The organism is Agrococcus versicolor (genome assembly GCF_039531815.1).
Classification (GTDB): domain Bacteria; phylum Actinomycetota; class Actinomycetes; order Actinomycetales; family Microbacteriaceae; genus Agrococcus; species Agrococcus versicolor.
This window is the reverse complement of sequence record NZ_BAAAQT010000006.1, coordinates 145,275-202,316: the sequence shown is the minus strand read 5'-3', so window position 1 is coordinate 202,316 and position 57,042 is coordinate 145,275. Positions and strand designations below refer to the sequence as shown.

Here is a 57,042-nt window from a genome sequence, read left to right as displayed (position 1 = left end):
GCGCGTGGCCTTCGCGCTCGGCGGCTTCGAGGTGCCGACGACGCGGGCTCCCCACGTCATCCGCGCGATGAACGTGCTGCGCCAGTACGACGAGCACGAGGTGCCCGCCATCTGGCAGCGGATGCTCGCGCGGCTCGCGCCGGACGGCGTGCTCGTCGAGGGCACGTCGAACGAGGTGGGACGCGTCGCGACCTGGGTGACCCTCGACGCCGCCGGACCGCGCACCCTCACCCTCGCGCTCCGCCTCGCGTCGCTCGGCGACGACGCCATGCCCGCGCCGAGCGTGCTCGCGGAGCGGCTGCCGAAGGCGCTCATCCACCGCAACGTGCCCGGCGAGCGCATCCACGACCTCCTCGTCGCGCTCGATCGCGCCTGGGAGCGCGCCGCGCACGTCGGCACGTTCGGCCCCGAGCAGCGCTGGGGCGCGGCGGTCGCCGCCCTCGCCGACGAGGGCTGGCCGATCGATCGCGCCGCGATGCGGAGGGCGCGCCTGGGGGAGCTCACGGTGCCGTGGGCATCCGTGGCCCCGCGCTGACCCGCGTCAGGCGGTCGGGCGACGCACGGCGCCGACGCGCGGCAGGCGCGGCGGGCGATGCGCGTGACCGGCGGTGGGCGGCACGAGCACCTGCTGCGCGGCCGCGACCGCGACGTCGTCCTCGCCCGCCAGCACGACGAGCGCGCCCTCGACGGGCGCGGAGCGCTTGAGCACGGCGAGCGCGACGGGCCCGAGGTCGTGGTGGTGGGCGGCGGCCGTCACGCGGCCGACCTCCTGGTCGTCGGCCATGACGGCGTCGCCCGCGACGGGCAGCGTCGACTCGCTGCCGTCGAGGTGCAGCAGGGCGAGCCTGCGCGGCGGCGCACCGAGGTTGTGGACCTTCGCGACCGTCTCCTGGCCGCGGTAGCAGCCCTTCGCGAGGTGCACGGCCGTCGCGAGCCAGTCGAGCTCGTGCGGGATGGTGCGGTCGTCGACGTCGACGATCGTCGGGCGGCCGGCGGCGATGCGCCGCGCATCGAGCGCGAGCGTGCCCGCGATGGCCGGCGGCTCGGCGAGGTCGCCCGTCGCGACCGTCTCGTGCCAGCCCCACGGGCCGAGGTCCTCCGCCGAGCCGTAGCGCACGCCGCCCTCGGCGACCGTCGGCCACGGGTCGTCCCACGTCACGCCGGCGGGAGCGACGTCGCCCGTCCAGCCGACGACCGGGGCGTCGACGCGCGCGATCTCGACCTTCGCCCAGAACCGCATGCGCGTGAGCCACGCCTCGAGCGCATCCGCGCGCCCCGCGTCGACGACGACCCAGAGGGACGCGCCGTCGTCGACGAGCCGCATCGCGTGCTCGACGCGCCCCTCGGGCGACAGCACGAGCGTCTCGGTCGAGACGCCCGGGGCCAGCTGCGCGATCGACTGCGTCGTGATGGAGTCGAGCCACGTCAGGCGGTCGGCGCCCGTGAGCCGCAGCACGTCGCGCGGCAGGAGCACCCAGGCGCCGGCGTCGAGCGCGCGGCCCTCGGCGATCGGGTTGCCGAGGTGCAGCGGCACGCCGTCGTCGCCGAGCACGGCGCCCGGCGCATCCACGAAGGCGCTCGTCACGCGTCGTCCTCGGGGGCCTCGAGCCTGCGCACGCGCGAGAGCCGCGCCGAGGCGTGCGACGCCAGGGGGCGGCCGAGCGCCGCGAGATCCCACGCCCACAGCAGGTCGCCCTCGACGAGGCCGAGCATGCGGGTCGACGCCGTGTGCTCCTTCGCGCTCGCCGAGCGCATGACGGCGTCGGTGGCGAGGTCGATGCGCGGCCCGGCGATCGTGCCGAGGTACAGCTCGGACACGCCCGTCGGGTGGGCGATGAGGGCCTCGATCTCGAAGCCGCCGTCCGCGGTCCGCAGCGCCTCGACGTCGTCGACCGAGCGCGGGGGTGCCGTGGGCGGCAGCATGCCGGGGCCGTTGTCGCGATCGTCGGCGGCGCGCGCGAGCGACCAGTAGCCGGACTCGGCCGCGAGCGGGGCGAGCTCGTCGTCGAGCAGCCACGCGTACGACGTGTAGGCGAGGAACGGCAGGCCGTGGTGCGCGAACGTCACGCGCTGGCCGAAGGGGTGCTCGCGCACGTCGTCGTCGCCGACGGCGAACTGCACGTGGCCCGTGCCCTCCCAGTCGCCCACGAGCCACTGCAGCGGCCCGAGCTCCGCCGGGAGCGTCGGATCGATGTCGAGCACTGGCTAGCGCTGGCCGCGGAAGAGGTTCCGCAGCACGACGAACGAGAGGCCGGCGATCGCGAGGGATGCGAGACCCAGCAGGCCGAGGAAGAAGATCTCGAGCGCGACGACGGGGATGTCCATGGGCTCAGTCTACGCGCCGCGCGCGCGACGCGGGCTGCGGCGCGTCAGCCGACGAGCGCGAGCGCCGTGAAGACGACGGTCGCCGCCGCGAGGACGACGATCGCCCCGCCGACGGAGGCGAAGAGCCGATCGACGAGGCCCTTCTCGGTCGGGAGGCCCAGCTGGGCGCCGAACGCGGCGATCGTGCAGGCGCCGAGGACGATCGGCAGCCAGACGATGCGGTCGGTCGGCACGGCGATCGCGACGACGACGGCACCGACGACGGCGAGCGCCCAGATGGGCCAGATGCTGTGCCAGCGCATCGATCCCCCGTCCGTGGCCGCTCTCACGCAACCCTAGACTGTGCGCGGGAGGTCGTCTCGTGGCTCATGTGCTGATGCTCACCCGCCGGAGCGGCGACGTGCTCCCCAGCCTCGACCTGCTCGACCACCGGGTGGTGCGGCTCCCCGCCGAGACGGGGTCGTTGCCGCAGGCCGGCGAGGCTGAGCTCGTCGTCATCGACGGCGTCGTCGAGCTCGCGACGGCGAAGACGCTGTGCCGCATCGTCGAGCAGACGCTCAAGACGCCCGTGCTGCTCGTGCTCGGCGAGGGCGGCCTCGCCGCGGTGCAGCTCGACTGGGGCATCGCCGACGTCGTGCTCGACGCGGCCGGTCCCGCCGAGGTCGACGCCCGCATCCGCCTCTCGCTCGCACGCTCGGCGCCGCGCGACCAGCCGATCGTCGCCGCGGGCCTGCGCATCGACGAGGCGAACTACCAGGCCTCGATCAACGGCAAGCCGCTCGACCTCACCTACAAGGAGTTCGAGCTGCTGCGCTTCCTCGCCTCGCACCCCGTGCGCGTCTTCACGCGCGAGCAGCTGCTCAGCGAGGTGTGGGGCTACGACTACTTCGGCGGCACGCGCACGGTCGACGTGCACGTGCGACGGCTGCGCGCGAAGCTCGGCGACCTCGAGTCGGCCATCGGCACCGTGCGCAACGTCGGCTACCGGTTCGAGGTGGCGCATGACTGACGCCGCCCTGCTCGCAGCCCTCGTCGACCTCGTCGAGCGGTGCGCCGCCGCCGACGGCGCGAGCCCCGTCAACGACCAGGCCCTGCTCGAGGCGCGGCGCGGCGAGCGCACCATCGTCGACCTCGACGGCTCCGGCGACGCGATGGCCGTCGTCGCGACGGGCGAGGCCGCGGGCGGCGCCGCCGCGGAGGTCGAGCTCGCCGTCGCCCCCGAGCGGCGCGGCGCGGGCCTCGGCACGCGGCTGGGCGAGCGCATCGCCGCCGAGCATCCCGCGTTCGAGGCGTGGGCGCACGGCGACCTGCCCGCCTCGCGCGCGCTCGCCGAGCGGCTCGGCATGCAGCGCATCCGCACGCTCCTGCAGCTGCGGGCGCCCGTGCCCGCCGACGCCGTCGTCGACGCTCGCCTGCGGCCCTTCGTCGCCGCCGACGCCGACGCGTGGGTCGCCGTCAACGCAGCGGCCTTCGCGACGCATCCCGAGCAGGGCAGGCTCACGGCCCGCGACCTCGCCGACCGTCGCGCGGAGGCCTGGCACGACGACGCGAACCTGCTCGTCGCCCCCGGCGCCGACGGCCTCGACGGGTACGCCTGGATCAAGCCCGAGGGCGACGTCGCCGAGCTGTACGCCCTCGGGGTCGCCCCGCACGCGCAGGGCACCGGCCTCGGCGGCATCCTCATGCAGGCGACCTTCGCGCGGATGCACGCGCTCGGCCACGACACGGCCCACCTCTACGTCGAGGGCGACAACGAGCCCGCGCTCGGCCTGTACCGGTCGCGCGGATTCGTCGACCACGCACGCGACGTGCGCTGGCGACGCGGCTGACGCGCGGCGCGAGGAGCACCGACCGTTCACCTCCCGGTGCCAGGATGTGTGCATGGACGAGCAGGCCGAGCCCACCCCCACGTCGTCGATCCCGACCGTGACGATGGCGCCCGAGCTCGCCGAGGGATCGAGCTTCGTGCAGGCGACGGCGGCGGACCTCGACGACTTCGACGACGAGGAGTACGACCTCGAGACCCACGGCGGCGAGACCGAGGACGGCCTGCCCGCAGACCGCTTCCTCGACCGCGAGCTGTCGTGGCTCGACTTCAACCAGCGGGTGCTCGAGCTCGCCGAGGACGAGACGGTGCCGCTGCTCGAGCGCGCGAACTTCCTCGCGATCTTCGCGTCGAACCTCGACGAGTTCTTCATGGTGCGCGTCGCGGGCCTCAAGCGCCGCATCGTCACGGGCCTCGCGGTGCCGACGAACGTCGGCGTCTCGCCCGTCGACGTCCTCGACCAGATCGTCCATCGCGCCCACGCCCTGCAGGTGCGGCACGCCGAGTGCTGGCGTCGCTCGGTGCGGCCCGCCCTCTCGGGCGTCGGCATCGACATCGTGCGGTGGGACGACCTCGACGAGGGCGAGCAGCAGGTGCTGCGCCGTCGCTTCCACGAGGACGTCTTCCCCGTCCTCATGCCGCTCGCGGTCGACCCGGCGCACCCCTTCCCCTACATCTCGGGCCTCTCGCTCAACCTCGGCATCCGCATCTTCAACCCGCTCACCGAGACCGAGGAGTTCGCGCGCCTCAAGGTGCCGCCCGTGCTCTCGCGCCTCGTCGCGGTCGAGGGCACGACGTCGCGCTTCGTGCCGCTCGAGGAGCTCATCGCCAACAACCTCGACGAGCTCTTCCCCGGCATGCGCGTCGTCGACTGCGACGTCTTCCGCGTCACGCGCAACGAGGACGTCACGATCGACGAGGACGAGACCGAGAACCTCATCCAGGCCCTCGAGCAGGAGCTGTCGCGCCGCAAGTTCGGCCCGCCCATCCGCCTCGAGGTGTCGGAGGAGATCGACCCCGACTCGATCGACCTGCTCATGCGCGAGCTCGGCATCTCCGACCAGGAGGTCTACCGCCTGCCCGGCCTCCTCGACCTCACGGGCCTCTTCCAGATCTCGGGCCTCGAGCGCCCCGAGCTGCGCTACACGAAGCGCGTGCCCGTGACGGCCGCGCCGCTGCGCCCGAGCGACGCCGACGACCAGGAGTCGATCTTCGACGCAATCACGCACAAGGACGTGCTGGTGCACCACCCGTACGAGTCCTTCGCGACGAGCGTGCAGGCGCTGCTCGAGCAGGCGGCCGACGACCCCGACGTGCTCGCGATCAAGCAGACGCTGTACCGCACGAGCGGCGACTCCCCCATCGTCGCGGCGCTCATCCGCGCCGCGGCCGCCGGCAAGCAGGTGCTCGCGCTCGTCGAGGTCAAGGCGCGCTTCGACGAGACGAACAACATCCGCTGGGCCCGCACGCTCGAGCGCGCCGGCGTCCACGTCGTCTACGGCCTCGTCGGCCTCAAGACGCACTGCAAGCTGCTCGTCGTCGTGCGCCGCGAGCGCGGGAGGCTGCGGCACTACTGCCACGTCGGCACGGGCAACTACAACCCGAAGACCAGCCGCATCTACGAGGACTACGGCCTCTTCACCGACAACGACCAGGTCGGCCTCGAGATCACGCGCCTGTTCAACCAGCTCTCGGGCTTCGCGATCGAGCGCAAGTTCAAGCGCCTGCTCGTCGCGCCGCTGCACCTGCGCAAGGGCCTCATGAAGCGCATCCGTCGCGAGACGCGCAACGCGCAGGCCGGGCGCCCCGCCCGCATCCGCATCAAGGTCAACTCGATGGTCGACGAGCAGATCATCGACGCGCTCTACCGCGCGAGCCGTGCCGGCGTCGACGTCGAGGTCTGGGTGCGCGGCATCTCGTCGCTCAAGGCGGGCGTGCCCGGCCTCTCCGAGCGCATCACCGTGCGTTCGATCCTCGGCCGGTACCTCGAGCACTCGCGCGTGTTCTGCTTCCTCAACGACGGCGACGAGGAGGTGTGGATCGGCTCGGCCGACATGATGCACCGCAACCTCGACCGTCGCGTCGAGACCCTCATCCGCCTCACCTCGACCGAGCACATGGCCGACATCTCGGCCCAGTTCGACCGGGCGATGGCCGACACGACCGCGTCGTGGTGGGCCGAGCCCGACGGCTCGTGGACCCGTCACGCGTTCGACGACGACGGCAAGCCGCTGCTCGACCTGCAGCGCGAGCGGATGGTCGAGATCCAGCGCAGGCGGCGCCGGTGACCCCCCAGCTCGCCGCCGGGGTCGGGCTGTGGCGCCGCGGGGACGCGGGGCTCGAGGTCCTGCTCGTCGAGCGCACGAAGCACCGCGACGTCTCGCTGCCGAAGGGCAAGCTCGACCCGGGCGAGTCGCTGCCGCAGTGCGCCGTGCGCGAGCTCGAGGAGGAGACCGGCTACCGCGTGACGCTGCAGGCGCCGCTCGGCACGAGCGAGTACCTGCTGCCGACCGGCCAGGACAAGGTCGTCTACTACTGGCAGTCCGAGCTGCGCGACGGCGACCCGGACCACGTCTTCGAGGCGAACGACGAGATCCTCGCGCTGCACTGGGTGCCGCTCGAGGACGCGGCGAGCCGCTGCACGTACGACCACGACGCCGTCCTCGTGCGCAGGCTCGCCGAGCGCATCGCGGCGGGCGAGGCCGACACGTTCGCGATCGTCGCGATGCGGCACGCGAAGGCCGCCGACCCCTACGCGTGGGAGGGCGACGACGCGTCGCGCACGCTCACGGCGCGCGGCGAGCGCCAGGCGCGGGAGGTCGCGCCGTCGATCGCCGCGTTCGGCGTCGAGCGCATCCTCGTCTCCACCGCCGTCCGCTGCCGCGAGACGGTCGCACCGCTCGCGCGCCTGCTCGGCGTCGCGCCGCGCACGTCGCGCGCGCTCGCGCAGGACACGTACCTCGATCGCGGCGACCGCCTGCTGCGGCACGTCGCGAAGGCCGTGCACCACCGCCGCTCGACGGTGCTGTGCAGCCATCTGCCGGTCATCCCGGCGATCGTCGATGCCGTCGCGGCAGCCACGGACTCCCCCGACAGCCCGGCACTGCACCGCGGCTCGATGCTGCACACCGCCGACTTCACGGTGCTGCACGTCGGCGGGCCCGACGTCCGGGTGCTCGCGGTCGAGACGCACGGCGCGCCGATCTGAGCGCACGGACGCCCTGCCTCACGGCGGCGTCCACCGCGCGCACGGGTGCCGCGAAGGTTCGATCGGTAGCGTTCCGGCGACGGCTGGAGGTGGGATGACGCTGCGACGTGCAGGGATGGCGGGCGCGCTCGCCGCCTCGGCGATGCTGCTGCTCGGCTGCGCCTCCGCCCCCGCCCTGCGCGCGGATCCCGGCCCCCTCGACCACGCCGCCGCCGACGCCGAGCGGCTGCCGATCGGCGTCGAGCCCTCGGTGGAGGTCGCCGACGACGGCGTCCTGACGGTCACGACCCCCCGGTCGGCGTGGACGCTCGAGGTGCTGGAGGCCGGCCCCGTCGACCTCGGGGACCTCGGGATGTTCGACGGCTCGGCGACCGCCGAGGAGCCACCGGGCGGCTCGGTCGTCGGCTGGGTGTGCGTGCGGGCGACCCAGCTCGAGGGCGATCCCGGCGCATGGATGTCCGACGACGTGCGCCTCGAGGTCTGGGCGACGCCCGAGGGCCCTCGCTACGACGACCTCACGGGCTTCGCCTACGAGCCGGCCGACGGTGCGCTCGACGTCTACGAGGCATCGGGCAACGACCTCGGCGTGCCGTACGAGCGCGTCTGCCCGATCTTCGTCGTGCCGGCCGACGTCGACCTGTCGACGATCGCCGTCGTGCCGAGCGGCGGCGAGCCCGTCGTGCTCGAGCGCTGACGCCCGGCGCGACGGGCTCGACCCGCGCTACCCGTGCTCGCTACCCGAAGCGGCCGGAGACGTAGTCCTCGGTCGCCTGCACCGACGGGTTCGAGAAGATCTGCGTCGTGTCGTCGTACTCGATGAGCCTGCCGGGCTTCCCCGTGCCCGCGATGTTGAAGAACGCGGTGCGGTCGCTCACGCGCGCGGCCTGCTGCATGTTGTGGGTCACGATCACGATCGTGTACTCCTGCTTGAGCTCCTCGATGAGGTCCTCGATCGCGAGCGTCGAGATCGGGTCGAGGGCCGAGCACGGCTCGTCCATCAGGACGACGTCCGGCGAGACGGCGATCGCGCGCGCGATGCACAGACGCTGCTGCTGACCGCCCGAGAGCCCCGAGCCGGGCAGGTTGAGGCGGTCCTTCACCTCGTTCCAGAGGTTCGCGCCGCGCAGGCTGCGCTCGACGAGCCCGTCCTGGTCGCTCTTCGACATGCGGGCGTTGTTGAGCAGCACGCCTGCGAGGACGTTCTCGCGGATCGACATCGTCGGGAACGGGTTCGGTCGCTGGAAGACCATGCCGATCTGGCGACGCACGAGCACGGGGTCGACGCCCTGGGCGTAGAGGTCCTCGCCGTCGAGCAGCACGCTGCCCTCGACGCGGGCGCCGGCGATGACCTCGTGCATGCGGTTGAGCGTGCGGAGGAACGTCGACTTGCCGCATCCGGACGGGCCGATGAAGGCCGTCACGGAGCGGGGTGCGATCTCGAGCGAGACGCCCTCGACCGCGAGGAAGTCGCCGTAGTAGACGTTGAGGTCCGAGACCTCGATGCGCTTGGACACGGAAGTGCTCTCCTGGTTCGAAGCTTGGGTGCTGCGGCTCAGCCGCGGAGCTTGGGGGCGAAGAACCGCGCGATGAGTCGCGCGGCGAGGTTGAGCGCCATGACGATGAGGATGAGCGTCAGCGCGCCCGCCCATGCCCTGGCCACGGCCTCGTCGGGGTTCGTCCCCTGGTTCTGGTACTGGTTGTAGACGAAGACCGGCAGCGTCATCATGCGACCGTCGAACAGGTTCATGTTGAGGCTCGTCGTGAAGCCGGCCGTGAGCAGCAGGGGCGCCGTCTCGCCGATGACGCGCGAGATCGACAGCATGATGCCCGTCATGATGCCCGCGATCGTCGTGGGCAGCACGACCTTCACGATCGTGCGCCACTTGGGCACGCCGAGCGCGTAGGCCGCCTCGCGCAGCTCGTTGGGCACGATGCGCAGCAGCTCCTCGCTCGAGCGCACGACCACGGGGATCATGAGCACCGCGAGGCTCAGGGCGCCCATGATGCCGATCGAGGCGCCGGGGCCGAGGAAGATCGAGAACATCGCGAAGATGAACAGGCCCGCGACGATCGACGGGATGCCCGTCATGACGTCGACGAAGAACGTGATCGCCTTGGCGATGCGTCCGCGCCCGCCGTACTCGACGAGGTAGATCGACGTCATGAGGCCGATGGGCACCGAGATGATCGTCGCGGCCAGCGTGATGAGGATCGTGCCCCAGATCGCGTGGATCGCGCCGCCGCCCGCGCCGACGACGCCGCGCATCGACGACGAGAAGTACTCGGCGTCGAGGCGCTCGATGCCGGAGGACACGACCGTGTAGAGCAGCGACACGAGCGGGATGATCGCGATGATGAACGCGCTCGTCACGAGCGCCGTCACGAAGCGGTCGATCGCGTGGCGCGGGCTCTCGCTGAGGCGCGACAGCACGTAGATCGTCACGATGTAGAGCAGCGCGCCGACGACGAGCATGCCCGCGACGTTGAAGTCGGAGGCGTCCGAGCCCATGTTGATGAGCGCGAAGACCACGGCCGAGACGACCATGGCGGCGAGGAGCGTGACCCAGGTGCTCCACCTGGGCAGACGGCCGGCGGCGAGCGAGCTCGCCTGGCCTCGGGCGACGACGGCGGTCATCAGTTGGCTCCGGAGAACTCGGCGCGACGGTTGACGATCGCGCGGGCGATGGCGTTCACGAGGAACGTGACGACGAAGAGCACGAGGCCCGTGGCGATGAGCGTGTTCACGCCGTTGCCGTGCGCCTCGGGGAAGGCGAGCGCGATGTTGGCGGGGATGGGCGTCGGGTTCGTGGAGGTGAGGAGCTCGAGGCTGATGACGCCGGATGCCGAGAGCACCATCGTCACGGCCATCGTCTCGCCGAGCGCACGCCCGAGCGCGAGCATCGCGGCCGACACCATGCCGCCGCGTGCGAACGGCAGCACCGCCATGCGGATCATCTCCCAGCGCGTCGCGCCGAGCGCGAGCGCCGCCTCCTCGTGGAGCCGGGGCGCCTGCAGGAAGACCTCGCGGCAGATGGCCGTCATGATCGGCAGGATCATGACCGAGAGCACGAGCGAGGCCGTGAGGATCGTGTTGCCCGTCGCGGACGCCTGGCCGCTGAAGAGCGGGAACCAGCCGAGGTTCGCGTTGAGCCAGGCGTAGAACGGCTGCACGAAGCCGGCGAGCGTCACGGCGCCCCAGAGGCCGAAGACGACCGACGGCACGGCCGCGAGCAGGTCGATGACGTAGCCGAGCACCGCGGCGAATCGACGCGGCGCGTAGTGCGAGATGAACAGCGCGATGCCGATGGCGATGGGCGCCGCGATGACGAGGGCGATGAGCGATGCCCACACCGTGCCGAACGCGAGGGGCACGACGTACTCGAGGAAGGTGCGATCGCGGAGGATCGAGTTGTCCTCGTTGGAGATGCCGGGGAGGCTCTGCGCGACGAGGAAGATCGCCACCGCCGCGAGCACGAGCAGGATGACGACGCCCGCGCCCAGCGCGGTGCCCGAGAAGATCGTGTCGCCGAGACGGCGCACGGCAGGCGTCGCCTGCTGCGTCGCCTTCGGCGGCTGCGCAGGATCGTCCTGCTGCTGCTGCGCCGTGGTGCTGGTCGTCATGCCGCGTCGGCCCTTCGTGTCGGATGCGGTTGCAGTGGAGCGGGGCCGATGGCCGGGATGTCGCGCATCCCGGCCATCAGCCCCTGGGTGATCCGTGGATCAGCCCTCGACCTGGATCAGGGCGATGGCGTCCTCGATCTGCGTGCGCAGCTCGTCCGAGATCGGCGCGGAGCCGGCGTTCTCGGCGGCGGCGTCCTGGCCCTCGGCGCTCACGACGTACGAGAAGTATGCCTGGACGGTCGCGGCGACCTCCGGGTCCTCGTACTCGGTGCAGCCGATGAGGTACGACACGAGCGCGATCGGGTACGCGCCGTCCGCTGCTGCGGCCGGGTCGACGTCGAAGACGAGGTCGGCGTCGCCGCGGCCCTCCTCCTGCGGTGCGCCGGCGACGAGCTGCGCGGCGGCCTCGGGCGAGAACGGCACGTAGTCCTCGCCGACCTGCACCGCGACGGTGCCGAGGTCGCCGGCCTGCGACGCGTCGGCGAAGCCGACGGTGCCCTGGCCGTTCGAGACGCGGTCCACGACGCCCGAGGTGCCCTGGGCAGCCTCGCCGCCCTGGATCGGCCACTCGTCGGAGGCCTCGTACGTCCACACGTCGGGCGCGACGGCCTCGAGGTAGGCCGTGAAGGTCTCCTGCGTGCCGGACGCGTCGGAGCGGTGGACGGGCGAGACCGCGAGGTCGGGCAGCTCGGCGTCGGGGTTCTGGTCGGCGATCGCCGGGTCGTTCCAGTTCGTGATCGTGCCCGCGAAGAGGCCTGCGATCGTCGCGGCGTCGAGGTTGAGCTCGTCGACGCCATCGAGGTTGAAGATCACCGCGACGGGCGAGATGTAGACGGGGACCTCGATGATGTCGTCCGAGACGCAGGCGCCGAAGCCACCGGCTGCGAGCTCGTCCTCGTCGAACGCACGGTCGGAGCCGACGAAGTTGGACGCGCCGGCGATGAAGTTGTCGCGGCCGACGCCGGAGCCGGTGGGCTCGTAGATGACGTCGGAGTCGGGGTTGGCGTCGAGGAACGCGGCGACCCACGCCTCCTGCGCGGCGGTCTGCGACGATGCGCCGGTGGCCTCGATGGTGCCCGAGACGGCGCCCTCAGCGGGCTCCTCCGTGCTGCTGCCGCCCTCGTTCGAGGCGCAGGAGGCGAGGAGGATGCTGCCGACGCCTGCGATGAGCGCCGCGCGGCCGAGCTTCGTGATCTTCACGCTGTGATCCCTTTCGGAATGTGTGGGGGTGCGGAGAGACTTCCGCATGCGATGGGCGCAGTGGATGCGCCTGGATCACGCTAGGGATGCGGCATGGCGTGCATGGCGTGCGCCGGTGAACGCGAGGTGAACGAGCGCGGAACGTCTCGAGCGCACCCGGCGGCTCCCCAGGTGCTCGCGCGAGGATGCCGCGCCGCACGCGCGGGCGACGCAGCGGGGCCGATCGCAGCGCGAGCGGGCGGATCGTCTCGACGCGGCCCGGCCGCGGAGACGATGAAGCCGGGCCGCGGAACGCCTCTCGGCGGTAGGCCGCTCGAAGCGGCGAAGATTGGAGCCCGGGGTTCGCGGCCCGGCGACCACCACCATAGCGAACGCCCGGCACCGGTCTCGAGCCTGTTCGCGTGTCGCGAATCCTCGCGCGGGAGGGTTGCGATCCTCCCGGGGCGGTCGGTCAGTGCAGGGCGTCGCGGCGCTGCAGGGCCGCCGATGCCGCGAGGTCGACCGCGAGCGTCGTGAGCCGCGCGGCACGCGCGGTGAGGCGCGAGGCCGAGGCCTCGTCGAAGGCGTCGCGCGCGTCGGCGTCCGCGAGGGCGCCCGCGGAGGCGATGCGGCTGAAGGCGGCGGCCCGGTCGAGCGCGAGCGCGAGGTCGCCTGCGAACGCGCCGCGCAGGATCTCGTCGGCGAGCGCCGCGATCTCCTCCGGTCCCGTGGGCGACGCGGCCCCCGCCACGACGGCGTCGGGGGTCTGGAGGCGCTCGACGCCCGTCGTGTACTGCGCCGCGACGTCGACGGGCTGCTGCGCGACCATCGTGCGCAGGAGGTGGATGCGCCAGAGCGCGCCCGGCAGCGAGTGCGGCCTCGCGTCGGCCCAGAGCTCGGCGACCGAGTCGATGCCGTCGGTCTCGGCGAGGGCGACGAGGCGCTCGACGACCTCGGCGTCGGCATCGGAGCGCACGCGCGAGAGCAGCGCGGCGGCCGTCTCGTGCGCGAGCTGCACACGCGCGACGGGGTCCATGTCGCCGACGAACTGCTCGAACCATCGCGACGCGTAGCGCGCCGGTCGGGGGTGGCTGGCCATGTCGCTCCTGTCCGTCGCGGTCGAGGGATGCAGCGTCCAGGGTACCGAGCGCATTCCGCCTGGCTGGCGGCGCGCGCGTCGCGCCTCCGTCTCGCGGCGTCCCCCGGATCCGTCGTTCGGGGGATCCGACCCGCCGCTGCCGCTCGATAGGAAGGGATGCATGCGAAGCACCAGGAACCCGAGACCACCCGTCCGGACGATGGCGGCGATCGGTGCGGCGGCGTTGCTCGTCGTCGCCTCGCCGGCCATCGCGAGCGCAGCGCCCGCTGCCGACCCGGCACCTCCCGCCGCTCCCGCGGCGACGGCCGCGCAGGTCGAGGCACCCGTGCCCGACCTCGCCTGGGGCGCCTGCGACGGCGCTGGCGTCGAGGCGTTCGAGTGCGCGTTGGCTGAGGTGCCGTCGGACTACGACGAGCCCACCGGCGCGACGACGACGATCGCGCTCACCCGCCTGCCCGCGACCGATCCGTCGCAGCGCATCGGCAGCCTCTTCCTCAACTTCGGCGGACCGGGCGGGCCCGGCGTCTCGACGCTGCAGCAGCTCGGCGCCTTCCTCGACCCGCAGGTCCACGCCCGCTTCGACGTCATCGGGTTCGACCCGCGCGGCGTCGGCCTCTCGGACCCCGTCACGTGCTTCCCCGACGCCGCCTCCGAGCAGGCCTTCGTCGCAGGCAGCCCCGCGGTGCCGGTCACGCCCGAGGAGGAGGCGGAGTCGATCGCGCTCTTCGGCACGACCTCGCTCGCGTGCGAGACGCTGTCGGGCAATCGCATCGCGAGCGCCTCCACCGCGAACGTCGCCCGCGACATGGACCTGCTGCGACAGGCCGTCGGCGACGAGCGGCTGAGCTACCTCGGCTACTCGTACGGGTCGATCCTCGGCGCCACGTACGGCATGCTCTTCCCCGACCGCATCCGCGCCCTCGCGATCGACGGCACGCTCGAGCCGTCGCGCTGGTCGGGCACCGATGCAGCGGTCGACGCGTCGGTCGGCGTCCGCGTCGGCCAGGGCGTCGCGGCGAGCGAGGTCTTCGACGAGTTCCTCGCGCTGTGCGCGCAGGTCGGACCGCAGTCCTGCTCCCTCGCGGGCATCGGCGATCCGCGCCAGGTGGTCGAGGACGTGCTCGCACGTCTGCAGCAGCAGCCCGTCGAGGTGCCCGGCCCCGACGGCGCGCCCCTGACGATCGACTACGGCACGGCCGTCGCGGTCGCCTTCACCTCGCTCTACTCCCCCGCCGGCTTCGGCCCGCTCGCGGACACCTTCGCCCAGCTGCACGCGCTCACGCAGCCGCAGCAGGCGATGACGACGCAGCAGCGCGGCGTCTCGCTCGGCGACGTCGGCGACCTGCTGCGACGCCTCGGACTCATCGAGGACTACTCGGGCATCGGCAGCGCCCTCGCATCGATGTGCGTCGACGGGCAGCACCCGCTGCAGCCGTGGGAGTACCCCGCGCAGGCCGACGCCGCCGACGCCGAGGCGCCGCACTTCGGGCGCATGCGCTCCTGGGTCGGCATCCAGTGCGAGTTCGTGCCATTCTCCGACGAGGACGCGTACCTCGGCCCGTGGGACCAGACGACGCAGGCGCCCGTGCTCGTCATCGGCACCCGCCACGACCCGGCGACGCCGTTCGACCAGACGCAGCCGTACGCCGACCGCTTCGACGATGCGCGCGTGCTCACCGTCGAGGGCTACGGCCACACGACGCTCGGCGTCAGCGCCTGCGCCAACGCGGCGATCGCGACGTACCTGACCGACCTCGTCGCGACGGACGGCGCGACGTGCGGCCAGGACGTCGCCCCCTTCCAGGCGGCGCCGGCCTCGCTGCTCGACGACGTCGCGTCGCTGCACGCCCCGTCGCAGGGGTTCGCGCCCGGGCTCTGACCCGACGCCCATCCGTCGCCGCACGTGCATGCCTCCCGCGTGCACGTGCGGCGACGTCGGATGGCAGGATCGAGGCGAGGGCCTCTAGCTCAGTCGGTAGAGCATCGGACTTTTAATCCGCTGGTCGTGGGTTCGAGCCCCACGGGGCCCACGGGATCCGCGGCGATCGCGTCGCAGGGCGCACCCAGCGCCGGCGCGTAGCGTGGGGCGACCGACACGCTCGACGCGAGGAGCCTCACGATGACCGCGTTCCCGGCCTCCACCTGGACACGACCCGCACGGCAGCGCACCGGCGTGCTGGGCCTCGCCATCGTCGCCCTCGCCGCCGCGACGTGGCTGATCGTGGCGCAGACGCTCGCGGGCCTCGGGGTCGTCACCGCCGGGGCCACGTCGCCGCTCGGGCTCGACGACGTCGCAGAGGTCGTCGTCGCGGCGTCGGTGCCGGCCTCCCTGCTGCTCGCGGTCGGGGCGATCGCGACGCGCGTCGTCTGGCTGCTCGTGCTCGCCATCCCCGTGCTCGCGATCCACGGCCTCGCCCTCGTCGTCACGGCGATCGCGCTCGGCACCACCGGAGCGTCCGGCCTCGACGTGCTCGCACGCCTCGGCGACGCGCTCGCGATGGGACTCGCGCTCGTCGCGGTCGTCATCGCGCTCGTCGCGACCGCGGCAGCCCGCGCGGGCGATCGCCGCGAGGGCTCCGGCTGGGTCGCGGCGCTCGTGCTCGTCGGGGTCGCGGGCGCGATCGTCGTCGCCATGCCCTACGTCGCCGTCGGCGCCACCGGCGCCGCCGCGGTGCTGCTCCCCGACACCACCCTCGTCGTGCTGCTGCTCGTCGCCGCAGGGGTCGCCGGCATCCGCTCGGCGACCGCGCGGTGGATCGCCGCCGGCCTCGCCGCGCTCGCGGCCGTCTGGATCGTCGTGGTCGAGACCGTGCTGCTGCCGTGGGGGGCGGCCGCGACCATCGCGATCGCCATCGTGCGCGCGCTGCTCGTGCTGCTCGGTGCCGCGCTCATCGCCCTGTCGACGCGGTGGCTCGGTCGCGCGCAGGGCGTGGCCCCGCCGGTCGTGCAGCCGCCCGCGCAGCCCGCGCAGCAGCACCTCGTCGCACCGCCCGTCGCGCACGGTCACGATGCGGCGCCGCCGGCCGCTCCGCCGACGGCGACCGCCACGACGGCGCCGCGCACCGAGCACGCCCCCGGCGTGCCCGCGGACGTGGACGCGGCCATCGACCAGAGCGACCAGGAGGTGCCCACCGAGGCGCCCGGCCCCCGTCTCGGCGGCGAGCGGCACGACGGCCCCGGCCAGGCCGCGAGATGACCACGGCGGCCACCGCGCAGCGACCGCGGCCCGGCCTGCTCGAGCTCGGTCTCGGGCTCATCGTCCTCGGGCCATGGCTCGTGAGCACGATCGCCATCCTCACGGGACCGTTCGACCTCGCGTACACGACGAGCAACGTCGCCTGGCAGATGCTCCTCGCGTACGCGCTGCCGACCGCGCTCCTCGCGCTCGCCGCCGCCGTGTCGAGGACGCGACTCCTCGCCGTGCTCGCGGTCGTCGCAGCCGGCATCGAGATCGTCGGGCTCGCCGCCGTGCTCATCGTGCACGCGGTCCTCGGCGCGAGGGCCGACCTCACGGGCACCGCCGTCGCCACGCTCCTGTACGCGCTCGGAGCCGGCATCGCCGCGGTGCTCGCGCTCCTCGCGACCCGCAGCGCGCGCCTGGCTCTGCCGCTGCGCATCGCCGCCCTGGTCGTCGCCGTGGCGACGCTCGTCATCCGCCACCTCGTCGCGCTCGTCAGCACGGTCGGGCTGCTCGTCGGCGTCGGCGACCCCAGCCTCGCGGTGCCCCTGCTCGGCGGGCTGCTGCCGCTGCTGCTCATCGTCGCAGGCATGGCCGTCGCAGCGGTGCGCTCATCCGCCACCCGCTGGATCGCCGGCGGGCTCGTCGCGCTCGGCGCGGTCCTCGAGCTCACGCTGGTCGGCCTGCGGTTCGCGTTCGGCATCGACGCGATGTCGCTCCTGTCGCTCGTCGACGTCGCGCTCACGCTCGTCGGCGGCGCGCTCGTCGCCTGGTCGGCGTCGGCGCTCGCGAGGAGCAGGCGAGCCGACGCGAGCGGCGCATCGGCGGCTGCCGCGGGCTCTCCGCCCGCATGGGCGACCGCACCCGCGGCGACCGACGGCCAGCACCTGCCGCCGCCCGCGCCGGGCACACAGGTGCGCCCGCCTCAGTAGCCGGCGAACGCGTCGACGAGGACGCGACGAGCGCCCGCGGCCTTCGCGATCCTGCGCAGCCGCCCGACCTGCTCGGACGAGCCCGACACGAGCACCTGGCGCTCGGCGAGGTCGGGCACGAGCTCGCGCAGCCGCGCCCCGTCGATGCGGCCCGAGACGTGCTCCCAGCCGCTCGCGAGGTCGGGTGCCGTGGGCGAGACGATGACGATGCGCGCAGCGGCCTTCGCCAGGGCGCTCGCGAACGGCACGGGGTCGCCCTCGCGCAGCAGCAGCACGAGCACGGTGTCGTCGTCGCTCGCACCCAGGTGGGACAGGAACGGCGTGACGCCGATGCCGGCGGCGACGAACAGCCGCGCCTGACCGGGCTTCGGCGTGAAGTCGCCGCCCTGCCGCGTGACGGCGACGGTGTCGCCCGGCTCCATGTCGAGCAGGTGGCGCTTGAACGACGAGATCGGCTCGGCGGCCCGGACGCCCAGGCGCACCTCGGGCGAGCCGGGCGGGGAGGCGACCGAGAAGACGCGACGCTCGCCGCGCAGGTCTGCACGGTGCGGCAGGCTCAGCTCGACCCACTGGCCCGGGCGGTGCGCGAGCTCGGGCTCGGCGGAGAAGCGGAGGTCGACGACGTCGCCGTCGCGCTCGAGCCCCGTGAGCCGGAGGATCGTGCCGTGGCGCGAGCCGAGCAGGAACGCGACGACGTTGCCGACGACGAGGGCTGCGGCCTGCAGGAAGTAGAACGAGCCGAACCCGAGCGGGATGCCGACGGCCGACGCGAGGATCGGCAGGGCGACGAGGGCGCCCACGAGCGCCCCGACCGCGATGCGCTGCGGCCGACGCGGCGGCAGCGTGACGGGCTCGGAGAACATGAAGGCCGCGAGGAACAGCACCGGGCTCTGCGCGATGGCCTGCACGGCGGCGGCGACCACGTCGCCCGAGAACGACGCGTACGCGATCGTCTGCAGCACGACGCCGACGGCGACGAGCGCGAGCGCCGGCGCCACGATCCGCGTGCGCAGCAGCACGAGCGCCCCGCCGACGATCGTGAGCGGCAGCAGCGGCAGCGCCGCGACCCACCACGCCTCGACGGCGACGCCGGGCGACAGCAGCGGCAGCACGATGCCGGCGATGACGAGACCCGCAGCCGCCGGGTTCACGACGAGCCGCCCGCGCCAGACGACGAGCACCTTCGCGGCGGACGCGAGGGCGCACACGGCGGCGACGACCGAGAGGTCGACGATGCCCGTCGGCTGGTCCATGCTCGGCGGCAGCGCGACGAGCGAGACGATGAGCCCCGTGATCGCGGCGCTCGGCAGGTGGGCCGGGCGGCGCGCGATGCGGCCGAACAGCAGGCTCGCAGCGATCGACACCGCGACGCCGACGACGGCCGACACGAGGATGCCGACGCCGTCGTAGGAGAGCACGCCCGCGAACGACAGCACCGCGGCGAGCACGACGTGCGCGACGAGGATCGTGCCGACGAGCGCGTGCATGGGCACGGCGTCGAGCCGTGCGATGGGTCCTCTGGCGCTCACGCCGCCACCTTCCTGACGTGCAGCCCTGCTGCGAATCGACCTGTCGCCTCGACCTGGCCGCCCGCGTACATCCTCGCGTGCTCGAACGAGAAGTGCCGCGCGAGGAGGCCGACGGGCGCGAACGACAGCGCCGTCGCGATGGCGTCGGCGACCATGGCGCGCTCCGCGACGACCCACGTGCCGATGACCTCGGTCGTGGGGGCGCCCGTGCGACCGTCGAGGATGTGGTGCATCCCCGCCCATCGACGACGGTTGCCGGCCGAGGCGCACAACGCCTCGCCCGACACCTCGACGACGCCGATCGCGTGGCCGAGCGCGCGAGGGTCCTCGAGCGCGACGCGCGTGGGTCGCCCGGCATCGCCGGCGCCCGCGTGCCGGAGGTCGCCCGAGGCGTCGACGACGCGGTCGTGGACGCCGTGGGCGTCGAGCACGTCGCCCACGAGGTCGACGAGCTGGCCCTTGCCCGCGGCGCCGACGTCGAGGACGACCGGGGCCGACGTCTCGATCGTCGCGCCCTCCCAGCGCAGGACGTCGTCCCACGCGGGCGGCCGCTCGGGCTCGAGGCTCGTGCTCGCGACGCCGTCGCGGCCGTAGCCGAGCCGCTCGAGGCTCGCGCCCACGAGCGGCGTCACCGCCCCCTGGGTGAGGTCGTGGAGCGTGCGGTAGAGCCGCGCGAGCTCGGCCGACTCGGGCGGCATCCGCACGCTCCCCGCCGCGCGGGCGAGCGGTGCGATGGCGGCATCGTCGCGGAAGCGCGACCACGCGCGGTCGTACGCGTCGATCCGGTCGCGGATCGCGACGACGACCTCCTCGCCGAGCGGCTCGGGGGTGTCGATCGACCAGCGCGTCCCGATCGCGTCGAGCCGCAGCCTGGCGGGCATGCCTAGGCGGCTGCCTCGTCGCGGATGGTCTCGAGGGCGTCCTCGAACCCGCCGCTCGTGAGGCTCGAGCCGCCGACGCGGTCGACCGAGACGTCGTCGAGCGGCACGCCGACGACCTCCGCCGCGATGCCGTCGATGAACTCGCCCTGGTAGCGCAGCGAGTTGGGGTTCGTCGTCTCGGGGTTCTCGACCGAGACGTCCTCGATGACGCCGCCCGCGAGCGTCAGCGTGACGGTGATCGTCTCCTCGCCACCGGGCGAGGTGTACGAGCCGTCGGCGGTGTACTCGCCGTCGGCGTACGCGCCCGAGCCCGCGGATCCCGAGCCGGCGTCCGTCTCGGGCGCCGACGACTCGGTGCCCGCGTCGTCGGTCGTCGGCGTCTCGGCCTCGTCTGCGGCGGCCGAGCAGCCCACGAGGGCGAAGGCGACGAGCGAGGTGGATGCGGCGGCGAACGCTGCGCGGCGGCGAGGGGTCATGGAGGGCTCCTTGTCGAGAGGGATCGTCGTGCACGGTAGCCGTGGGGTGCGACGCGCCCACCATCAGGCGCCTAGGGGTCTCCCATGATGCCGCATCCAGGCCCTGGCCGCGGCCTCCTCACGTCACACGAGGTCGACGGGCGCGACGCCCCAGCGGCCCGTCCACGTCTCGCCGGGCTCGAGCCACACGAGGCCCTCCCCCGAGTTCAGCGCGTCCGGCGGCGCCGACATCGGCTCGACCGCGACGGCCTGGCGCACGCCGTCGACCGACGGGAAGTCGCGCGGCGTGAACACCACGGCGAAGGCGAACGCCTCGTCCTGCCACAGCCGCACGCCGCGACCGGCGTCGTCGAGCAGCGTCGAGGTCGCGATGCCGTCGACGTGCTCGACGCCGACGAGCGCCGTGTCGAGGTCGAGCTCCGAGAGCCGGCGGCCCGCGCGCAGGTCGGCGCCCGCGGGCGCATCGGCCGCGTCGACCGCGACCGTGCGCACGGGCAGCAGCCGCTCGTCCGCGACGATCGCGGAGGCCGCGGGGACCGTGAGCGTGAGCGCGTCGGCGGGCGTCGCGCCGACGGCGAGGTACGGGTGCGCGCCGCACGCCCACGGCGCCCTCGTCGGCCCCGCGTTCACGGCCTCGTGCGTCACGGTGAGCCCGGACTCGTCGACGACGTAGCGCACGAACGTGTCGAGCAGGAAGGGGAAGCCCGGCTGCGGATGGATCGTCGCCTGCAGCAGGACGCTCGCATCGTCGTGCTCGAGCACGCGATACGGCGAGTAGCGCAGGAGGCCGTGGCTCGCGTTGCCGAGCGCGGGCTCGGTGATCGCGAGCTGCTGCGTCTCGCCGTCGAGCGTCCACCGCCCGTCACGGACGCGACCGCCCCACGGCGCGAGGACGATGCCCTGCCCCTTCGCGGGTCGCGCGTCCTCGCGGAACGGCTCGACCAGGTCGACGTCGCCGAGGACGAGCTCGCGCAGTCCCGCGGCGAGCTCGGTCACGGTGGCTCGCAATCGCACGCCGTCGACGGTCGTGGCGATCGTGAGCTGCTGGCCGGTGGGAGGTCGCACGCATCGAGCCTATGCGTCTGGGTAGAGTCGAGGTGTGACCCAGCCGACGCCTGCCTACGAGCCCGCGCCGACCTTCCGACCCGCGAGCGGATGGCAGCACGCCGCCCCGGGCACGACGCCGCCGCCCCCGCGCGCCGCGACGTCCGTGCCGCGTTCGCGAGCGGTCGTGGCGCCGGGTGCCGTCCTCGTCGCGGCCTTCCTGCTCATCGGCGCGCAGGGCGCGGCCGGGACGCTGAGCATCGGCCTGCCCACCCCGTCGCAGCTGATCGCGACCATCGCGCTGTGGAGCACGTCGGGCGTCGTGCTCGCCTCCCTCTTCGCGACGGCGACGCGGGCGCCGGTCCTCATGCTCGTCGCCGGCGCAGCCGCGCTCGTCGACGCCATCGTCATCACCGTGCTCCTCTCGCTCGGCATCGTCGCGGGCTGGGATGCGGTGCAGCTGCTGCCCGTGCTGCTCGCGGTCGTCGCCGCCGCGCTCGGCACGTTCGGCGCCCGGGGGCTCGGCGGGCGACTCGCGCTGCCGATCGCCGCCGGTGCCGTCGCGCTCTTCTACGTCACGGCCGCCGTGGTGCAGGGCCTGCGGTTCGGCGCGAGCGTCGACCTCGTGACCACGATCGTGCGCTCGATGCCGATCGCGATCCTCGCGATCGCCGCTGCGCTCGCCCTCGCCCACGCATCCTCGCGACTCCTGCCCTCGCTCCTGCTGTGGGCGCTCGCCGCCTCGCTGCTGGGCGCGCCCATCCTCTCGGCGCTCACCGACTCCCCGCCGGTCCCCGCGTCGCTCGCGGTGCTCATCGCGCGCGTCGTCCTCGTCGTCGTCGCGGGCGTGCTCGTGCTCCGCGGCGGCCGGGAGCGCACCGCTCGCTAGCCTGAGGGCCATGACGGTCCACGCGCGCGCCACGATCCTCGCCCTGCCCGGCCTCGCGCCGAGCATCCCCGACAGCGCGTACGTGCTGCCGAACGCCGTCGTGGCCGGCGACGTGCGCCTGGGCGAGCGCGTCGGCGTCTACCCGGGTGCGAGCCTGCGCGCCGAGGAGGAGTCGATCGTCGTCGGCGACGACTCGAACGTGCAGGACTCCTGCTCGCTGCACGTCGACGCTGGGTCGCCGCTCACGATCGGCGCGCGCGTGTCGATCGGCCACAACGCCGTCGTGCACGGCTGCACGATCGAGGACGACGTGCTCGTCGGCATGCACGCTACGATCATGAACGGCGCCGTCATCGGCGCGGGCTCGCTCGTCGCCGCGGGCGCTCTCGTGACGCAGGGGCAGATCGTGCCGCCGCGCTCGCTCGTCGCCGGCGTGCCCGCGAAGGTGCGTCGCGAGGTCACGGACGACGAGCTCGCGAGCATCCACCGCAACGCCGCCGTCTACGTCGAGCGCACCGCCGCGTACCGCGCGCTCTGACGCTCAGGCGATCGCGCGCTCGGCGGCGCGCACGACGTTGTCGAGCAGCATGACGCGCGTCATGGGGCCGACGCCGCCCGGCACCGGCGAGAGCCAGCCCGCCACGTCCGCGACGCCGGGATGCACGTCGCCCAGCAGGCGGGCGCGGCCGTCGGCGAGGATGCGCTCGCGCGTGATGCCGACGTCGAGCACCGCCGCACCCGGCCGCACCCACGCCGGCTGCACGAGGTGCGGGCTGCCGACGGCGGCGACGACGACGTCGGCCCGACGGACGTGGTCTGCCAGGTCGCGGGTGCGCGAGTGCGTCAGCGTGACGGTCGCATCGATCCCGCGACGCGTGAGCAGCAACCCGATCGACCTGCCGACGGTGAGGCCGCGGCCGATGACGCACACCTCGGCGCCCGCGATGGGCACGCCGTGGCGCACGAGCAGCTCGAGGCACGCGCTGGGCGTGCACGGCAGCGGCGCGTCGACGACGCCCTGCACGCCGAGGACGAGCCTGCCGAGGTTGACGGGGTGGAGGCCGTCGGCGTCCTTCACGGGGTCGACGGCCTCGAGCATCGCGAGCTCGTCGAGCCCGGCGGGCAGCGGCAGCTGCACGATGATGCCGGTGACCTCACGCGCGTCGTCGAGGTCGCGGATCGCGGCGCGCACGTCGGCGTCGGTCGCGGTCGCGGGCAGCTCGACCCGCACCGAGCGGATGCCGACCTCGTCGCAGTCGCGATGCTTGCCTGCGACGTAGGAGCGCGAGGCGGGGTCGTCGCCCACGAGCAGCGTCGCGAGCCCCGGCGTCGCGCCGACGCCCCGCAGGGCGTCGACGCGCACGCGCAGCTCGTCCTTGACGGCGGCCGCGGTGGCGACGCCGTCGAGGACCGCTGCGGTCACAGGCTCGGGTAGAGGGGGAACGCGCCCGCGAGGGCGTCGACCCGGTCGCGCAGGGCCGGGAGGTCGGCGCCCGGCAGGAGCGCGAGCGCGATGACGTCGGCCACCTCGCGGAACTCCTCGTCGGCGAAGCCGCGCGTCGCGAGCGCGGGCGTGCCGATGCGCAGGCCCGACGTCACCATCGGCGGCCGCGGGTCGTTCGGCACCGAGTTCCGGTTCACGGTGATGCGGATCTCGTGCAGGAGGTCCTCGGCCTGCTTGCCGTCGATCGCCGCGTCGCGCAGGTCGACGAGCACGAGGTGCACGTCGGTGCCGCCCGAGCGAAGCGTGATGCCGGCATCCGCGACGTCCTGCTGCATGAGGCGCTCGGCGAGGATCTGCGCGCCGCGCACCGTGCGCTCCTGGCGCTCGACGAACTCGGGCTCGGCCGCGAGCTTGAACGCCGTCGCCTTCGCCGCGATGACGTGCATGAGCGGGCCGCCCTGCTGGCCCGGGAACACCGCGGAGTTGATCTTCTTCGCGATGTCGGCCTCGTTGGTGAGGATGAAGCCCGAGCGCGGGCCGCCGATCGTCTTGTGCACCGTCGAGGAGACGACGTGCGCGTGGGGCACGGGGCTCGGGTGGATGCCGGCGGCGACGAGTCCGGCGAAGTGCGCCATGTCGACCCACAGCAGCGCGCCGACCTCGTCGGCGATCGCACGGAAGGCGGCGAAGTCGAGCTGGCGCGGGTACGCCGACCAGCCCGCGATGATGACCTTCGGCTGGTGCTCGACGGCGAGCCGGCGCACCTCGTCCATGTCGATGCGGCTCGACTCGGGGTCGACGCCGTAGGCGACGATGTCGTAGAGACGGCCGGAGAAGTTGATCTTCATGCCGTGCGTGAGGTGGCCGCCGTGGTCGAGCGAGAGGCCGAGGATCGTGTCGCCGGGGCGGGCGATGGCGTGCAGCACCGCGGCGTTGGCGGAGGCGCCCGAGTGCGGCTGGACGTTGGCGAACGCGGCGCCGAAGAGCGACTTCGCACGCTCGATCGCGAGCGACTCGGCGACGTCGACGAACTCGCAGCCGCCGTAGTAGCGACGGCCGGGGTAGCCCTCGGCGTACTTGTTCGTGAGCACGGAGCCCTGCGCCTCGAGCACGGCGACGGGGACGAAGTTCTCGCTCGCGATCATCTCGAGGAACGTCTGCTGACGGTCGAGCTCGTCGGCGAGCACCTGCGCGATCTCGGGGTCGACGGTGGCGAGGGAGTCGTTGAAGGTCGAGGGAAGTCGGTCGGACACGTCTGCATCTCCTTGGAGTCGATGATGGCCCAGGCGCGCGACCGAACGGGGTCGGCCGCTCCCCGGTGGTCCCCCACCCAAGCGCCAGTCGCGGCCTAGGCCGATGCTACCGGCTCGCGTCCTCCGCGCCCACCTGTCCGCGGCGTCCGCGAGCGATGCGCGCGCCGTCGGCGAGCACGACCACGAGGCCGACGACGAGGGCTGCGAGCAGCACGGCCGGCAGCGCCTGGATGCCGATGCCCTCGTAGACGAGGGCGCCGAGGAGGGCGCCGCCGCCGATGCCGACGTTGAAGCCCGTCGTGTACCAGGCGGTCGAGGTCTGCAGCATGCGCGTGGGCGACGCCTGCAGCATGCGCGTCTGCAGCAGCGACGGCAGCGCGCCCATGGCGAGACCCCAGAGCAGCACGGCCGCGAACGCGACGGAGAGCGTGTCGGTCGCGGCGAGCACGATGCACACGACGACCATCACGAGCATGCAGCCGACGGCGCCCGCGAACGGGCGGCGCCCGAGCCAGACGGACACGACCGCGACCGCGAGCGCGCCCATGAGGCCGTACGACAGCAGCGCCGGGCTCAGCCACACCTCGGGCAACCCCACCTGGTCGACGAGGTAGGGAGTGATGTACGTGTAGAAGGCGTACTGGCCGAGCATCACGACGGCCGTGGCGACGACGGCGGCCGCGACGCCGACGCCCGAGCGGCCCGGCTCGCGCTGCGGCAGCGCGACCGATCCCGTCGCCGTCGTCGCGAGGTCGGGCAGGTGCTGCACCGCGGGCAGCATCCGCCGCACGAGCAGCGCGCCGGCGAGGCACGCGACGCCGAACACCGCGAACGACCAGCGCCAGCCGAGCGCCTGGCCCAGCAGCGTCGACAGGGGCAGGCCGAGCACGAACGCGAGCGAGCCGCCCGCGCTCGTGATGCCGACGGCGCGACCGAGCTCCTCCTTCGGCACGAGGTAGGCGGCGTACGCGCCCACGACCGTCCAGAAGACGCCGTGCGCGAGCCCGCCGACGACGCGCAGGGCGACGACCATCCAGTACTCGGGGGCGAGCGCCGTGAGGATGCACGTGATGCCGAAGACGACGAGCACCGTCACGACGAGCACGTGCCTCGGCACGCGATGCGTGAGCCGCACGAGCACGGTGGACGTGAGCACGACCGTGCCGGCGAACACCGTCACGAGCAGGCCGATCGACCCCTCCCCGACGCCGAGGTCGCGGCTCATCGGCAGCAGCAGACCCATCGGCAGCATCTCGACGGAGATGTTCACGAAGATCGCGAAGGCGAGCGTCAGGAGCGCCACCAGGGGGAAGGTGGAGGAGGTGGCACGCTGCGTCGTCATGGCGACCGCCCAGCCTACTCGCCGTGCTCGGGGCTACCGTCGCAGCATGGATCCCCTGCAGCCTTGGTCGACGGACGACTACGTCAACCACACCTTCTCCGTGACGAGGTTCCGACTCGGCTACGACCAGGACGAGGTCGACAACTTCCTCGATCGATGCGTGGCGCAGCTGCGGGTCCATCGCGGCGAGCGAGGTCAGGACCCCCAGGAGGCGATCGACGCCATGCGCGCGGCAGCCGAGGATCGATCGCAGGGCTGGTTCGCTCGGCGGACGACGAAGTGGATCGTCAAGACGATGGAGTCGATGCCGACGACCGTCCCCGACGCCCTCCCCATCACGTCGTCCGAAGTCGCATCGCACACGTTCACGACGACGAGGATGCGGGACGGCTACGACGCCGCCGAGGTGGACGAGGTCCTCGATCGCCTCATCGCGGACCTCGCCGAGCTCGAGGGCGGCGGGCGCGCCTAGCCGACGACCTGCGCGACGAGGCGGTCGTCGCCGATCTCGGTGCATGTGACGTCGAAGCCCGCGACCGGCACCGACTGCCCCACCTGGCAGCTCGCCGACTCGTCCTCGATCGAGAACGTCGCCACCCCGCCGTCCTCCGACGCCGACTCGAGCTCGATCTCCGCGTCGTCGGCGCCGAACTCCGTGTCGGCGCCCGCGCCCTGCAGCGTCACCGTGCACGTCGCGTTCGCGCACGACGCCGTCGACGACGTCGCAGCGCCGCCGACGCAGCCGACGAGGGATGCCGCTCCAGCGAGGACGACGAGGGCGAGCAGGGGGCGGAGGGGACGGGAGCGCACGGCTCGATCCTCCCGCTCGACGCCGCATGGCGCATCCAGGTGCCCTTCCTCGCGTCGCGGCGTAGGGTGTGCCCATGGCGAGGGTGCCTGCATGACGACGCTGAGCCCATGGCTCGCGCAGCCCGGCAGCGGCGAGGAGCGCGCCGTCGTGCGCGCATCGTGGGATCGCGCCCGTCGCGAGCGCCTCGCACCCGACGTGTCGGCCGCCCTCGCGCTCGACGGCTGCGCGCTCGACGCCGCCCGCTCCGCGCATCCCCTCGCCCCCGCGCTGCCCGTCATCTCGCGCCTCCTGCACCGGGATGCCGACGACGGCTCGGGCGTGCTCGTCGCCGTCGGCGACGCCATGGGCCGCCTGCTGTGGGTCGACGGCGACCGCAGCCTCAAGGCCCGCGCCGAGTCGATGCTGTTCGTCGCAGGCGCCGACTGGTCGGAGGCGCGCGTCGGCACGAGCGCGCCCGGCACCGCCCTCGCGATCGACCACGCCATCCAGATCCACCGCGACGAGCACTTCGCCGAGGTCGTGCAGCCGTGGAGCTGCTCGGCGGTGCCCGTGCACGACCCGGAGCACGGCGGGCTGCTGGGCGTCATCGACATCACCGGCGGCAGCGAGGTCGTCGACCCGCACGTGCTGCCGCTGCTCGAGGCCACGGCGGCGGCGGTCGAGCGCGAGCTGCTCGTGCAGCGGCTGACGCTCGCGCGCTCGGCGCAGCCGATGTCCGTGCCGACGCTCGCGTGCCTCGGCGTCGACACCGGCATCGTGAGCGATGGGCGCGACCGCAGGCTCACCATGCGGCACACCGAGATCCTCGTGCTGCTCGCCCTGCACGCCGAGGGCCTCTCGGGGGCCGAGCTCGCCGCGATGCTCTCGGAGCACGACGCCTCCCCCGTGACCCTGCGCGCCGAGATGACGCGGCTCAAGCGCGCGCTCGCGCCCGCCGTGCGCGTCGACTCGCGGCCCTACCGGCTCGCGACGGCGCTCGAGACCGACGTCGATCGGCTCCTGTCGCTGCTCGACCGCGGCGCGCACCGCGTCGCGCTCGCCTGCTACCGGGGTCCGCTCGTGCCGGGCTCGACGGCCCCCGGCATCGTCGCCGCGCGCGACGAGATCGCCGGGCGCCTGCGCACGGCGCTGCTGACCTCCGCCTCCGCCGAGGTGCTCTACGACTACGCGTCGACGCACGGACGCACGGATCGCGACGCGTGGATGCAGCTGCTGCACGGCCTCCCGCCGCGCTCGCCGCGGCGGGCGGCGGTCGTCGAGCACCTCGAGCGGCTCGACCGCGAGCTGGGGTAGCCCTTCGAGACGGCTGCTCGCTGCGCTCGCGGCCTCCTCAGGGAGCGGGTGGACGGCTGCTCTCTGCGCTCGCGGGTGAGCCGGCCACCCGCTGCGCTCGCGGCCTCCTCAGGGAGTGGGTGTGCGGGCGAGCGCAGCGAGCGGGCGTGCGGGCCACCCGCTCCCTGAGGTGCGAGCCCAGCGAGCGGGTGCGCCGGCCACCCGCTCCCTGAGGTGCGAGCGCAGCGAGCGGGCGTGCGGGCCACCTCAGCGAGCGGGGGTGCCGGCCACCCGCTCCCTGAGGTGCGAGCGCAGCGAGCCTCGAAGGGCTGCAACCTCCTGCAACCTCCGTGCGCGTAGCGTGCGAGCACGGCAACCCGCCGCATGACGATGACGTCTAGAGAGGGTGACATGACCGTCTACGCACGACCCGGGGCCGAGGGCTCCGTCGTCTCCTACGAGTCGCGGTACGACCACTACATCGGCGGGAGGTACGTGCCGCCCGTGAAGGGGCAGTACTTCGAGAACCCGACCCCCATCACCGGCCAGACCTTCTGCGAGGTCGCGCGCGGCACGAGCGAGGACGTCGACGCTGCCGTCGAGGCCGGCTGGAAGGCGTTCGCGACCTGGGGCAAGACGAGCCCCACCGAGCGCGCGAACATCCTCAACAAGATCGCCGACCGCATCGAGGAGAACCTCGAGGCCATCGCGGTCGCCGAGTGCTACGAGAACGGCAAGGCCGTGCGCGAGTGCCTCGCCGCCGACATCCCGCTCGCCGCCGACCACTTCCGCTACTTCGCCGGCGCGCTGCGCGCCCAGGAGGGCGGCATCTCCGAGCTCGACGGCGACACCGTCGCGTACCACTACCACGAGCCGCTCGGCGTGGTCGGGCAGATCATCCCGTGGAACTTCCCCATCCTCATGGCCGTGTGGAAGCTCGCCCCCGCGCTCGCGGCGGGCAACGCGATCGTGCTGAAGCCGGCCGAGCAGACGCCCGCGTCGATCCACGTGCTGCTGTCCTTCATCGAGGACCTCATCCCGCCGGGCGTGCTGAACATCGTGAACGGGTTCGGGTTCGAGGCCGGTGCACCGCTGGCGCAGCACCCGCGCATCCGCAAGATCGCGTTCACGGGCGAGACGACGACCGGCCGCCTGATCATGCAGTACGCGTCGGAGAACCTCATCCCCGTGACGCTCGAGCTCGGCGGCAAGAGCCCCAACGTCTTCTTCGAGGACGTCGCGCGCGAGAAGGACGCCTTCTACGACAAGGCGCTCGAGGGCTTCTCGTTCTTCGCGCTCAACCAGGGCGAGGTGTGCACGTGCCCGTCGCGCGCGCTCATCGCGTCGAGCATCTACGACGGCTTCATCGAGGACGGCCTCGCACGCGTCGGCAAGGTCAAGCAGGGCAACCCGCTCGACACCGACACGATGATGGGCGCGCAGGCCTCGAACGACCAGCTGGAGAAGATCCTCAGCTACATCGACATCGGCAAGCAGGAGGGTGCCGAGATCCTCACCGGTGGCGAGCGCGTCGACCTGGGCGGCGACCTGTCCGGCGGCTACTACATGCAGCCGACGGTCTTCAAGGGACGCAACAGCATGCGCGTGTTCCAGGAGGAGATCTTCGGACCGGTCGTGTCGGTGACGACGTTCGACTCGTTCGACGAGGCGATCTCGATCGCCAACGACACCCTCTACGGCCTGGGCGCGGGCGTGTGGAGCCGCGACGGCGCGCAGCTGTACCGTGCAGGCCGCGCGATCGAGGCCGGCCGCGTGTGGTCGAACACGTACCACCAGTACCCGGCGCACGCCGCGTTCGGCGGGTACAAGCAGTCGGGCATCGGCCGCGAGAACCACAAGATGATGCTCGACCACTACCAGCAGACGAAGAACCTCCTCGTCTCCTACGCAGAGGGGCCCATGGGCTTCTTCTGATCCATCCGCAAGCGCTGTCCGGACGGGGCTCGCGGTGCCATGCTGGCGCTGCGGGCCCCGTCCCGCACCAAGGAGGTCGACGATGACCGATCCGAGCACCACGAGCCCCGCCCCCGCGCAGGGCATCGAGCGCGTCGCCGTGACCGAGGGGGCCGCGGACCTCATCCGGCGCCTCGTCGCGATGCACGGCCCGCTCATGTTCCACCAGTCGGGCGGCTGCTGCGACGGCTCGGCGCCCATGTGCTACCCGAAGGGCATGTTCCGCACCGGACGGTCGGACGTGCTGCTCGAGGAGCTGCGCATCGACGGGGTCGACGAGACCCTGCCGTTCTGGATGAGCGCGTCGCAGTACGAGCTGTGGAAGCACACCCACATCACGGTCGACGTCGTGCCGGGCCGCGGCTCGGGCTTCTCGGTCGAGGCGCCCGAGGGCGTCCGCTTCCTCATCCGGTCGCGGATCTTCTCGGACGACGAGTACCGCTCGCTCGTCGACGCGGGCGTGCTCGCCGGCTGACGCCCGCCCGCCCTCAGCCGAGCACGACGGGCACGACGGCCTGCGCGATCGGCAGGCCGGCGTCGGACTGGCTGCCGAGCACGTACACGAGCCTGCCCTCCCGCGTCGCCCAGGCGTGCTCGCCTGCGGAGAACTCGGTCTCGAGCGGGCCGCGGTAGCGGAGCTCGACGCCCGCGACCTCGGAGATCGTCCACTGCCAGTCGTCCGCCATCGCGGCGATCGCCGCGTCGTCGACCTCGTAGACGCCGACCGTGACGAGGCTGTCGGATCCTCCATCCGGCGCCCAGAGGCACGTGAGCACGGGCGCGGGAAGCCCGTCGACCGACTGCGGATCCCACTCCCTGGCGTTCGGCGCGTAGTCGGTGGCCTCCGCCGCGGCGGCCGTCGCAGGCGAGTCGAGGTCGGCGCACGTCTGCGGCATGGGGGGAAGCGCAGCCTCCGGCTCCGGCGCGGGCGCCGTGGATGCCGACGGGGTGGGCTCCGCCGCCGTCGGGGACGGCTCGGCCGACGTCGACGCGGACGGTGCAGGCGCTGCCTCCCCCTCCGGCTCGGTCGCGCCGGCCGCGCATCCGGACAGGAGCAGGACCATGGCGGGGAGGACGAGCAGTCGCCTGGGCATGTCGAGACCCTACGAGGTCGTGCTGCGGGATCGCTGACCCTCGCGTGGCCCGCGCCCTCACCGGCGCTCGCACGGTCCGCGTGGGGCGAGCATCCAGCCCCGCACGCGATGATGCGCGACATGTCGTCGCGTCGCATCCTGGCCCTGCCGCTGCTCGCCGCCGTGCTGCTGAGCGGCTGCGCGGTCTCGGGCGCCGATCCTGGCTCGTCCTCGAGCGCCTCGGCCGAGCCGTCGGGCTCGCCGTCGGCATCGGCGTCGGCCTCGCCGTCGCCCTCCCCGTCGGAGACGGCTGCCGCACCCGCCCCGCCTCCGGCCGTCACGCCGCCTGCCGCCTCCGGACCCGGACCGACCGCGGCGCCCGGCGACGAGGTCGCCTTCACGCCGCTCACCGCGTCGACGACCACGACGGACGACGACGTGCTCGCGCTGCTGCCGACCGCCGCGGACGTGCCGGCGGGCTGGGTGCCCTCGTACATCGACTACGCGGCCGTGGGGGTGCCGCCGCAGTACTGGCCCTGCGGTCCCGGCTACTGGTACGTCACGGGCCCGCCGTTCGAGTCGTCGACCGCGTTCGCCGAGACCGAGTGGGCCTCGAGCGGCGACGTGTCCGCGCCACCGTTCCCCTCGAGCCTCGCGACGCGGATCTGGGCCACGCCGGACGCCGCGAGCGCGTTCGAGCGCATCCAGGCCGACCACGGCGCCTGCGCGACCGCGGGCACCGGCTCGCCCGAGCAGACGCCCACGGCGTTCCCGACCCCGGCGGGCTACGACGGAGCCGTCTGCGGCGGGATGCTGTACTCCTCCGATGGCGTGCGGTTCAGCCGGTCGGCGTTCTGCTGGGCGACCGCGGGCGAGCTGCTCGTCTCGTCGACGTACGACCAGACGGCCGACCCGCAGGTCGCGCTCACCGACGCCGAGATCCAGGCCGCGTTCGCGGCGGCGTTCGCGCGCGCGCTCGGCTGACGCCTCGCGCCGCGTCGCGGCTCGTAGACTCGTCGCTCGTGACGAACCACTGGATCCTCTCGTTCGCGTGCGACGACCGCCCCGGCATCGTGCACGCCATCACGGGAGCGATCGTGGCGTGCGGCGGCAACATCACCGAGTCGCAGCAGTTCTCCTCGGCCGACACAGACCGCTTCTTCATGCGGCTGCAGGTCGAGGCCGACGGACCGCGCGAGGACTTCGAGCGCGAGCTCGCACCCGTGGTCGAGCGCTACGGCATGCAGTGGCAGCTCGACGACGTCGGCCGCCCGCTGCGCACGCTCGTGCTCGTCTCGAAGGCGGGCCACTGCCTCGGCGACATGCTCTTCCGGCAGCGCGCGGGGCAGCTCGGCGTCGACATCCCGCTCGTGCTGTCGAACCACCCGGACCTCGGCTCGCTCGCGACCTTCTACGACGTGCCGTTCGAGCACCTGCCCGTCACCGACGCGGCGTCGAAGGCCGCCTTCGAGGCGCGCGTGCTCGAGGTCGTCGAGCAGCACGACGTCGAGCTCGTCGTGCTCGCCCGCTACATGCAGATCCTCTCCCCCGAGCTCTGCGCACGCCTCGCAGGCCGCATCGTCAACATCCACCATTCGTTCCTGCCCGGGTTCAAGGGCGCGAACCCGTATCGCCAGGCGCACGCGCGCGGCGTGAAGCTCATCGGCGCGACGGCCCACTTCGTCACGAGCGACCTCGACGAGGGCCCGATCATCGAGCAGAACGTCGTGCGCGTCGACCACGCGCAGTCGCCGGCGCAGCTCATGGCCATCGGCCAGGACGAGGAGTCGCGCACGCTCACCCGGGCCGTGCAGTGGATCTCGGAGGACCGCGTGCTGCTCGACGGGCAGCGCACGATCATCTTCCGCTGACGCGCCGCGGAGGGTGACGCGCTCGCCTGCCCTCCGCCGACGGATCCGAAGGCATTCGCGCCCGATCCCTATGCGATCCGTCGTCACGACCCGCATACTGGGTGGCATCCGCAGCGAAGGAGCGCAGTCCATGCAGTATCAGGTCGTCAATCCGTACACGGGCGAGACCGGCGAGGTGCACCCCACGGCCACGGCCGAGGAGCTCGAGCAGGCCATCGCGGGCGCATGGAGCGCGTGGCACGCGATCAGCGCCGAGTCGGTCGCCGAGCGCGCCGCACGCATCGCCAAGGTCGCCGATCTCCACGAGGAGCGCGTCGACGAGCTCGCCGCCATCATCATGCGCGAGATGGGCAAGCCGCGGAGCCAGGCCACGGGCGAGGTCGAGTTCGCCGCCGCCATCTACCGCTGGTACGCCGACCACGCCGAGGAGCTGCTCGCCGACCTCCCCCTCGCGACCGACGACGGCCGCGCCGTCGTGCGCAAGTCGTCGATGGGCCCGCTGCTCGGCATCATGCCGTGGAACTTCCCGTACTACCAGGTCGCCCGATTCGCCGGCCCGAACCTCGTCGTCGGCAACCCCATCCTCCTCAAGCACGCACCGCAGTGCCCCGAGTCGGCCCTCGCCATCGAGGCGATCTTCGCCGAGGCCGGCTTCCCGGTCGGCGCCTACACGAACGTGTTCCTCACGAACGAGCAGGCGGCGGACGTCATCGCCGACCCCCGCGTGCGCGGCGTCTCGCTCACCGGCTCCGAGCGCGCGGGCGCGGCCGTCGCCGAGGTCGCGGGCCGCAACCTCAAGAAGGCGGTGCTCGAGCTCGGCGGCTCCGACCCGTTCATCCTGCTGTCGACCGACGACCTCGACCAGGCCGTCGAGGACGCCGTCAACGCGCGCCTCGACAACTCTGGGCAGTCGTGCAACGCCGCGAAGCGCTTCATCGTGCACGAGGACCTCTACGACGCGTTCGCCGAGCGGATGACGGCGAAGATGGCCGAGCAGGCGCCCGGCGCCCCCGAGGACGACCTGCTGCTCGGGCCGCTCTCGTCGAAGGCCGCCGCCGACCGCCTCGAGTCGCAGATCGACGCCGCGATCGCCGCGGGCGCCACGGCGCTGCTGCGCGGCGCCTCGCCCTCGGGCGACGGCGGCGCGCTCGTCGGGCCGACGGTGCTCGCCGACATCGCGCCCGAGAACCCCGCGTACCAGCAGGAGTTCTTCGGCCCCGTCGCATCGCTCTACCGGGTCTCGAGCGAGGACGAGGCGATCGAGGTCGCCAACGCGACGCCGTTCGGTCTCGGCTCGTACGTCTACACGACCGACGAGGCCCAGGCCTCGCGCATCGCGGACCGCATCGACGCCGGCATGGTGTTCGTCAACGCCGTGCTCGCCGACGAGGCCGGCCTGCCCTTCGGCGGCGTGAAGCGCTCGGGCACGGGCCGCGAGATGGGCGTGCTGGGCATCGAGGAGTTCCTCAACAAGAAGGTCGTGCGCCTGCCGTAGGCGACGTCCGACCATGCCCGGAGGGGGCGCGCGGCCTCGGCTGCGCGCCCCCTTCGCGCGTCCCCCGACAAGGTTCACCGAATCGTCATACGAGATCCGGACGTGTCGTCACAGGCTCTGGCTAGGTTGAGCAGCATCCCTGCCACCGAAGCCCAAGGACCACGCATGCCTCAGGCCATCCGACGCTCGTTGAGCGTCGCCACCGCGACCGCCGTCGCGGCATCCGCCCTCGTGGCGCTCGGGGGTGCCGGCGTCGCGAACGCCGCCGCCTACCCGACGATCAACGAGTTCTCCGCCAGCACGACGGGCACGGACGTCGAGTACGTCGAGGTGCACGCCGCACCCGGCACCGACCTGTCGGCCTTCCGCGTGCTGTCGATCGAGGGAGACGCCTCCGGCACGGCGACCGGCACGCTCGATCGCGTGATCACGCTCGGCACGACGAACGCCGACGGCCTGTACCTCGCGACCCTGCCCGCCGACGCGCTCGAGAACGGCACGATGACGTTGCTGCTCGTCGAGGGTGCCGTGCCTGCCACCGGCACCGACCTCGACACGAACGACGACGGCGTGCTCGACGTCGCCCTGACGGTCGTCGACGGCGTCTCCGTGCACGACGGCGGCGCCGCCGACCTCACCTATGCGGAGGTCCGGCTGGGCGTCTCGTACGACGGCGCACCATTCGCTCCCGGCGGCGCGAGCCGCGTCCCGGACGGCACCGACACGAACACGCAGGCGGACTGGGTGCGCAACGCGTTCAGCCGTGCAGGGGCTCCGGGCTTCGAGACCCTCCTGCCCGCGGGCGGCGAGGCCTACAACACCCCCGGCGCGCCGAACCGCGTCGCCGAGGCCCCGGCGATCGAGCCGCTCACGTGCGGCACCGACGGCGTCGTGCTGATCGGCGACGCGCAGGGCCCGGGCGACGCCAGCCCGATCGTCGGATCCCAGGTCGAGGTCGAGGGCGTCGTGACCGCCGTCCAGCCCGGCCTCTCCGGCTTCGTCGTGCAGGAGGAGGACGCCGACCAGGACGACCTCGTCACCACGAGCGAGGCGATCTTCGTCTTCGACGCCGCAGCGCTCGTCGACGTCGCCGTCGGCGACGCCGTGCGCGTCGGTGGCGCCGTCTCGGAGTTCCGCGGCCTCACCGAGATCACGATCGACGGCTTCGGGCTGTGCGAGCAGGACGTCGCGCTGCCCGCGACGACCGAGGTCGCCATCCCGCTGCAGGCGCCCGAGTCGCTCGAGAGCATGCTCGTCGCGATCCCGCAGACCCTCTCGGTGATCGAGACGTTCGAGTACGCGCGCTTCGGCACCATCGTCCTCGGCACCGACCGCCAGCTGCAGCCGACCGCGATCCACGCGCCCGGCTCGCAGGCGGCGATCGACCTCGCGGCGGCGAACCTCGCCAACCGCATCGTGCTCGACGACGTGCGGGCGCAGCAGAACCCCGACCCGGCGATCCACCCGAACGGCGAGGCGTTCACGCTCGCCAACACGTTCCGCGGTGGCGACGACGTCACGAACGTGACCGGCGTGCTCGACTGGCGCGCGGACACCGCGGAGACCGACCCCGTGTGGCGCATCCAGCCCACGCAGGGCGCCGACCATGAGGCCACGAACCCTCGCCCCGAGGTGCCCGTCGTCGACGGCGACCTGCAGGTCGCGTCGTTCAACGTGCTCAACTACTTCACGACGCTCGACAGCCGCGGCGCGAACACCGCCGAGGAGTTCGACCGCCAGGAGGCGAAGATCGTCGCCGCCATCCTCGAGCTCGACGCCGACATCGTCGGCCTGCTCGAGATCGAGAACAACGACGGCGTCGCGCTCGACACCCTCGTCGCCGCGCTGAACGAGGCGGCGGCCGAGCCGCGGTACGCCGCGATCGACACCGGCGTCGTGGGCACCGACGAGATCACGACGGCGGTCATCTACCAGCCCGCCTCGGTGACCCCGCAGGGCGCCTTCGCCGTGCTCGACTCGACGGTCGACCCGCGCTTCGACACGACGCGCAACCGGCCCTCGATCGCGCAGACGTTCGCGACGAACGACACCGGCGCGCTGCTGACGGTGTCGGTCAACCACCTGAAGTCGAAGGGCTCGGCCTGCGCAGGCGACCCCGACCTGGGCGACGGCGCGGGCAACTGCAACCTCACCCGCACGAACGCGGCAGCCGCGCTCGCCGACTGGCTCGCGGGCGACCCGACGCAGGCGGGCACCGACAACGTGCTCATCCTCGGCGACCTGAACTCGTACGACCACGAGGCCCCGATCGTCGCGCTCGAGTCGGCCGGCTACGTCGACCAGCTCGAGCGGTTCCAGGGCGAGGAGGCGTACACGTACGTCTTCGACGGCCAGCTCGGCTACCTCGACTACGCCCTCGCCGGTCCCGGCCTCGGCGACCAGGTCGTGGACGCCGCGGCATGGACGGCGAACTCGGACGAGGTGCCCATCCTCGACTACGACATGACGTTCAAGCAGCCGGCGCAGGACGCGCTGTACGCACCCGACCCGTACCGCGCATCCGACCACGATGCGGTCCTCGTCGGTCTCGACCTCGAGGCGCCGGTCGTGCCGGGCGTCGAGGTGACGACCTTCGCGGGCGCCGACCGCTACGAGGCGAACGCAGCCGCGTCGGCGGCGCTGTTCGCCCCCGGGTCCGACGTGTACCTCGCGAGCGGCGCCATCTTCACCGATGCGCTGTCGGCCGGCCCCGCGGCCGCGCACGACGACGCGAGTCTGCTGCTGACGACGCGCGACGCGCTGCTCGGCAGCACGCTCGCCGAGCTCGACCGTCTCGACCCGCCGTCGATCACGATCGTCGGCGGCGAGGCGACGGTCTCCCCCGCCGTGCTCGACGCGCTCGTCGCGCGCTTCCCCGACGCGGAGGTGCGTCGCATCGCCGGCGCCGACCGCTTCGAGGTCGCCGCAGCGGTCGCGACCGAGGTGTTCGGCTCCGCCGAGCGCGCCTTCGTGGCCAGCGGGCTCATCTTCTCGGATGCGCTCTCGGCCAGCGGCGTCGCGGCGACGCTCGGCGACGTGCCGGTGCTGCTGTCGACGCCCGACTCGGTGCCGACGGCGACGCTCGACGCGCTCGAGTCGCTCGGCACGACGCAGGTCACCGTCGTCGGTGGCCGCGCGACCCTCGGCGACCGCGTGCTCGGCACGCTGCGCACCGAGGTCGACAGCGCGCAGCGCGTCGCGGGCGCCGACCGCTACGCGACGAACGCGGCGATCGTCGAGCGGTTCCTCGAGCCGACCGACCCGCAGGCGATCGTCGTCGCATCGGGCGTCGTGTTCAGCGACGCGCTCTCGGCGACCGCTGCCGCAGGCGCCACGGGCGGCCCGCTGCTGCTCTCGCCCGGGCAGTGCACGACGCTCGACGTCGCCGACATCGTGTCGGAGCTCGACCCCGAGCTCGTGCTGAACGTCGGCGGCCCGGCGACGCTCTCGCCGCAGGCATGGCAGACGCCCTGCTGATCGCGCAGCGCTGAAGACGACGGCGTCCGGCCTCGGCCGGGCGCCGTCGTCGCGTTCGCGGCGGGATGCCGTGGGCGCGCGGTCGCGCGGCTAGCGGAAGTCGCGCGACGGCGGGGCTGCCGCATCGAACGGCTCGATGCGGTCGGCCATCATCGTCACGACGCCCTGCGAGTGCTGCAGGATGCCGCGCACCTTGAGCGCCGCCGAGTGCTTCGCGACGCTGCGATACCGCTTCCAGAGCCCCACGGAGCAGACGACGTTGAGCATCCCCGTCTCGTCCTCGATGTTCATGAACGTCACGCCCTGGGCCGTCTGCGGCCGCTGGCGATGCGTGACGATGCCCGCCGCCCAGCGGCGCCTGCCCGGCTCGACGGTCGACAGGCTCGCGATGGGCTCGACCCCGTCCGCCTCGAGCGCCGCCCGCGCATGCCGCACGGGATGGTCGTCGGGGCTCACGCCCGTCGCCCAGATGTCGAGCGCCGTCTGCTCGGCCTCCGACATGATCGGCAGCAGCGGCGGCTGCACCGTGACGGACGTGCCCGCGAGCTGGTCCTCGCGCTCGGTCGACGCGGGCGCCGCGAGCCACAGCGCCTCGCGCCGCTCGAGCCCCAGCGACGCGAAGGCACCGGCGGTCGCGAGCGACTCGAGCTGCCTGCGGTCGAGCCGTGCGCGCCTGGCGACGTCGTCGATGCCCGTGAACGGCGCCTCGTCGCGGGCCGCGACGACGCGAGCGGCATCGGCGTCGCTCACGTGGGCGACGCTCGCGATGCCCAGCCGCACGGCGAACCCTCGGTCGCGACGATGCCGGGCGTGGTCGTTCGGCCCGACCTCCTGCGGCACGGGCGGCTGGTGCGCCGTCATGCACGCCTCGTCGCCCGGCGTGCGCTCGCCGTGCGCCTCGAGGTCGGCCATCGCCGCCGAGCGCACGATGTCGGGGCCGAGCACCTCGACGCCGTGCCTGCGCGCATCCGCGCTGAGCGTCTGCCCCGACCAGAACCCCATGGGCTGCGCACGCAGCAGGCCGGCGAGGAACGCCGCGGGATGGTGCAGCTTGAGCCACGACGACGCGTAGACGAGCTTGCCGAACGCGAGCGAGTGCGACTCGGCGAACCCGAAGCCGGCGAAGGCCTCGATCTTGCGCCAGATGCTGTCGGCGAGGTCGCCGACGATGCCGTTGGCGCGCATGCCCTCGAAGAGCCGCTCGCGCAGCTCGCCCATGCGCTCCCGGCTGCGCTTCGAGCCGATGGCTCGACGCAGCTCGTCGCCGTCGGCCGCGGTGAAGCCGCCGACCGCAGACGCGATCTGCATGAGCTGCTCCTGGAACAGCGGCACGCCGAGCGTGCGCTCGAGCACGGGCTCGACGAGCGGATGCGGGTAGGTGATGGGCTCCTGGCCGTTGCGCCTGCGCAGGTACGGATGCACGGCGTCGCCCTGGATGGGGCCGGGGCGGATGAGGGCGATCTCGATGACGAGGTCGTAGAACGCGCGCGGCCGGAGCCTCGGCAGCGTCGCGAGCTGCGCCCGCGACTCGACCTGGAAGACGCCGACGGCGTCGGCGGCGCACAGCATGTCGTAGACGCCCGCCTCCTCCGCGGGGATCGTCGCGACCGTCCACCGCTCGTCGAGGTGCTCTGCGGCGATGTCCATCGTGTGCTGCATGGCGCCGAGCATGCCGAGGCCCAGCAGGTCGAACTTCACGAGGCCCATCCACTCGCAGTCGTCCTTGTCCCACTGCAGCACCGTGCGGCCCTCCATGCGGCCGGGCTCGATGGGGCACACGTGACCGACGGGCTCCTTCGTGAGCACCATGCCGCCCGAGTGGATGCCGAGGTGCCGCGGCGAGTGCAGGAAGTCGTCGGCGAGGGTCAGCACGGTGTCGGGGATGCCCTCGGTGCCATCGACCGCCGGGGTGCTCCACCCCTCGACGCGCTTCGACCACGCGTTCTGCTGCCCCACGGCGTAGCCGAGCGCCTTCGCAGCGTCGCGCACCGCCGACTTCGGCCGGTAGGTGATGACGTTCGCCACCTGGGCCGCGTTGCGCCTGCCATAGCGCTCGTAGACGTGCTGGATGACCTCCTCGCGCCTGGACGCGTCGAAGTCGATGTCGATGTCGGGCTCCTCCTCGCGGATCATCGAGATGAACCGCTCGAACGGCAGCCGATAGAGGATGGGATCGACGGCCGTGATGCCGAGGATGAAGCACACGGCGCTCGCGACCGCCGAGCCGCGGCCCTGGCACAGGATGCGGTTCGCGTGGGCGAAGTCGGCGATCTCGCACACGATGAGGAAGTAGCCGGCGAAGCCCTTCTCCTCGATGAGCCGCAGCTCGTGCTGCAGGCGAGCGTCGACGGCGGGGTCGTCGTCCGGGTAGACGCGGCGACGACGCTCGGCGACGAGCTGCCGCAGCCACGAGATCTGCGTGTGCCCCTCGGGCACCTCGGTGTCGGGCAGGCGCGGGCTCGCCGCACGCAGGCCGAACGCCAGCTCGCGACCGATGGCGGCCGCGCGCTCGACGACGCCGTCGAACGCGCGGAACCGCCACCGCATCTCGGCGCCCGAGCGCAGCCTCGGCACGCCGCCGGCGGGCAGCCAGCCGTCGAGCTCGTCGATGCTGCGACGCGCGCGCACCGCGGCCATCGCATCGCCCAGCAGCTGCTGCCGCGGGCTCGCGACGTGCGCGTTCGTCGTCGCCACGAGCGGCAGGCCGCGCTCGAGGGCGAGGGTCGCGAGGACCTGGTTGCGCTCGCCGTCGTCGGGCAGGCCGAGGTCGGTGAGCTCGACCATGACGCCGTCGCGGCCGAACAGCGACACGAGCCGATCGAGCTCGACGCGTGCGGCGTCGGCCCCGTCGCGCTCGAGGGCGCGGCGCACGGCGCCCTTGCGGCATCCCGTCGACACGAGCCACTCGCCCGCGCGCTCGGCGACCTGCTCGAGGTGCAGCACCGGTCGCCCCTTCTCGCCGCCGGCGAGGTAGCCGTCGGTGAGGGTCGCGGCGAGCCTGCGATAGCCCTCCGGCCCGCGAGCCAGGACGAGGAGGTGGTCGCCGACGGGATCGGCGACGCCGTTCTGCGGCTCGGGCAGCTCGAGGCTCAGCTCGGCGCCGAAGATCGTGGGCAGCCCGACCGCGTCGGCCGCCTCCGCGAACCGCACCGCGCCGTAGAGGCCGTCGTGGTCGACGAGCGCGAGCGCCTCGAGGCCGAGCGCGGTCGCCTCGGTGACGAGCTGCGCCGGGCTCGAGGCGCCGTCGAGGAACGAGTAGTGCGAGTGCGCGTGCAGCTCGGCGTACGGCACGAGGCGCTCGGGATCCGGTCGCGAGCGCCGCTCGCGCTCCTGCGGGTACGGCTCGAGCGAGGGCGCCTCGGCGGCCCGGCCGTCGAGGATGGCCTCGAGCTCGCGCCACGGCATCGGCGGGTTGCGCCAGCCCATCGTCGCCTCCTCTCGCGGCGTCGTCCGCGATGCGGCGAGGGCCGACGGCGGTCGTCGGCGCTCGTCGAGCGGGTGCTCGAGCGACGCGCCCTCCGTGGCCGGCCTCCACGTTGGTGCGCTGCGACGATACGCCGGATTCGAACGTATGTTCGACCTCCGACGCGAACTCGCCTCAAGCGGCGCTGGAGGGTTGGCGCGCGCGGGAGCGGGGTGCGGCGTGCGCCGAGGCGGCGCGCCTCGACGGTCGTGTCGGAGGTCGGTGCGAACCTCGGGACATGACCGAACAGCACGACGAGCTCGAGCTCCAGCTCTGCGAGAGCGCCTGGTGCGTCGTCGCGTTCGAGGCCGAGGAGGGCTTCGCCGGCCGATGCCCCGCCTGCCTCGCCATCGCCGACGAGCACCACGCCTACGGCCATCCCGACCCCGTGGCCGAGTGCCTCGTGTGCGACCGCGTGCCGAGCCTCGGCGCAGCGCGAACGCGCATGCGCGCCCACGCCGCCTAGGCGACGCGCGCCGGGCGGTCCTCGCGCCTGACTAGTCTGAGGATCGGTCGAAGGGCGGGGAGGACATGCACGACGACGCCACCTCCGCCGCGGGATCACGCTCGCGCAGCCGCGCCCGCATCGGCTCGGGCCTCTACGCCCACGTCGTCGAGTCCCTCGGCCAGGAGATCGTCGACGGCACGCTCCCGATCGGCTCGATCCTCCTCGTCGACGGCCTGTGCGAGCGCTTCGGCGTCTCGCGCTCCGTGGTGCGCGAGGCCGTGCGCACCCTCGGCTCGATGGGGCTCGTCGCGCCGCGTCCGCAGGTGGGCACGCGCGTGCAGCCCACGTCGGAGTGGGATCTGCTGAATCCGCACATCGTGCGCTGGCGCAGCCTCGGCATCGGCGCGCTCGAGCAGCTGCGCGAGCTGCTCGAGCTGCGGCTCGGCCTCGAGCCCGTCGCCGCGAGGCTCGCGGCCGAGCGCATGCCCGCCGACGCCGCCGACCGGCTCGTCGCCTGCATCGCAGGCATGGAGGCGGCATTCGCCGATGGCGACTCGCACCGCTACTTCGCCCTCGACGTCGAGTTCCACTCGCTGCTCCTCGACGGCTCGGGCAACGGCGTCATGGCGCGTCTCGCCGAGGTCGTCGGCATCACGATCGCCGCACGCAGCCGCGATCCGCGCCCCGGCATGGACGGCATCCGCGCCTCGTCGATCGCCGACCACCGCGCGCTCGCGGAGGCGATCGCCGGACGCGACGTCGACGGCGCGGAGGCAGCCGCGCGCGTCGTCGTGCGCGACACGCTCGCCGAGATCGACGTCATCCGCATCCGCGCCACAGCGTAGCCCCGCCCCCTCCCCGATCCGCCGCATCCTGCGTCGGATCGTTCGCGCGCGCTCCGGGCCCTTGCAATAAGTCTGATGAGTATGAGTGAATGACGGACGGACAGCGACGTACCGACGAAGGAGCCGACGATGGCCATGCCCGCAGACCGACTGCTCGACTGGACGACGAGGCTGCTCGCGGCCTGGGGCTTCGCGCCCGACGACGCGACGTACGTCGCCACCGGCCTCGTCGACGCGAACCTCCGCGGCGTCGACTCCCACGGCGTCATCCGGCTGCCCGCCTACCGCGCGCGCATCGACGCCGGACTCGTCTCACCCACGGCCGAGCCCGTCGTGCGCACGCGCGGTGCGGTCGTGCGCATCGACGCCGCCGGCGCCCAGGGCCAGATCGCCGCTCGCGCCGCCGTCGAGGCCGTCGACGCGGCGGCGACGACCCACGGCGTCGGCACCGCCGTCGTGCGCGGCAGCGCCCACTTCGGCACGGCCGGCACCTACGCCCGCGCCCTCGCCGGCCGCGGCAAGGTCGCGATCGTCGTGTCGAACTCCGAGCCGGGCGTCGTGCCCTTCGGCGGTCGCGACCCGCTGCTCGGCACGAACCCCTTCGCCTTCGCGGCGCCGACGAGCGGCGACCCCGTGAGCCTCGACATGGCCACGAGCACGAGCGCCATGGGCAAGGTCTTCGTCGCCCGCGCCGCCGGCACCTCCATCCCCGACACGTGGGGCGTCGACGCCGACGGCAACCCCACCACCGACCCCGACGCCGTCGCTGCGCTGCTCCCCGCCGGCGGCCCCAAGGGCTACGGCATCGGCTTCCTCGTCGAGATCCTCGGCGGCGTGCTCTCGGGCGCGGCCGTCGCGAGCGGCATCGGCAACATGTACTCCGACCTCTCGCGCCCTCAGGACGTCGGTCACTGGATGCTCGCCCTCGACGCCGAGGCCTTCATGCCGCTCGACGAGCTCACGGCGCGCATGGACGCGCTCGTCGCCGAGGCGCACGCGATCGCACCCGCTCCCGGCTTCGACGAGGTGCTCGTGCCCGGCGAGCCCGAGGAGCGCACCCGCACGCAGCGCCTCGCCGACGGCATCGAGCTGCCGGACGCGACGGTCGACGACCTCGTCGCGCTCGGCGAGCGCTTCGGCACCCACTTCGAGGCGGACGCCCGATGAAGGTCCTCGTGCCGACGGCCGTCGACGGCCTCGACGCCCTGCCGGATGCCGAGGTCGTGCGCTTCGACGCCGCCGAGGCCATCCCGACCGAGCATCGCGACGCCGACGTCCTCGTCGGCTGGGGCATCGGCGACGACCGCCTCGCCGAGGCCGCCAGGACGCTGCCGCGGCTGCGGCTCGTGCAGCTGCTGTCGGCCGGCAGCGATGCCGCGCTCGCAGCGGGCTTCGCACCCGGCGTCGCGATCTGCAGCGGCCGCACGCTGCACGACCGGCCCGTCGCCGAGCACGCCCTCGCGCTCGTGCTCGCCGCCGCCCGCCGCCTCCACACGCTCGTGCGCGCCCAGCTCGAGCACCGGTGGGCGAGCGAGCTCGGCGGCGTGCAGCCCGAGCCGTCGCCCGGCGTCTTCACGACCCTGCGCGACGCCCGCGTCACCATCTGGGGCTACGGCAGCATCGGCAGCACCCTCGCACCGCACCTGCAGGCGCTCGGTGCGCGCGTCACCGGCGCCGCGACGACCGCGCGCCGCGAGGGCGACGTCGAGGTCGTCGACCGCGACGCGCTGCCGACGCTCCTCGAGTCGACCGACGTGCTCGTCATGATCCTGCCCGCGACCGATGCGACGCGGCACGCGCTCGACGCCGACCTGCTCGCGCGCCTGCCCAGGCACGCGTGGGTCGTCAACGTCGGCCGAGGCGCGACGGTCGACGAGGCCGCGCTCGTCGCCGCGCTCGAGGACGGCGCGCTGGGTGGCGCCGCGCTCGACGTCACCGAGGTCGAGCCGCTGCCCGCGACGTCGCCGCTGTGGGATCGCGACGACGTCATCCTCACCCCGCACGCGGCAGGCGGCCGACCGCTCGGCGCCGCCGCGCTCGTCGAGCGCACCGTGCGCGCGCTCGCCGACGGCGCACCGCTGACGAACCTCGTGCAGGTCGTCGGCGACTGACCGCCGCATCCACTCGACACAGGCAAGGGAGCCGACCATGACCGAGACCGCGAAGCACCGCGCAGGGGACACGTTCGTGGAGGGCGATCCGTACGTCCTCGACGCGGCGAAGATCCAGGATCCGCCGAAGGGCTGGCGGGCGAGCATGCGTCTGCTCGGCCCCGGCATGATCACGAGCGCCGCGATCGTCGGCAGCGGCGAGCTCATCACGGCGACGACGCTCGGCGCGCAGGTCGGGTTCATGCTGCTGTGGCTCGTGTTCGTGTCGACGTTCGTGAAGGTCGCCGTGCAGATCGAGCTCGCGCGATGGACGATCTCGACGGGCAAGCCCGCGCTGTTCGGCTACGACCTCGTGCCGCCGCGCATCTTCAAGCGCGGCTGGATCTCGTACCTGTCGGTGCTCATGGTGCTGCAGTTCGTCACGAGCCAGGCGGGTGTCATCGCGACGAGCGGGCTCGCGCTGTCGATCCTCATGCCCGTGCTCGGACCGCCCGCGAGCACCGCATCCATCGGCTTCTGGGTCGCGCTGCTCGTGATCGCCGCCGTGGCCATCCACATCGCCAACCGCTACTCGATCGTCGAGCGCGTGTCGACGGTGCTCGTCGTGCTCGTGACCGCAGCGGCCGTGGTGCTCGTGTTCGGCATCCAGGCGACGCCGTTCGCCTGGGACGGCGCCGACGTCGGCTCGGGACTCACCTTCCAGCTCGCGCTCGGCGCGGTCGGCGTCGCGATCTCGATGTTCGGCCTCACGGGCGTCGGCGCGGGCGAGGTGACGAGCTACTCGTTCTGGTGCGTCGAGAAGGGCTACGCCGCCTGGACCGGCCCGAACGACGGCTCGGAGGCGTGGGCGACCCGCGCACGCGGCTGGATCTCCGTCATGAAGATGGACGCATGGGTCGCGTGGGTCGTCTACACGATCTCGACCGCCGCCTTCTACGTGCTCGGCGCCGCGGTGCTGCACCCGCAGGGCCTCGTGCCCGAGGGCAGCGAGGTGCTCACCACGATCTCGCGCATCTTCTCCGACACCCTCGGCCCGTGGGCGGGCGTCGCCTTCCTCGTGTTCGCGGCGATCACGCTCTACAAGACGATCCTCGCGAACGTGCCGAGCCTGTCGCGCCTCACCGTCGCCGCCTTCGCGATCTTCGGTGCGTTCGACTGGAGCGACGCCACGCGCCGCGCCCGCTGGCTGCGGATCATGATGGTCGTCATGCCCGTGCTGTGGGGCCTGCTGGGCGTCGTGGTGAACGCACCGCTCGCGCTCATCCTCATCGGCGGCACCCTCAACGCGTTCTACCTGATCGCGGTCGCCATCGCGACGGTCTACCTGTCGTTCACCCAGACCGACCGGCGCATCAAGGACGGCAAGGTGACGACCGTCTACCTCGTGGTCTCGGCGATCGCGATCGTCGCGGTGGGCGTCTTCGGGCTCGTCAACCTGTTCTAGCGCTCCGACGTGCGGCGCCCCGCGACCTGCTCGGTCGCGGGGCGTCGATCGTCTGCACCGAGCGCGTCGAACGGAGCGGCCGATCGCCTCGAAGGGCCGGATGCGCGCTCAGGACCGTGAGGAGACGCTCGACTTGGCGTCGAGCGATCTCCGACGCTCCTCGTCGGCCTCGAGGACCTCCGGGGGGATGCCCGCACGCAGCAGCGCGTCGCACTCGTCGACTCCCAGGGCGCCCGGAGTGCGCGATGTGCGACGTTCCAGCTCGAACAGCCACTCGTCCCCCGCGCGGAGCGTCGCGGCGAACGCCTGTCGCTCGTGCTCGGTCGTGAGACCGGCCACGGCGACGCCCCAGCGCCCGGCTTCTGCTGCGCGCCGTCGTCGTCGAGCGAGGTCGACGAGCTGCAGGCGCACCGGCCGCTGCTCATCGGTGTCCGAGAACGAGCGCAGCCAGCTGCGAAGCAGCACGGCCTGCTCCTTGCGCGAGAGACCGGGGAGCAGGCTCTCGACCCGAGCACGGACGGCTGCGACGCGCTTCCGCTCGAGGCGGCGTGCCGATCGATCGGACACGGCGAGTGCGACGAGCCCAACGACGAGTGTCACCAGCATCGCGAGGCTGCCCATGCCGAGGTAGCGCAGGACCTCATCCGCAGCGTCGCCAGTCACGATGCGGATGAGCGTCCCGCCACCGACACCGAGCACACCTGCGACGAGCAGGAGCGCGCAGATGCCCGTCGTGATGCACCCGACGCCCATCACCCAGCTGTCACGGGGCAGCGGATCGAGATCGACCAGATCCTCGAGGCCACGTGGCGCGGACTCCTCGCGAGCCATCCAGAGCAGCGCGCGAGGCTCTGCGAAGGGCAGCAGATCGAGCAGCACCAATCGCAGCGCGCGCCCCTCGCTCGCCCGCGTCCAGTCCGGCGTGCCCCATCCCCATCTCGCCGCCTGATCAGGGGCGTGGATCCGGCGGTAGTGCTCGGCAAGCACGCGGCGCACCGCAGGATCCACGGCGACGCCGCGGCTCAGCAGGTCACGTCGCTCCCACCGCAGGGAGGGCGTCGGCGCCGTCCGGAGGCCTTCGAGCACGACGAAGAGGCGCTCGGCGTCGTCATCGCGCTCCTGGCCCGTCATCCCGCGAGCATGGCATGTGGACGCGACACCTAGTCGTATCGGCCCTCGGCGCGCCAGCCGGCGTCGTCGCCCAGCAGCACCCACGCATCCCCGGCGCCGTCGACGACCTGGATGCGGGCGAGGGACTCGACGAGCGCCCCCGTGCGCAGCCGCAGCGGCCACGGGCCCGCCCATGCGGCGACGCGGCGACGGTCGCCCGCCGGCGACCGGAACCACACGGGTGGCCGGATGCGCTCGTCGGCGTCGACCGTCGAGCCGTCGGCGTCGAGCAGCGTCACGGGCTGCGGCGGGCGGAAGACGGTCGAGGGCCTGGGCTCGGGCAGCGACCCGGGCCACGGGCCCTCGCGCGGCTCGGCGATCGCGTCCCCCCACGGCGTGAGCACGCCGCGCTCGGCGAGCAGCCGCCCGCCGCCGAGGCTCGCGACGACGACGCCCTCGCGTCCCAGCACCCCCTGCAGCCGCTCGATGACGCCGCGCGTGCGCTCGTCGACGCCGCGGCCGCCCCACAGTCCGGGCATGTGGTCGGTGTCGCGCTCGAGCCGCTCGGGCGTGATGCGCACCTCGACGAGCGCGCTGTCGAGGCCGCTCTCGGAGAGCTGCCATCGTGCGCGGTCGACGACGTCGCGTGCGCGGAAGAAGCCGGGCTTGCGCCATGTGCGCTCGCTGATGCCGCCGAGGTCGGCGCGCAGCAGGATGCGCACCTCGGCGACGACGAGGCGGCGTGCCGCGAGCTCGGCGACGTAGGCGTCGGCCCTGCCCTGCAGCGCGAACCCGAGCTCCTCGGAGCCCTCGATGCCGGGCTCGAACTCGAGCGCGAGCGCGTCGGGCGGATGGTCGGAGCCGGGCTCGACGGCACGGTCGTCGAGCCCGCGCGCGCGATGCTGGTCGCGGAGTCCCTCGGCGCCGAAGCGGTCGCGGACGCTCGCCTCGGGCAGCGCGGCGAGGTCGCCGAGCGTCGTGAGCCCCAGCCGCAGGAGCATGCCGGCGAGCTCGCCGCCGAGCACCGTGACCGGCATGGGCGCGAGGAAGGCGCGCGATGCGCCGGGCGGCACGATGCACGCGGGCGTGACGGGCGAGATGTGCTCGTGCGCGGTGCCCCGAGCGCCATGCGCACTCGCCGTCGCGCTCTCGTGCACATCTCGCCCGGCGGCGACGCGCTCGGCGAGCTCGGCGGCGAATCGGTCGTCGGCCACGCCGACCCGGATGCGCAGCCCGAGGGGTGCGAGCGCTGCGGCGATCGCCTCGATCGCCTCGCGCTCGCCACCGTAGAAGCGCGCCGCGCCGCGCATGGGCAGCGCGAGCGCGCCGTCGCCGAGGCCCTGCACGCCCGGCACGACGCCCTCGACCGCGCGGATGACGTGGGCGAACGCGAGCACCTCGCCCACGGCGTCCGCGTCGGCCAGCACGAGCGAGGGTGCGCCCGCCTGCGCGTCGCGCACGCGCTGCCCCACCCGCACGCCCGCCTCCCGCGCGAGGTCGTCGCACGCGACGATGCGATGCAGGTGCGTCGTCGCGACGGGCACCCCGCCTGGCAGCTCGCCCGCGGCCCGCGCGACCTCGACCGACCAGTCGGGCACCCGCAGCACCGCGATGCGCCGGACGGTCCTCCGCCCCGAGGTGCGGTCGGCGCGCTCGGGTGCGGAAGGAGCCGCACCCGAGCGCACCGAGCGCACCTCGGGACCGCTGTCGGCGATCACCGCGCACCGCCCAGCTCGACGACCGCGCGCCGCGGCACCCGGTCGCCGGCGGTGACCTCGACCTCGAGGCGAGCGGTGCGGATGCGGCCGAGCCCGTCGTCCGCACCGGCCCACGCCGCACCGAGGGTGCGGATGCGGCTCGCGGGCTGCGGCCAGTCGCCGAGCACGATGAGGCAGCCGTCGGCGCCGCGCACGCGCGCCGCGAGCCGTGCCGCCTCCGCCGGTGCGAGCCGACCGGGCGCCGCGGCGAGCACGACGGGCAGCACCTCGGCGAACCCCGCGACGGCGCTCGCCCACGCCTCCCCCGGCCTCGGCACGAGGACGACGCGATCGACGGGCACCCCGGCGTCCGCCGCGGCCTCCACGCCGACGTCGGCGAGGCCGACGATCGCACCCCATCCGCCCGACGGCATCGCGGTGGCGAGCATGCGCAGCGCGAGCGACCGGGAGTCGACGGCGTGCACGCCGCCGACGCGCAGCGCGGGCAGCACGCGGTGCAGCGCGGCGGGCGTGGGAAGGCCGATCGACTCGACCTCGGTCGTCTCCATGCCCCGCATGCGGGAGCGCAGCGCCTCGATCGTCGCGGCCTTGCCGCGGTCGAGGTCTGCGATCGTCATGCCCCCATGATCGAACGTATGTTCGAACGAGGTCAAGCCGGTGCGGCGTGTCTCGCGAGGCGTCTCGCGGAGCCTGCCGGCGCCCTTCCGTGGCTCTCCCGAGGGGGCCTCCAACGCGCACTCGCAGCCTGCCGCCAACCGCCCACATCGGCCTCGACGAGCGCTCCGCGCTCGGCATCCGAGCATGAGGGCGGTCACGGCTGGGGCTGCAACCCCGCACCGTCCGCTCGCGGATCTGCCAGGCTCGGAGGGTGCTCCCCGATCGTGCCAGCGGCATCCAGCTGCATCTGACGTCCCTGCCCGACGGGCGCCTCGGCGCCTCCGCGAGATCGTTCGTCGACTGGCTCGCCGAGGCCGGCCAGACGGTGTGGCAGGTGCTGCCGCTCACGGTGCCGGATGCCTTCGGCTCCCCCTACGCCTCCCCGTCGGCGTTCGCCGCGAGCCCTGCGCTGCTCGAGCATCCCGACGCCCCCGTCGACCAGGACGAGGTGCGCGCGTTCGCCGAGCGGCACGCGTACTGGGCGCCGTCGTGGGTCGCGCACGGCGGCGACCTCGCCGCCCAGGTGCGCTTCGATCGCGAGTGGGGCGAGCTGCGCGCCTACGCCCGCGAGCGCGGCGTGCAGATCCTCGGCGACGTGCCCATCTACGTCGCGCAGTCGGGCGCCGACCACACCGCCTGGCCCGAGTTCTTCCGCGACGACGCCGTGGCCGGCGTGCCGCCGGACGCGTACGCCGCGACGGGGCAGCTGTGGGGCAACCCGCTGTACGACTGGGAGGCGCTCGCCGCCGACGGCTACCGCTGGTGGATCGAGCGCCTGCGACGCACCTTCGACCTCTACGACCTCGTGCGCATCGACCACTTCCGCGCGTTCAGCGACTTCTGGGCCGTGCCCGCGGGCGACGAGACCGCCGTGCGCGGCACGTGGGAGCCGGGCCCCGGCCGTGCGATGTTCGACGCGGCCGCCGCCGAGCTCGGACCGCTGCCCGTGCTCGCGGAGGACCTCGGCGACATCGACGCGCCCGTGCTCGAGCTGCGCGACGCGCTCGGCTTCCCCGGGATGGCGGTGCTGCAGTTCGCCTTCGAGGGCGACGACACGAGCCCGCACGAGCCCGAGAACCTCGCGCGCGAGCAGGTCGTCTACACCGGCACCCACGACAACGACACGGTCGTCGGCTGGTGGCAGACGCTCTCGCGCTCCCGTCGCCGTGCGGCGCGTCGGGCGATGCGGGATGCGGGCGCCAGGTGGTCGGTGCGGCGCCGCGAGCGGTCGTGGGGCCTCATCGAGATCGCCCAGCACGGCCCGAGCCGCCTGGCCATGGCGCAGGCGCAGGATGTGCTGGGCCTCGGCGGCGAGGCGCGCATGAACACGCCCGGCACGGCCTCCACCTGGGGGTGGCGAATGGATGCGGGCGCACTCACGAGCGCGCACGCGAGCCGACTGCGCGCCATCTCGACGGCAGCCGGCCGGGTGTGAGGGGCGGTGGTGCGGGCACGCGGCCCGCACCACCGACCCTCATGCGCGCTCACGCACGCAGCTGCTGACGGCGACGCGCGCCGAGCAGGAGCGCCATGCCGAGCAGCATCGCGGCGAGCGCGAGGCCGAGGGCGAGGCCGCCGGTCTCGGCACCCGTCACCGGCAGCGACGGCGCGGAGGCCGAGGCGCCGGGCGTCGCGTTCGAGCCGGCCGGCGTGGGGCCGCCCATGGCCGGCACGTGGGTGCCGGTCGTCGGCACGTCGACCGGGATGGTCGGCGTGGTCGGCACGGTCGGCGTCGTCGGCGTCGTGGGGACCGTCGGCGTCGTCGGGATGGTGGGCGTCGTCGGCGTCGTCGGGACCGTCGGCGTCGTCGGGATGGTCGGCGTCGTCGGGACCGTCACGGTCGTCGTCGAGCCGGTCGTGGTCGCGTCGCCCAGCACCGACACGGCGTTGCCGCCGATCGTCACGGGTGCGACGACGTCGATGATCGACGTGCCGCCCGAGAGCAGCCCGCCGTCGCTCGACGAGCCGTTCGACGTCGTCGTCGTGGGAGCGGTGACCGTGGTCGTCGCGCCCTCCGAGAGCGCGTCGCCCACGATGGCCACGGCGTTGCCGCCGATCGTCACCGGAGCGGTCGCACCGATCGCCGACGAGCCGCCCGAGAACAGGCCGTCATCCGACGAGCCCGAGGCGCTCGACTCGGTCGTCGAAGGAGCGGTGACCGTGGTCTCCGCACCCTCCGAGTGCGCGTCGCCCAGCACCGACACGGCGTTGCCGCCGATCGTCACCGGAGCGGTCGCACCGATCGCCGACGAGCCGCCCGAGAGCAGGCCGTCATCCGACGAGCCCGAAGCGCTCGACTCGGTCGTCGAAGGAGCGGTGACCGTGGTCTCCGCACCCTCCGAGTGCGCGTCGCCCAGCACCGACACGGCGTTGCCACCGATCGTCACCGGAGCCGTCGCACCGATCGCCGACGAGCCGCCCGAGAGCAGGCCGTCATCCGACGAGCCCGAAGCACTCGACTCGGTCGCCGAAGGAGCGGTGACCGTGGTCTCCGCACCCTCCGAGTGCGCGTCGCCCAGCACCGACACGGCGTTGCCGCCCACGGTCACGGGCACCGAGAGCAGGGCGCCCGAGGATCCGCCCGAGAGCAGCCCTCCGTCGTCCGATCCGCTCGAGGAGCCGGAGCCCGCCGTCGAGGTGCTCTCGGTCGGAGCTGCGACGGTCGTCGCGGCGTCCTCCGAGTGCGCGTCGCCCAGGACCGACACGGCGTTGCCGCCGACGGTCACGGGCACGGAGACGAGCGCGGCCGACGATCCGTCGGATGCGACGGCCTCGTCCGAGCCTCCCGTCGTCTCCGACGTCGCGGCGGCCGGCGCCGCGACCGAGGTCGTCGCATCCTGGCTCGTCGCGTCGCCGAGGACGCTCACGGCGTTGCCGGACACCGTGACCGGCACCGACACGAGCGCGGCGGAGCCTCCGCCGCTGAGGATGCCGCCCACGTCGGACGTCGCATCCGTGGATGCCGGCGCCGAGGTCACGGCTGCGGGGGCTGCGACGGTCGTGTCCGCCCCCGTCGTGGTGGCGTCGTCGCCGCCGACCGCGTTGCCCGCGATCGTGACGGGCAGCTGGATGCCGATGGCCGACGAGCCGGCGTCGAGCAGGCCCGACCCCTCGTCGACGTCCGCGGCGCTCGCCACCGCGGTCCCTGCGGCCCAGAGGCCGCCTGCGACGGCTGCGCACAGCAGCCCTCGCGTGAGGTGCTTGTTCATGATGAACCCTTCTGAAGGATGTGCTGGGTTCGGATCCGGATGGAGCCGAACGCATGCCGCGAGAGCGCGGCGCAGCATCCGTCAGTCAGGGCTCGAGTCGTGGTCTCCCACCACGGAGGTGGGCAGCAGGTCGTCGCCGGCGAGCGCGCGGAGCGCGTCGTCGAGCGAGCGCTGCGCGTCGTGGGTCGTGTCGGCGAACGCCGCGCTGGGCGCCTGGCCGCTCGCGGCGGGCGCGAGGGCGCCGCGCTCGTCGACGGGCGCGGGCGCCGCGGCGCCACCGGGGACGGTCGCGGAGAGCGTGCCCGCCTCGGCGAGGAGCCCCCGGGTGACCGCGAGCACCTCGGCGCGGGCGTCTGCGCCTGCGAGGATCGGCTGCGCGTCCGGCCCGAGGGCGTCTGCGTCGATGGCAGGTGCGACGCCGGTCGGCGAGGCGCCGACGGTCCCGGCGCCGTCGGCGACGAGGACAGGGTCGCCGTCGGCGATCGCGTCGACGGCAGAGCCATCGATCTGCGGGATGCCGACGGGTGGGATGCCGATCGACGGCGTCTGCACGGCGTCGACGGTGCCGTCGAGCACCTCGTCGACCGCACCCACCACGGGCACGACGACCGAGGTCGCCGGCGCGCCGACGAGGTCGCGCACCACGGGGACGGCGGCCACGACCGCGTCGACCTGCGTCGCGACGGGCGTCACGACGCTCGTGAGCGTGGGCACCGCCTCGACGACGTGCGTGAGCTGGGCGGCGACGGGCTGCACGACGGGCGCGATCGGAGCCACGACGGGCTCGACGATCGGCGTCGCGACGGCTGCGACGGGAGCGGTCGCGGCGGCGACGACGGGCGAGGCGACCTCGAGCGTCTGCGTCGCGACGGAGCCGACCGCGCCGGTCGTGTCGACGAGCGACTGGGTCGCGCCGCCGAGCACGTCATCGAGGACGCCGGACTGGTCGGCAGCCGAGGCGTGCGAGCCGCCGAGGAGCATGCCGCACACGACGGCCGCTCCGCCGGCGACGACGCCGAGGAGCGCCAGGCGCAGGGCGCGTGAGCGGTCGACGACCAAGCCCTTCGCGTCCATCCGTCACCCCCATGTGCGTGCCGACAGAACACACCTCAGGCGTCGAGCCGTCGAGGGGCTTGCGCCGGATCGTCGCGGAGGAGTATTTTCCGCGCGCGTTCGGATCCGACCTCGCATCGGATGGGATCGGCGTCGCCAGGCGCGTCGGACCGCCGACGCGGCGAGCGCCGACCCCGTGGGAGCCGGCGCTCGAGCGCACGAGGGCGGCGGACCGCCCGCGGATCAGTCGGTGCCGGAGTCGAACGCGGCGCGCTCGCCGGCCTCGTCGAGCGTGTCGAGCGCATGGCCCTCGGAGCCCGAGGCGATCTGCGCGGCGCCGCCGACCTCGAGGTCGCCGATGAGACGTGCCGTCTCGCCGGTGACGAGGCCCGCGGCCGCGTACTGCTCGAGGCGCTGCCGCGAGTCGGCGATGTCGAGGTTGCGCATCGTGAGCTGGCCGATGCGCTCCTCGGGGCCGAAGGCGGCGCCGCCGACGCGCTCCATCGAGAGCTTGTCGGGGTGGTACGAGAGCGAGGGGCCGGTCGTGGCGAGGATCGTGTAGTCGTCGCCGCGGCGCAGGCGCAGCGTCACGGTGCCCGTGACGGCCGACGCGACCCAGCGCACGATCGACTCGCGCAGCATGAGCGCCTGCGGGTCGAGCCAGCGCCCCTCGTACATGAGGCGCCCGAGGCGGCGGCCCTCCGAGTGGTACGTCGCGACGGTGTCCTCGTTGTGGATGGCGTTGAGGAGGCGCTCGTAGGCGGCGTGCAGCAGCGCCATGCCGGGGGCCTCGTAGATGCCGCGCGACTTCGCCTCGATGATGCGGTTCTCGATCTGGTCCGAGACGCCGATGCCGTGACGGCCGCCGATCGTGTTGACCTCGTCGACGAGGGCGACGGGATCGAGCTCGACGCCGTTCACCGTGACGGGCCGGCCGGCCTCGAAGCCGATCGTGACGTCCTCGGTCGCGATCTCGACGTCCTCGCGCCACGAGGCGACGCCCATGATCGGCTGCACGAGCAGCACGGATGCGTCGAGCTGCTCGAGATCCTTCGCCTCGTGCGTCGCACCCCAGATGTTCGCATCCGTCGAGTACGCCTTCTCGGCGGAGTCGCGGTAGCCGAAGCCGTGCTCGACGAGCCACGCCGACATCTCGGACCGACCGCCGAGCTCCTCGACGAAGCGGGCGTCGAGCCACGGCTTGTAGATGCGCAGCGCCGGGTGGGCGAGCAGGCCGTAGCGGTAGAACCGCTCGATGTCGTTGCCCTTGTAGGTGGAGCCGTCGCCCCAGATGTCGACGCCGTCCTCCTTCATGGCGCGCACGAGCATCGTGCCCGTGACCGCGCGCCCGAGGGGCGTCGTGTTGAAGTACGTCTTGCCGCCGGAGCGGATGTGGAAGGCGCCGCACTGCAGGGCGACGAAGCCCTCCTCGACGAGCATCTCGCGGGCGTCGACGAGGCGCGCGAGCTCGGCGCCGTACTCGAGGGCGCGTGCCGGCACCGCGTCGATGTCGGGCTCGTCGTACTGGCCGATGTTCGCGGTGTACGTGTAGGGCACGGCACCGTTGTGGCGCATCCAGGCGACCGCGACGGAGGTGTCGAGCCCTCCCGAGAATGCGATGCCGACGCGCTCGCCGACGGGCAGGGAGGAGAGGACCTTCGACATGCCCTCCAGCCTATTGCCGCCGCGACGCGCCGCCGGACGCGCGGCTAGGGTCGGAAGGGTGGATGCGCACGACCAGCCCCTCTCCCAGGACGCCGCGAGCACGACCCTCCTGCGCGGCACCGTCGTCTCCGGCGGCGTCGCGACCGATGGCGCATGGGTGCTCGTGCGCGGGGACCGCATCGTCGAGGTCGGCACGGGCGGGGCGCCCGCCGCGGATCGCACGATCGAGGGCGCCGTCGTCGCGCCCGGGTTCGTCGACCTCCACTGCCACGGCGGCGCGGGGGCGGCGTTCGACGACGGCGAGGCGGCGGTCGAGCGCGGGCTCGCCTTCCACCGCGCGCACGGCACGACGCGGCAGCTCGCCTCCCTCGTGACCGGCTCGCTCGACGACATGGCGCACCGATCGGCGGCGATCGCCGCCGTCGCCGCTCGCGACGACCGGCTGCTGGGCGTCCACTTCGAGGGCCCGTGCATCGCCGAGGCTCGCAAGGGCGCGCACGACCCGACCCTGCTGCGGGCTCCGGATGACGCTGCGGTCGACGCGCTCGTGGCGGCGAGCGCGGGCATGCGCGCCATGATCACGCTCGCGCCCGAGCTCGACGGCGGCATCGAGGCCGTCTCCGCCCTCGCCGCGCGCGGCTGGCGCGTGGCCGTCGGGCACACCGACGCGGTCGTCGAGCAGGGGGCTGCGGCGTTCGAGGCCGGCGCGACGATCGTGACGCACGCGTTCAACGGCATGCGCGGCCTCGACCATCGTGCGCCGGGCGTGCTCCCGGCCGCGTTCGACGACGAGCGCGTGACGATCGAGGTCATCGCCGACGGCGTGCACGTGCATCCGCGCATGGTGCGGCTGCTGTTCGAGGCGGCGCCCGGACGCGTCGCGCTCGTGACCGACGCCATGGCCGCCGCCGGGCAGCCCGACGGCGACTGGATGCTCGGCTCGCTGGCCGTGACGGTGACGGACGGCGTCCCCAGGCTGCGCGAGGGCGGGTCGATCGCGGGATCCACGCTCACGCTCGACCGCGCGGTGCGGACCGCGGTGGGGGCGGGCGTGCCGCTCGTCGCCGCGATCGACGCCGCGACGCGCGTGCCGGCGCGCGCGCTCGGCGTCGACGACGCGT

50 protein-coding genes, 1 tRNA gene and 1 riboswitch (1 of these 52 cut by a window edge) are annotated in these 57,042 nt (G+C 73.5%); of the genes, 27 read left to right on the top strand and 24 right to left on the bottom strand.

The window, feature by feature from the left end:
• Positions 1 to 535: the 3' portion of a class I SAM-dependent methyltransferase gene (locus ABD249_RS09255; protein WP_344342837.1), read on the top strand. Its footprint begins 302 nt before the window's first position; the window shows 535 of its 837 coding nt (coding positions 303–837); its start codon lies beyond the left edge, outside the window; the stop codon is at positions 533 to 535.
• 6 nt (positions 536 to 541) lie between these two features.
• Here the strand turns inward: ABD249_RS09255 and ygfZ are convergent, their stop codons facing one another.
• The 3 genes from ygfZ to ABD249_RS09240 form a co-directional block, all read right to left on the bottom strand.
• Positions 542 to 1,585: a CAF17-like 4Fe-4S cluster assembly/insertion protein YgfZ gene (ygfZ, locus tag ABD249_RS09250; protein WP_344342836.1), complete on the bottom strand. Its 1,044-nt coding sequence runs from the start codon at positions 1,583 to 1,585 to the stop codon at positions 542 to 544.
• Positions 1,582 to 2,202: a heme-binding beta-barrel domain-containing protein gene (locus ABD249_RS09245; RefSeq protein WP_344342834.1), complete on the bottom strand. Its 621-nt coding sequence runs from the start codon at positions 2,200 to 2,202 to the stop codon at positions 1,582 to 1,584. Before ABD249_RS09245 ends, ygfZ begins: the two co-directional genes overlap by 4 nt.
• Before the next feature lie 167 nt (positions 2,203 to 2,369).
• Positions 2,370 to 2,627 (bottom strand): hypothetical protein, encoded by a 258-nt coding sequence (locus ABD249_RS09240; RefSeq protein ID WP_344342833.1) that lies wholly within the window; start codon positions 2,625 to 2,627, stop codon positions 2,370 to 2,372.
• A gap of 59 nt (positions 2,628 to 2,686) precedes the next feature.
• Between ABD249_RS09240 and ABD249_RS09235 the strand changes: the two genes are divergently transcribed.
• The 5 genes from ABD249_RS09235 (at position 2,687) to ABD249_RS09215 (ending at position 8,052) form a co-directional block, all read left to right on the top strand.
• Positions 2,687 to 3,334, top strand: a complete 648-nt coding sequence (locus ABD249_RS09235; RefSeq protein ID WP_344342832.1) for a winged helix-turn-helix domain-containing protein — start codon at positions 2,687 to 2,689, stop codon at positions 3,332 to 3,334.
• Entirely contained in the window at positions 3,327 to 4,154 is an 828-nt protein-coding gene (gene mshD / locus ABD249_RS09230) for a mycothiol synthase (protein ID WP_344342830.1), read from the top strand. Before ABD249_RS09235 ends, mshD begins: the two co-directional genes overlap by 8 nt.
• Positions 4,155 to 4,257: 103 nt before the next feature.
• Positions 4,258 to 6,438, top strand: a complete 2,181-nt coding sequence (locus ABD249_RS09225; RefSeq protein ID WP_344343914.1) for an RNA degradosome polyphosphate kinase — start codon at positions 4,258 to 4,260, stop codon at positions 6,436 to 6,438.
• Positions 6,435 to 7,358 (top strand): NUDIX hydrolase, encoded by a 924-nt coding sequence (locus ABD249_RS09220; protein ID WP_344342829.1) that lies wholly within the window; start codon positions 6,435 to 6,437, stop codon positions 7,356 to 7,358. Before ABD249_RS09225 ends, ABD249_RS09220 begins: the two co-directional genes overlap by 4 nt.
• A gap of 94 nt (positions 7,359 to 7,452) precedes the next feature.
• Positions 7,453 to 8,052: a hypothetical protein gene (locus ABD249_RS09215; RefSeq protein ID WP_344342827.1), complete on the top strand. Its 600-nt coding sequence runs from the start codon at positions 7,453 to 7,455 to the stop codon at positions 8,050 to 8,052.
• A gap of 40 nt (positions 8,053 to 8,092) precedes the next feature.
• On the opposite strand, the gene pstB is transcribed toward ABD249_RS09215, so the two are convergent.
• The 5 genes from pstB to ABD249_RS09190 form a co-directional block, all read right to left on the bottom strand.
• The gene (gene pstB, locus ABD249_RS09210; RefSeq protein WP_344342826.1) at positions 8,093 to 8,872 is read right to left on the bottom strand and encodes a phosphate ABC transporter ATP-binding protein PstB; all 780 of its coding nucleotides are present in this window, start codon (positions 8,870 to 8,872) and stop codon (positions 8,093 to 8,095) included.
• 38 nt (positions 8,873 to 8,910) lie between these two features.
• A complete protein-coding gene (gene pstA / locus ABD249_RS09205; protein ID WP_344342825.1) occupies positions 8,911 to 9,993 on the bottom strand; it encodes a phosphate ABC transporter permease PstA in 1,083 nt (360 codons plus the stop codon).
• Complete coding sequence (gene pstC, locus ABD249_RS09200; RefSeq protein WP_344342823.1) at positions 9,993 to 10,979, bottom strand: phosphate ABC transporter permease subunit PstC; 987 nt, start codon at positions 10,977 to 10,979, stop codon at positions 9,993 to 9,995. The genes pstA and pstC overlap by 1 nt, the downstream gene beginning before the upstream one ends.
• Before the next feature lie 99 nt (positions 10,980 to 11,078).
• Positions 11,079 to 12,179, bottom strand: coding sequence for a phosphate ABC transporter substrate-binding protein PstS (locus ABD249_RS09195; RefSeq protein ID WP_344342822.1), 1,101 nt, complete (start codon positions 12,177 to 12,179; stop codon positions 11,079 to 11,081).
• A gap of 451 nt (positions 12,180 to 12,630) precedes the next feature.
• The gene (locus ABD249_RS09190; RefSeq protein ID WP_344342820.1) at positions 12,631 to 13,257 is read right to left on the bottom strand and encodes a DNA-directed RNA polymerase subunit beta; all 627 of its coding nucleotides are present in this window, start codon (positions 13,255 to 13,257) and stop codon (positions 12,631 to 12,633) included.
• A 160-nt stretch (positions 13,258 to 13,417) separates the two neighbouring features.
• Between ABD249_RS09190 and ABD249_RS09185 the strand changes: the two genes are divergently transcribed.
• The 4 genes from ABD249_RS09185 (at position 13,418) to ABD249_RS09170 (ending at position 17,367) form a co-directional block, all read left to right on the top strand.
• A complete protein-coding gene (locus tag ABD249_RS09185) occupies positions 13,418 to 15,136 on the top strand; it encodes an alpha/beta fold hydrolase (protein WP_344342819.1) in 1,719 nt (572 codons plus the stop codon).
• 78 nt (positions 15,137 to 15,214) lie between these two features.
• Positions 15,215 to 15,287, top strand: a tRNA-Lys gene (locus tag ABD249_RS09180).
• 89 nt (positions 15,288 to 15,376) lie between these two features.
• Entirely contained in the window at positions 15,377 to 16,453 is a 1,077-nt protein-coding gene (locus tag ABD249_RS09175) for a hypothetical protein (RefSeq protein ID WP_344342817.1), read from the top strand.
• Positions 16,450 to 17,367 carry a hypothetical protein gene (locus ABD249_RS09170; protein WP_344342816.1) on the top strand — a complete coding sequence of 306 codons (918 nt, stop codon included), beginning with the start codon at positions 16,450 to 16,452 and terminating at the stop codon, positions 17,365 to 17,367. The genes ABD249_RS09175 and ABD249_RS09170 overlap by 4 nt, the downstream gene beginning before the upstream one ends.
• Here ABD249_RS09170 and ABD249_RS09165 read toward each other — a convergent pair.
• The 4 genes from ABD249_RS09165 to ABD249_RS09150 form a co-directional block, all read right to left on the bottom strand.
• Positions 17,361 to 18,896 carry an FAD-dependent oxidoreductase gene (locus ABD249_RS09165; RefSeq protein ID WP_344342815.1) on the bottom strand — a complete coding sequence of 512 codons (1,536 nt, stop codon included), beginning with the start codon at positions 18,894 to 18,896 and terminating at the stop codon, positions 17,361 to 17,363. The genes ABD249_RS09170 and ABD249_RS09165 overlap by 7 nt on opposite strands.
• Positions 18,893 to 19,777 carry an FAD:protein FMN transferase gene (locus ABD249_RS09160; protein ID WP_344342813.1) on the bottom strand — a complete coding sequence of 295 codons (885 nt, stop codon included), beginning with the start codon at positions 19,775 to 19,777 and terminating at the stop codon, positions 18,893 to 18,895. Before ABD249_RS09160 ends, ABD249_RS09165 begins: the two co-directional genes overlap by 4 nt.
• 2 nt (positions 19,778 to 19,779) lie before the next feature.
• Complete coding sequence (locus ABD249_RS09155; protein ID WP_344342812.1) at positions 19,780 to 20,253, bottom strand: FMN-binding protein; 474 nt, start codon at positions 20,251 to 20,253, stop codon at positions 19,780 to 19,782.
• 123 nt (positions 20,254 to 20,376) lie between these two features.
• Entirely contained in the window at positions 20,377 to 21,318 is a 942-nt protein-coding gene (locus tag ABD249_RS09150; protein WP_344342811.1) for an aldose 1-epimerase family protein, read from the bottom strand.
• A 34-nt stretch (positions 21,319 to 21,352) separates the two neighbouring features.
• Between ABD249_RS09150 and ABD249_RS09145 the strand changes: the two genes are divergently transcribed.
• Entirely contained in the window at positions 21,353 to 22,186 is an 834-nt protein-coding gene (locus ABD249_RS09145; protein WP_344342809.1) for a hypothetical protein, read from the top strand.
• 10 nt (positions 22,187 to 22,196) lie between these two features.
• Positions 22,197 to 22,724 carry a gamma carbonic anhydrase family protein gene (locus ABD249_RS09140; protein WP_344342808.1) on the top strand — a complete coding sequence of 176 codons (528 nt, stop codon included), beginning with the start codon at positions 22,197 to 22,199 and terminating at the stop codon, positions 22,722 to 22,724.
• Positions 22,725 to 22,727: 3 nt separating this feature from the next.
• Here ABD249_RS09140 and ABD249_RS09135 read toward each other — a convergent pair whose 3' ends face one another.
• From ABD249_RS09135 to ABD249_RS09125, 3 genes are all read right to left on the bottom strand, one after another.
• Positions 22,728 to 23,609, bottom strand: a complete 882-nt coding sequence (locus ABD249_RS09135) for a bifunctional methylenetetrahydrofolate dehydrogenase/methenyltetrahydrofolate cyclohydrolase (RefSeq protein WP_344342806.1) — start codon at positions 23,607 to 23,609, stop codon at positions 22,728 to 22,730.
• On the bottom strand, positions 23,606 to 24,883 hold the full coding sequence (gene glyA, locus ABD249_RS09130) for a serine hydroxymethyltransferase (protein ID WP_344342805.1): 1,278 nt from the start codon (positions 24,881 to 24,883) through the stop codon (positions 23,606 to 23,608). The genes ABD249_RS09135 and glyA overlap by 4 nt, the downstream gene beginning before the upstream one ends.
• A gap of 20 nt (positions 24,884 to 24,903) precedes the next feature.
• Positions 24,904 to 24,985: riboswitch (ZMP/ZTP riboswitch) on the bottom strand.
• Between the two features lie 4 nt (positions 24,986 to 24,989).
• The gene (locus ABD249_RS09125; protein ID WP_344342804.1) at positions 24,990 to 26,225 is read right to left on the bottom strand and encodes an MFS transporter; all 1,236 of its coding nucleotides are present in this window, start codon (positions 26,223 to 26,225) and stop codon (positions 24,990 to 24,992) included.
• A 46-nt stretch (positions 26,226 to 26,271) separates the two neighbouring features.
• Between ABD249_RS09125 and ABD249_RS09120 the strand changes: the two genes are divergently transcribed.
• Positions 26,272 to 26,697, top strand: coding sequence for a DivIVA domain-containing protein (locus ABD249_RS09120; protein WP_344342802.1), 426 nt, complete (start codon positions 26,272 to 26,274; stop codon positions 26,695 to 26,697).
• On the opposite strand, the gene ABD249_RS09115 is transcribed toward ABD249_RS09120, so the two are convergent.
• Positions 26,694 to 27,035: a hypothetical protein gene (locus tag ABD249_RS09115; RefSeq protein ID WP_344342801.1), complete on the bottom strand. Its 342-nt coding sequence runs from the start codon at positions 27,033 to 27,035 to the stop codon at positions 26,694 to 26,696. The genes ABD249_RS09120 and ABD249_RS09115 overlap by 4 nt on opposite strands.
• A gap of 91 nt (positions 27,036 to 27,126) precedes the next feature.
• On the opposite strand from ABD249_RS09115, the gene ABD249_RS09110 reads away from it, so the two are divergent.
• From ABD249_RS09110 to ABD249_RS09100, 3 genes are all read left to right on the top strand, one after another.
• Positions 27,127 to 28,329 (top strand): GAF domain-containing protein, encoded by a 1,203-nt coding sequence (locus ABD249_RS09110; RefSeq protein ID WP_344342799.1) that lies wholly within the window; start codon positions 27,127 to 27,129, stop codon positions 28,327 to 28,329.
• Positions 28,330 to 28,719: 390 nt separating this feature from the next.
• Positions 28,720 to 30,243, top strand: a complete 1,524-nt coding sequence (gene exaC, locus ABD249_RS09105) for an acetaldehyde dehydrogenase ExaC (RefSeq protein ID WP_344342798.1) — start codon at positions 28,720 to 28,722, stop codon at positions 30,241 to 30,243.
• 82 nt (positions 30,244 to 30,325) lie between these two features.
• On the top strand, positions 30,326 to 30,757 hold the full coding sequence (locus ABD249_RS09100; protein WP_344342796.1) for a DUF779 domain-containing protein: 432 nt from the start codon (positions 30,326 to 30,328) through the stop codon (positions 30,755 to 30,757).
• Positions 30,758 to 30,770: 13 nt separating this feature from the next.
• Here the strand turns inward: ABD249_RS09100 and ABD249_RS09095 are convergent, their stop codons facing one another.
• Positions 30,771 to 31,376, bottom strand: a complete 606-nt coding sequence (locus ABD249_RS09095; protein WP_344342794.1) for a hypothetical protein — start codon at positions 31,374 to 31,376, stop codon at positions 30,771 to 30,773.
• 120 nt (positions 31,377 to 31,496) lie between these two features.
• On the opposite strand from ABD249_RS09095, the gene ABD249_RS09090 reads away from it, so the two are divergent.
• The 4 genes from ABD249_RS09090 (at position 31,497) to ABD249_RS09075 (ending at position 38,198) form a co-directional block, all read left to right on the top strand.
• On the top strand, positions 31,497 to 32,339 hold the full coding sequence (locus tag ABD249_RS09090) for a hypothetical protein (RefSeq protein WP_344342792.1): 843 nt from the start codon (positions 31,497 to 31,499) through the stop codon (positions 32,337 to 32,339).
• Between the two features lie 38 nt (positions 32,340 to 32,377).
• Entirely contained in the window at positions 32,378 to 33,226 is an 849-nt protein-coding gene (gene purU / locus ABD249_RS09085) for a formyltetrahydrofolate deformylase (RefSeq protein ID WP_344342790.1), read from the top strand.
• Between the two features lie 130 nt (positions 33,227 to 33,356).
• Positions 33,357 to 34,721, top strand: a complete 1,365-nt coding sequence (locus ABD249_RS09080) for an NAD-dependent succinate-semialdehyde dehydrogenase (RefSeq protein ID WP_344342788.1) — start codon at positions 33,357 to 33,359, stop codon at positions 34,719 to 34,721.
• A 189-nt stretch (positions 34,722 to 34,910) separates the two neighbouring features.
• Complete coding sequence (locus ABD249_RS09075; protein WP_344342786.1) at positions 34,911 to 38,198, top strand: ExeM/NucH family extracellular endonuclease; 3,288 nt, start codon at positions 34,911 to 34,913, stop codon at positions 38,196 to 38,198.
• A 90-nt stretch (positions 38,199 to 38,288) separates the two neighbouring features.
• Here ABD249_RS09075 and ABD249_RS09070 read toward each other — a convergent pair whose 3' ends face one another.
• The gene (locus ABD249_RS09070) at positions 38,289 to 41,624 is read right to left on the bottom strand and encodes an error-prone DNA polymerase (protein WP_344342784.1); all 3,336 of its coding nucleotides are present in this window, start codon (positions 41,622 to 41,624) and stop codon (positions 38,289 to 38,291) included.
• Between the two features lie 275 nt (positions 41,625 to 41,899).
• Between ABD249_RS09070 and ABD249_RS09065 the strand changes: the two genes are divergently transcribed.
• The 5 genes from ABD249_RS09065 (at position 41,900) to ABD249_RS09045 (ending at position 46,509) form a co-directional block, all read left to right on the top strand.
• A complete protein-coding gene (locus tag ABD249_RS09065) occupies positions 41,900 to 42,127 on the top strand; it encodes a hypothetical protein (RefSeq protein ID WP_344342782.1) in 228 nt (75 codons plus the stop codon).
• A 65-nt stretch (positions 42,128 to 42,192) separates the two neighbouring features.
• A complete protein-coding gene (locus ABD249_RS09060) occupies positions 42,193 to 42,954 on the top strand; it encodes a FadR/GntR family transcriptional regulator (protein ID WP_344342780.1) in 762 nt (253 codons plus the stop codon).
• Between the two features lie 129 nt (positions 42,955 to 43,083).
• Positions 43,084 to 44,121: an Ldh family oxidoreductase gene (locus tag ABD249_RS09055; RefSeq protein ID WP_344342778.1), complete on the top strand. Its 1,038-nt coding sequence runs from the start codon at positions 43,084 to 43,086 to the stop codon at positions 44,119 to 44,121.
• Positions 44,118 to 45,065 carry an NAD(P)-dependent oxidoreductase gene (locus tag ABD249_RS09050; RefSeq protein WP_344342776.1) on the top strand — a complete coding sequence of 316 codons (948 nt, stop codon included), beginning with the start codon at positions 44,118 to 44,120 and terminating at the stop codon, positions 45,063 to 45,065. Before ABD249_RS09055 ends, ABD249_RS09050 begins: the two co-directional genes overlap by 4 nt.
• Positions 45,066 to 45,102: 37 nt before the next feature.
• The gene (locus tag ABD249_RS09045; protein WP_344342774.1) at positions 45,103 to 46,509 is read left to right on the top strand and encodes an Nramp family divalent metal transporter; all 1,407 of its coding nucleotides are present in this window, start codon (positions 45,103 to 45,105) and stop codon (positions 46,507 to 46,509) included.
• A 108-nt stretch (positions 46,510 to 46,617) separates the two neighbouring features.
• Here the strand turns inward: ABD249_RS09045 and ABD249_RS09040 are convergent, their stop codons facing one another.
• From ABD249_RS09040 to ABD249_RS09030, 3 genes are read right to left on the bottom strand one after another with little or no spacing between them, the layout of a single operon-like run.
• Complete coding sequence (locus ABD249_RS09040) at positions 46,618 to 47,640, bottom strand: hypothetical protein (protein WP_344342772.1); 1,023 nt, start codon at positions 47,638 to 47,640, stop codon at positions 46,618 to 46,620.
• A gap of 29 nt (positions 47,641 to 47,669) precedes the next feature.
• The gene (locus ABD249_RS09035) at positions 47,670 to 49,337 is read right to left on the bottom strand and encodes a Y-family DNA polymerase (RefSeq protein ID WP_344342771.1); all 1,668 of its coding nucleotides are present in this window, start codon (positions 49,335 to 49,337) and stop codon (positions 47,670 to 47,672) included.
• Positions 49,334 to 49,954: a hypothetical protein gene (locus ABD249_RS09030; RefSeq protein ID WP_344342769.1), complete on the bottom strand. Its 621-nt coding sequence runs from the start codon at positions 49,952 to 49,954 to the stop codon at positions 49,334 to 49,336. The genes ABD249_RS09035 and ABD249_RS09030 overlap by 4 nt, the downstream gene beginning before the upstream one ends.
• A gap of 251 nt (positions 49,955 to 50,205) precedes the next feature.
• On the opposite strand from ABD249_RS09030, the gene ABD249_RS09025 reads away from it, so the two are divergent.
• Positions 50,206 to 51,429, top strand: coding sequence for a 4-alpha-glucanotransferase (locus ABD249_RS09025; RefSeq protein WP_344342768.1), 1,224 nt, complete (start codon positions 50,206 to 50,208; stop codon positions 51,427 to 51,429).
• Between the two features lie 49 nt (positions 51,430 to 51,478).
• Here the strand turns inward: ABD249_RS09025 and ABD249_RS09020 are convergent, their stop codons facing one another.
• The 3 genes from ABD249_RS09020 to argG all read right to left on the bottom strand — a co-directional run bounded on the left by ABD249_RS09020 (position 51,479) and on the right by argG (position 55,921).
• On the bottom strand, positions 51,479 to 53,203 hold the full coding sequence (locus tag ABD249_RS09020; RefSeq protein ID WP_344342767.1) for a hypothetical protein: 1,725 nt from the start codon (positions 53,201 to 53,203) through the stop codon (positions 51,479 to 51,481).
• An 81-nt stretch (positions 53,204 to 53,284) separates the two neighbouring features.
• Positions 53,285 to 54,277, bottom strand: a complete 993-nt coding sequence (locus ABD249_RS09015; protein ID WP_344342765.1) for a hypothetical protein — start codon at positions 54,275 to 54,277, stop codon at positions 53,285 to 53,287.
• 222 nt (positions 54,278 to 54,499) lie between these two features.
• Positions 54,500 to 55,921, bottom strand: coding sequence for an argininosuccinate synthase (gene argG / locus ABD249_RS09010; protein ID WP_344342764.1), 1,422 nt, complete (start codon positions 55,919 to 55,921; stop codon positions 54,500 to 54,502).
• Positions 55,922 to 55,979: 58 nt separating this feature from the next.
• Between argG and ABD249_RS09005 the strand changes: the two genes are divergently transcribed.
• Positions 55,980 to 57,042: N-acetylglucosamine-6-phosphate deacetylase (locus tag ABD249_RS09005; RefSeq protein WP_344342762.1), on the top strand; the 1,063-nt coding region annotated here is incomplete at its 3' end.

Coding starts and splice junctions, on each gene's coding strand:
- ABD249_RS09240 (WP_344342833.1), bottom strand. CDS start 2,627: ATGCGCTGGCACAGCATCTGGCCCATCTGGGCGCTCGCCGTCGTCGGT.
- mshD (WP_344342830.1), top strand. CDS start 3,327: ATGACTGACGCCGCCCTGCTCGCAGCCCTCGTCGACCTCGTCGAGCGG.
- ABD249_RS09225 (WP_344343914.1), top strand. CDS start 4,258: ATGGCGCCCGAGCTCGCCGAGGGATCGAGCTTCGTGCAGGCGACGGCG.
- ABD249_RS09215 (WP_344342827.1), top strand. CDS start 7,453: ATGACGCTGCGACGTGCAGGGATGGCGGGCGCGCTCGCCGCCTCGGCG.
- pstA (WP_344342825.1), bottom strand. CDS start 9,993: ATGACCGCCGTCGTCGCCCGAGGCCAGGCGAGCTCGCTCGCCGCCGGC.
- pstC (WP_344342823.1), bottom strand. CDS start 10,979: ATGACGACCAGCACCACGGCGCAGCAGCAGCAGGACGATCCTGCGCAG.
- ABD249_RS09190 (WP_344342820.1), bottom strand. CDS start 13,257: ATGGCCAGCCACCCCCGACCGGCGCGCTACGCGTCGCGATGGTTCGAG.
- ABD249_RS09185 (WP_344342819.1), top strand. CDS start 13,418: ATGCGAAGCACCAGGAACCCGAGACCACCCGTCCGGACGATGGCGGCG.
- ABD249_RS09175 (WP_344342817.1), top strand. CDS start 15,377: ATGACCGCGTTCCCGGCCTCCACCTGGACACGACCCGCACGGCAGCGC.
- ABD249_RS09170 (WP_344342816.1), top strand. CDS start 16,450: ATGACCACGGCGGCCACCGCGCAGCGACCGCGGCCCGGCCTGCTCGAG.
- ABD249_RS09160 (WP_344342813.1), bottom strand. CDS start 19,777: ATGCCCGCCAGGCTGCGGCTCGACGCGATCGGGACGCGCTGGTCGATC.
- ABD249_RS09155 (WP_344342812.1), bottom strand. CDS start 20,253: ATGACCCCTCGCCGCCGCGCAGCGTTCGCCGCCGCATCCACCTCGCTC.
- ABD249_RS09140 (WP_344342808.1), top strand. CDS start 22,197: ATGACGGTCCACGCGCGCGCCACGATCCTCGCCCTGCCCGGCCTCGCG.
- ABD249_RS09125 (WP_344342804.1), bottom strand. CDS start 26,225: ATGACGACGCAGCGTGCCACCTCCTCCACCTTCCCCCTGGTGGCGCTC.
- ABD249_RS09120 (WP_344342802.1), top strand. CDS start 26,272: ATGGATCCCCTGCAGCCTTGGTCGACGGACGACTACGTCAACCACACC.
- ABD249_RS09110 (WP_344342799.1), top strand. CDS start 27,127: ATGACGACGCTGAGCCCATGGCTCGCGCAGCCCGGCAGCGGCGAGGAG.
- exaC (WP_344342798.1), top strand. CDS start 28,720: ATGACCGTCTACGCACGACCCGGGGCCGAGGGCTCCGTCGTCTCCTAC.
- ABD249_RS09100 (WP_344342796.1), top strand. CDS start 30,326: ATGACCGATCCGAGCACCACGAGCCCCGCCCCCGCGCAGGGCATCGAG.
- ABD249_RS09095 (WP_344342794.1), bottom strand. CDS start 31,376: ATGCCCAGGCGACTGCTCGTCCTCCCCGCCATGGTCCTGCTCCTGTCC.
- ABD249_RS09090 (WP_344342792.1), top strand. CDS start 31,497: ATGTCGTCGCGTCGCATCCTGGCCCTGCCGCTGCTCGCCGCCGTGCTG.
- ABD249_RS09080 (WP_344342788.1), top strand. CDS start 33,357: ATGCAGTATCAGGTCGTCAATCCGTACACGGGCGAGACCGGCGAGGTG.
- ABD249_RS09070 (WP_344342784.1), bottom strand. CDS start 41,624: ATGGGCTGGCGCAACCCGCCGATGCCGTGGCGCGAGCTCGAGGCCATC.
- ABD249_RS09065 (WP_344342782.1), top strand. CDS start 41,900: ATGACCGAACAGCACGACGAGCTCGAGCTCCAGCTCTGCGAGAGCGCC.
- ABD249_RS09060 (WP_344342780.1), top strand. CDS start 42,193: ATGCACGACGACGCCACCTCCGCCGCGGGATCACGCTCGCGCAGCCGC.
- ABD249_RS09055 (WP_344342778.1), top strand. CDS start 43,084: ATGGCCATGCCCGCAGACCGACTGCTCGACTGGACGACGAGGCTGCTC.
- ABD249_RS09050 (WP_344342776.1), top strand. CDS start 44,118: ATGAAGGTCCTCGTGCCGACGGCCGTCGACGGCCTCGACGCCCTGCCG.
- ABD249_RS09045 (WP_344342774.1), top strand. CDS start 45,103: ATGACCGAGACCGCGAAGCACCGCGCAGGGGACACGTTCGTGGAGGGC.
- ABD249_RS09040 (WP_344342772.1), bottom strand. CDS start 47,640: ATGACGGGCCAGGAGCGCGATGACGACGCCGAGCGCCTCTTCGTCGTG.
- ABD249_RS09030 (WP_344342769.1), bottom strand. CDS start 49,954: ATGACGATCGCAGACCTCGACCGCGGCAAGGCCGCGACGATCGAGGCG.
- ABD249_RS09020 (WP_344342767.1), bottom strand. CDS start 53,203: ATGAACAAGCACCTCACGCGAGGGCTGCTGTGCGCAGCCGTCGCAGGC.
- ABD249_RS09015 (WP_344342765.1), bottom strand. CDS start 54,277: ATGGACGCGAAGGGCTTGGTCGTCGACCGCTCACGCGCCCTGCGCCTG.
- argG (WP_344342764.1), bottom strand. CDS start 55,921: ATGTCGAAGGTCCTCTCCTCCCTGCCCGTCGGCGAGCGCGTCGGCATC.